Here is a 57,671-nt window from a genome sequence, read left to right as displayed (position 1 = left end):
GACCCCATCCAGAACGACGCTGGAAGAGATTATCGAGAGCGCGTGGAAATGGCACAGCAGTCACCCGGACGGTTACGGTGACAATTAATCCAAGGGGGACGATGACGATGAATGCAGCAACATCAGGAACTCCCGAATCCAAGCAGGTTCTTCATGCAATTGAAATGCTTGTGCGTTTTGCACTTCATAAAGGTCTTATCCAAGCAGCGGATGCGGATTACAGCCGCAATCTGCTGCTGGAGGATTTCGGGTTCAGCGAGCCGTACGGAGACGAAGTGAACGGCCCTGTACCGGATGGGCCGCAGGCTATGCTCGACGTGATGATCGATTACGGTGCAGCGCATGGAATGATTCCCGAGAATACCGATACGTACCGGGATTTGCTGGACGCCAAAATCATGGGTCGGCTCATGGCGAGACCTTCGGACGTAACGGCTCAGTTCCGGACGGTCCAGCAGGAGCAGGGGATCATTGCGGCAACCCGCCAATTTTACAATCTATGCATCGACTCCAACTACATTCGCATGGATCGCGTAGCCAAAAATGAATACTGGCGGCACGCCAGCCCGTATGGCGATATTGAGATTACCATCAATCTCTCCAAGCCGGAGAAAAGTCCGAAGGAAATCGCCATGGCTAAACTGCTGCCTCCGCCGGTTTATCCGAAATGCCAGCTCTGCCGCGAGAATGTCGGTTACGCAGGCAGAGTCAATCACCCGGCACGGCAAAACCTGCGCATTATTCCGTTGGAGCTAAACGGGGAACCGTGGTTTTTCCAATACTCGCCGTATGTTTACTATAATGAGCACTGTATTGTATTCCATCATGACCATGTGCCGATGAAGCTGACCAAAGAGACGCTTGCCCGCCTTTTGAGTTTTGTTGATGCTTATCCGCATTATTTTCTCGGATCGAACGCGGATCTCCCCATTGTCGGGGGCTCGATTCTCACGCATGATCATTTCCAGGGAGGACGGCATACCTTCCCGATCCAGAAAGCACCGAAGGTGGCCGGGTTTGCGCACGCGGATTATCCAGATGTATCCGTGGCCATCGTGAAGTGGCCGATGTCGGTGATTCGGCTATCCTCAAGCGATCGGAATTCGCTTCTTGAATGCGCGAACGGCATTTACGAGTCATGGAAAGTCTACAGTGATCCTTCAGCAGACATTGAAGCGTTCAGCGAAGTGGACGGAGAGCGCGTCCGCCACAATACGGTTACTCCGATTGCCCGCCGAAATGACGAGGGCATCTACGAGATGGACCTGGTTCTGCGGAACAATCGCACGAATGAGCAATATCCGGAAGGGATTTTCCATCCTCATCGGGAGATGTTCCACATCAAGAAGGAAAACATCGGCCTGATCGAAGTGATGGGGCTGGCGATCCTGCCGGGCAGGCTTAAGGAAGAGCTCGATCAAATCGCCGACATCTTGGCGGGGAACGAGGAACTGTACGCGGACAGCAAGGCTGCGGACCATCCGCTTGCCGTCCACGGGGACTGGATCGAGGATCTGCGTGGACAGGAAACAGCAGCGCTGGATAAAGCCGGGGCGATCGAGCTGATTCGCCGGGAGGTCGGCCACAAGTTCACGACGATTTTGGAGCATGCCGGGGTATATAAACAGACGGCAGAAGGACAACAGGCATTTCAGCGATTCCTGAGCCATATGGGATACGTCCCAGGCAGCAAATAGACATTCATTTATGGATAAATGATGTATTGAAGTTGATCATTATGCAAACAGCCGATCTTTCTGGAGAAGGACGGCTGTTTGTTTTGCATAAGGGGAATGGTATAGAATGAAAAAGCATGCAAGATAAAAAATAGATGCGAACCAGATGCGATGGAGGTAATGTACATGAGACCTTTTGTCTTTCATAATCCGACTCAGTTGATTTTTGGTAAGGGCAAGCTGAGCGCTTTAAGTGGTGAAGTGGCTAAATACGGCCGGAACGTATTGCTTGTATATGGTGGCGGCAGCATCAAGCGCAGCGGGCTGTACGATCAGGTTATCGCGTTACTGAAGGAAGCGAATGTGGTGGTAACGGAGCTTGCCGGTGTGGAACCGAATCCGCGCCTGTCGACGGTCCACAAAGGTGTGGCTTTGTGCCGGGAGCATAACATTGATCTTATACTGGCCGTTGGCGGCGGAAGCGTCCTTGACTGCTCCAAGGCCATCGCCGTTGGTGCTAAATACGACGGAGATATGTGGGATTTCGTCGAACGCAAAGCCGTTCCGCAAGCGGGTCTCCCACTTGGAACCGTGCTTACGATGGCTGCGACCGGATCCGAGATGAACGGCGGCTCCGTCATTACCAATGAAGTAACCCAAGAGAAGATGGGCTGGGGAAGCCCTTATGCTTACCCTGCATTTTCCATTCTTGACCCTGTACATACGTTCTCCCTTCCGCGGGATCAAACGGTGTACGGTATCGTGGATATCATGTCTCACGTATTGGAGCACTACTTCCACCAGGATACCAATACGCCGGTGCAGGACGGCTTCTGCGAGACGATCCTTCGGACCGTTATCGATACGGCGCCGAAGCTGGTTGAGGACCTGGAGAACTACGAGCTCCGCGAGACGATCATGTACTGCGGTACGATGGCGCTGAACGGCATGATCAATATGGGGATGGCCGGCGACTGGGGAACCCATAATATCGAGCACGCGGTATCTGCCGTTTACGACATTCCGCACGGCGGCGGCTTGGCGATCCTGTTCCCGAATTGGATGAAATATAATCGGAGTGCGGATCCTCAGCGCTTTAAGTCTCTTGCCGTGAACGTATTCGGGGTTGACCCGGCAGGAAAGACCGATGAAGCTGTCGGATTGGAAGGGATCGAAGCGCTTCGCAGCTTCTGGACTTCCATCGGTGCGCCAAGCACGCTGGGGGCGTACGATATTGACGACAGCCAGATCGAGGCAATGGCCGATAAGGCGATGCGATTTGGTCCTTTTGGCAACTTCCGCAAGCTGCAGCGTAAAGACGTCGTGGAGATTTATCGGATGTCGCTATAAGGGTTGTCCTGTCGTTATATGACAAGGAATTGAAATGGTTATAAAGCCTGCCGGTTCATGCCGTGCAGGCTTTTTTGCGGGTGTGTCGAATATAGATATGAAGAGATTTCCATACGTTTGAGGGAAATAATTGAAACTTTAGCAAACATTTTGCCGTATTACTTGTTATACACAGTAAGGGATTTCAGAGGGGGCAATCAACATGGAAGCGTTATATTGGGGCTGTCTGATCGGAGGCGTGATATTTGCCATCGTAACCGTGGTGCTTGGCGACATACTTAGCTCGGCGCTTGACGGATTGTTGGACTTTTTGTCAGTTGATTTTTTCAATCCGGTTGTGATCGCTGGAGGAGTCACCGTATTTGGCGGTACCGGAATCATGCTGACAAAATACACGGAATTGGCGGCAGGTGCCCATGTAACGCTGTCTATCTTAGCGGCTATCGTCATTTCGATTCTCGTCTATTTCGGGTACGTGAAACCGATGGAGAACAGCGAGAACTCGACGGGCTTCTCCATCAAGGAGCTGGCTGGGATGATCGGCGTTGTCACCGTACCGCTTCCTGCAGAAGGATTCGGTGAAGTGATGGTCAAGATTGGCGCAGGCAACACAACACACATCGCGTCAAGCTTTGATCGCCAAAATCTTCCCGCAGGAGTCCGCGTGGTGGTTGTTGACGTTGTTGAGGGTGTCCTGAGAGTGTCCGAACTGGAAGAACGAAAAGGAGAGGATTGATTCAATGCCAGAATACTTAGTAATTCCATCAATTGTTGTAGGTGTCATTGTAGTGTTAGGACTTGCGTTCTGGGCCCGTTACAAAACGGTGAGTCCGGATGAAGCGATGATCGTAACCGGTTCTTTTTTGGGAAGCAAAAATTTATCGGAGGATGAATCCGGCCGCAAAATCAAAATCGTTCGCGGCGGCGGCGCTTTTATACTCCCCGTATTTCAGCGCTCCGAATTTGTATCGCTTTTATCTCATAAACTGGATGTTATGACGCCTGAAGTGTACACGGAGCAAGGCGTTCCGGTTATGGCCGATGGGGTAGCCATCATAAAAGTGGGGAGCTCGATCGAAGACGTGGCAACAGCAGCCGAGCAATTCATGGGCAAGCCGATTGAAGCGCTGAAAGGCGAAGCACAGGAAGTGCTGGAAGGTCATCTTCGTGCCATTCTCGGTTCCATGACGGTAGAGGAAGTATACCGTAACCGCGACAAGTTCGCGCAGGAAGTTCAGGGTGTCGCTGCAAGAGACCTCAAGAAGATGGGTCTGCAGATTGTATCCTTTACCATTAAGGACGTTCGCGACAAGCATGGATATCTGGAAGCGCTGGGTAAACCGCGGATCGCTACCGTAAAGCGGGATGCGGAGATTGCCGAAGCCGAAGCGATGCGCGACGCGCGGATTCAAAAAGCGCGCGCGGAGGAAGAAGGACAGAAGGCCGAGGTCGTACGCGATACGAATATCGCGGAAGCCGAGAAGGAGCGGGAGCTGAAGGTCGCTTCCTTTAAGAAGGAGCAGGATACGGCCAAGGCCGAAGCGGACCAAGCTTATCATATCCAGGAAGCCCGTGCCAGACAGACGGCAGTTGAGGAACAAATGAAGGTTGAGCTCGTTCGTAAAGAGCGCGAAATCGATCTACAGGAAAAAGAAATCATGATTCGCGAGAAGCAGTACGACGCGGACGTGAAGAAGAAAGCCGAAGCGGATCGCTATGCCGTTGAGCAGGCGGCCGAAGCGGATAAGGCCCGTAAGATGCGCGAAGCGGATGCCTTGCAGTACTCCATCGAAACGCAGGCCAAAGCGTCTGCCGAACAGAAGCGGCTGGATGGTCTGGCCGTTGCGGATGCTGAGCGTGCCAAAGGTACGGCTGAAGCTGAAGTCATTCGCCTGCGCGGTATTGCCGAAGCCGATGCCAAAGAGAAACTTGCCGAAGCGTTCCAGAAGTTCGGAGAAGCTGCTGTGCTCGATATCATTGTAAAAATGCTGCCTGAGCTTGCCGGCAAGATTGCTCAGCCAATTTCGTCCATCGACAAGCTGACGGTTGTAGATACAGGCAAAGGCGAAGGTGCGGCTCGCGTGAGCAATTATGTGACCGAGCTGATGTCCACGGCGCCTGAAATGCTGAAGAGTGTGTCAGGGATTGATGTGGAAGAACTGATTAAGGGCCTGACGACGAAGAAAGCTTCTCCAGTCCAAAAGCCGGTAGCTGTGGAACAGGAACTTGTACCGGTACCTGTTGAGACAAGTGCTGCTAAGGAAGAGTAGAGCGAGCGGCAAGTAGGACTGGGATAGCGGTCACAGGCAGCGGTACGGCACTTTGGAGACTTTGGCAACCACATATGATTTTGCCGCGCACTTATATTTCTGATAAGATATCCGAGTATACGCGTATGAATCAAAAAGAGGTGCAAACGTGAGCAGCTTACAAGTGGCTAAAGTGTTGAACAATAATGTAATCATAGCGAAGCATCCTCAACATGGCGAGGTTGTTGTTATTGGCAAGGGAATAGGCTTTAACCGGAAGAATAAAGACCTTATCCCGGCCTCCGCTGCCGAGAAGATGTTCATTTTGACCAAACCGGAGGAGCAGGAACAGTATAAGCAGCTGGTGCCTCATATCGATGAGAAGCTGATTGAGGCGATGAATGACATTATTCTGAATGCTGCCAAATCCAGCGACGCTCCTCTGAATGAGCATATCCACATAGCGTTGACTGATCATATTGCATTTGCCATTAAACGTCATGCCCAAGGTCTCTATATCCATAATCCTTTTTTATACGAAACCAAAGAGATGTATCCTGAAGAGTACGAGATGGCGGAATACGCCGTCCGTACCATCCGTGAGAAGCTTGGGGTCGACTTGGGCCAAGAAGAAATCGGATTCATTGCCCTTCATTTTCACGGTGCCCTCACAAACCAGCACATTTCGGAGGTTCGCAAGCATTCGGAACTGATTGCGGATTTAGTACGTACCGTTGAACAGCAGCTGGATTATGCCATCCCGAGGGATACCTTGGATTATTCCCGTCTGCTGACTCATCTCCGGTTTGCCCTGGAGCGGATTCGGCGGGGAGAAGCGGTGAACGAGACGAGTTCATTGGATGGTCTGCTGAAGCGCGAATATCCCGAAACGTATTCCTTGGCATGGAAACTGACGAAGATGATGGAGCAGCGGCTGAAAAAGCTTGTATATCCCGCCGAGGCCGGTTATTTGACCATTCATCTGGAGCGGCTGGTCCAGCGCAAAGAGCAGGGCGAGCAAATGTGAAGATTTTATTAAGTCCCTTACCATGTGGTTGCAACGAAAAATGAACGGTGTTACAATACGAACAGTTATGAAGCATAAAACTTCAAATCAAACGTGTAACTGATTCGATCAGGCATGAGTATTGCAGGAATTTGGTTGTTATTACCCATTTCTGGGTAATCTAATCCATGAGATTAGCCATCCATTTTCCCGTGGTTACTCATGCCTTTTTTTGATTTGGTTGTTTTATGATGCTCTACAATCAGCTTGTGACCACAACTAGATAGAGGGTGAGAATTTTCATGTTTAAGCGGCTTTTTGGCGTACTGCAAAGGGTCGGTAAAGCTCTGATGCTGCCCGTGGCCATATTGCCGGCGGCTGGACTTTTGCTCGGCCTTGGTAATATGCTGGTCAACCCCGATTTCCTGCAGTACGCACCATGGCTCGATGCGGCTTGGGTTCAGTCAGCTGCCACCGTCATGATGAATGCGGGACAAATCGTGTTCACGAATTTATCCTTGCTGTTTGCAGTAGGGGTTGCCGTCGGCTTGGCCGGAGGCGAAGGTGTGGCCGGGCTTGCGGCTATCATCGGTTACCTCGTCATGAACGTTACCATGGGCAGCGTGATCGGCGTGACGCCATCGATGATTGGCACGAATTACGAATATGCCAGCGTGCTTGGCATTCCGACCTTAGCCACTGGGGTATTCGGCGGGATTATTGTAGGTATATTAGCGGCAAGCATGTACCGAAGATTTTTCAAAATAGAGCTTCCGTCCTATCTGGGCTTTTTTGCAGGAAAACGGTTTGTTCCGATTATGACGGCTGCAACCTCCGTTTTGCTTGGTCTGTTGATGGTCTTTATATGGCCTCCGATCCAGTCTGCGCTTAACACTGCATCCCATTTCATGCTGGAACAAAACCTGACGCTGTCCGCTTTTGTGTTCGGCGTTGTGGAACGCGGATTGATTCCGTTCGGTCTGCACCACATTTTCTATTCTCCCTTCTGGTTTGAGTTCGGGGAATATTTGAATCAGGCAGGTCAAATGGTGCGCGGTGATCAAAATATATTCATGGCTCAGCTTCGGGATGGCGTCGAGTTTACGGCAGGCACCTTCATGACGGGTAAGTATCCGTTTATGATGTTTGGTCTTCCTGCGGCTGCGCTTGCCATCTATCATGAAGCGAGACCGGAGAACAAAAAGTTTGTCGCCGGTATTATGGGTTCGGCGGCTCTGACCTCCTTCTTGACAGGGATTACGGAACCGCTTGAGTTCTCCTTCCTGTTCGTCGCGCCGATCTTGTTCGCCGTACATGCACTGTTCGCAGGTCTGTCCTTCATGACCATGCATATTCTGGGTACCAAGATTGGCATGACCTTCTCGGGCGGTCTGATCGATTACATGATATTCGGTGTCATTCCGAACCGGACGCCATGGTGGAATGTACTCATTGTTGGTGCTATCATGGCAGTAATCTATTATTTCGGATTCCGGTTTGTCATTCGGAAATTCAATCTGAAGACGCCGGGCCGGGAGGAAGCTTCCGCAACGGAGCCGGAATCAGTTTCCCAGGGATCAGGCGGTAACAGTAAAAATGATCTGCCGCTTAACATTCTGACTGCGCTTGGCGGCCAGCCTAACATTGCGCATCTGGATGCCTGCATTACCCGGCTTCGGGTAGAGGTGAAAGACAAGGGCCATGTCGATAAGGCAAGGCTGAAACAGCTGGGTGCGTCAGGTGTGCTGGAGGTGGGGAATAATATCCAGGCGATATTCGGAACACGTTCCGATACTATCAAATCGCAAATCCAGGACATTATGTCGGGAATAACGCCGACAATCGCGCCTGAAACAGCGGATCCGAAGACGATGCCGACTGCTCAAGAGGAGCAGCAGGCTGGTCAGGACGGGGAAACGCTTGTCATGGAGGAAATCGTGTCTCCAGTCGATGGAGAGCTAATGGATATTTCCCATGTGCCTGATCCTGTGTTTGCAGAACGAATGACAGGTGATGGATTTGCGGTATTACCTCATAACGGAACGATCGCTTCTCCTGTTAACGGAACCGTATTTAACGTATTCCCCAGCAAGCATGCGGTCGGCATTATGTCCGATGGCGGTAAGGAAGTGCTTGTCCATATCGGCGTCAATACCGTTAAGCTGAAGGGGCAAGGTTTTGAAGTACTTGTACAAGAGGGGGATCTCGTATCCACGGGCCAACCGATCATGCAGGTGGATCTGGATTATGTGAAGGAGAATGCCAAATCGATTATTTCTCCTGTGATCTTCTCGAATTTGCCGGAGGGAGCTTCCGTGAAGCTGAACAAGACCGGTGAAGTAAAAAGCGGTGAAAAAGGGATCATCACCATTTCGAAGCCTTAACCTCACGGTGATCTCAAGGATTCTTAAAAAATTTAAATATACGAAAGTAGGATGATGAACATGCAACAAACATTCAAAATTATTGATGAAGATGGAATTCACGCACGTCCGGCAACAGCATTGGTAAATACAGCTAACAAATTCCAGGACACCAATTCATTTGCTGAAGCTAACGGCAAAAAAGTAACGCTGAAATCGATCCTGGGCGTTCTGTCCCTCGGATTGGAGCAAGGTGATACATTGACACTGATCACGGAAGGCGGCAATGAGAGCGAAGCGCTGACAGCACTGCAAGAAGTGATGGTGAACGAAGGGTTAGGCGAGCTTCATGAATAATTTGAAAGGAATCGCGGCTTCCGCGGGCATCGCGATTGCACGTGCTTTTACACTGGAGCATCCTGATTATTCTGTTACGGAAAAGCAAGTGGCAGACACGGATGCCGAGCTTTCGAAGCTGGATGCGGCGCTGGCTCAGTCCCAGGCTGAGCTTGAAGCGATCAAAGCCCGCACGCTTCAGGAACTCGGGGAGAAGAAGGCTGAGATTTTCGAATCTCACCTTCTCATCCTGAATGATCCGGAATTGATTGAACCAGTCAAAGCGAAAATCGCTTCCGATTCGGTTAATGCGGAGTACGCCTTAAATGAAACGGCAACCCAATTCATTCAAATGTTCGAGAACATGAAGAGTGCTTACTTGCAGGAGCGGGCAGCGGATATGCGCGACGTCACCAAACGTATTCTCAAGCATCTGCTGGGCCTGAATTATGTCAGCCCTTCAGAAATCAGCGAAGAAGTAATTGTGGTTGCAGAGGACTTGACTCCTTCGGACACAGCGCAGTTGAACCGCAACTACGTTAAAGGATTCACGACCAATATTGGCGGGCGCACCTCGCATTCTGCCATCATGGCCCGTTCGCTTGAAATTCCGGCTGTCGTCGGAACGAAAAACGTGCTCTCTTCGGTCCAAAACGGGGATTTGATCATCGTTGACGGACTGGAAGGGGATGTCATCATTAATCCTACGGAAGCCATCGTGGCCCAATACCGTGCGAAGCAGGATGCCTATGCCAAACAGGTCGAGGAATGGAAGAAACTCCGCTCCGAACCAACGGTATCCAAGGACGGGATCCATGTGGAGCTGGCCGCCAATATCGGGACACCGAACGATGTAACCGGCGTGCTGGAGAATGGCGGAGAAGCGGTAGGACTGTATCGTACGGAATTCCTGTACATGGGCAGAGATAAACTTCCTTCCGAAGAGATCCAGTATGTCGCCTATAAATCGGTACTGGAGAAAATGGAAGGCAAGCCGGTTGTTGTCCGCACCCTCGATATCGGCGGGGACAAGGAGCTGCCTTATCTGGATCTGCCAAAAGAAATGAATCCGTTCCTGGGCTTCCGGGCCGTTAGGCTGTGCCTGGACCGTCAGGATATCTTCAGAACCCAGCTTCGGGCACTGCTGCGCGCAAGCGTCCATGGCAATCTGCGAATCATGTTTCCCATGATCGCGACGCTCGGTGAATTCCGTGAAGCCAAAGCTCTTCTGGAGGAAGAGAAATCCAAGCTTGTGAGCGAGGGCATTCCGGTATCCGAGGACATCCAACTCGGGATCATGGTGGAGATTCCATCTACCGCGGTTCTGGCGGATCAGTTTGCCAAAGAGGTTGATTTCTTCAGTATCGGAACGAATGACCTTATCCAGTATACGATGGCCGCTGACCGCATGAATGAACGGGTTGCTTATTTGTATCAACCTTATAATCCGGCGATTCTGCGACTGGTTAAAATGGTCATCGATGCTGCTCATCGCGAAGGCCGCTGGGTTGGCATGTGCGGTGAAATGGCGGGTGACGCCACGGCGATTCCAATTCTCCTCGGTCTGGGGCTGGATGAGTTTAGCATGAGCGCTACATCCATTCTTCCGGCGCGCAGCCAGATCGGGAAGCTGTCCCGCAGTGATATGCAGGCACTCGCTGCCAAGGCGCTTGAAATGGGTACCGCAGAGGAAGTTGTGGCTCTGGTGGAATCCATAGAAACTGCAGCGGAGTAAGAAGGAAGACAACTTAACATCTTGATCGATCCATGCAGTGTCGTATTTCGTTTGTTTTTTGGGTACTCTACCAACTTTTTCCACGATAGCTTTACATTGACAACATCTGTCCATTCGGGCAGATGTTTTTTTTGTCAAAAGAAAGACACCCGGCATATTTGCTAGTATAATAGCCTAAATATATAGTTATTTGGCATCAAACCCAAACCAAATCAGGGCTTTTGGCATATCATGATATATGAAAGCGTTCTACATTCATGTGCTAGAGGTCTGTCTTATGATTCAGGCGCCCATACTAGGAAGTAAATCTACTTATAAGTGACGGTGATGATGACTATGGACATGATCAAGAGCTGCACAAGTGTTAAGCTGGGGGCAACGTACCGAAGAGAGGAAACGACCTTTCAGGTGTGGGTTCCGGATGCGGTTCATGTGAAACTGGCTTTGTATGAAAGCCCGGGAGAGTATAACGAGCAAGGTCTCGTAACGGATCACGAGCGTGGCACATTATATTTGATGGAACGTAATGGCGACGGCATATGGTCGGCTGTCGTAAACAGGGATCTTCATGGAACCTATTATATGTACCAAATCGAGTCAGCGCACGGCGACGTGCATTATGCCGTTGACCCCTATGCAACAGCGGTATCAGCCAACGGCTGCCGCGGGGCGGTTGTCGATCTGGCGAAGAGCAATCCGCCGGGGTGGGAGCAGGATGTTAGACCCAAGCTGTTGAAGCCTACGGATGCGGTGCTCTATGAGCTTCATGTACGCGATTTCTCGATTCATACCGATTCGGGAATGAAATATAGAGGTAAATATAAGGCATTCACAGAAGGTGGCCTGCGGGATTCCGAAGGGAATACCATTGGACTGGATCATCTCGAAGAATTAGGTGTGACCCATGTGCATCTGCTGCCGATATTTGATTTTCGAACGGTCAATGAGCTGGACGGCTATAAAGCCGGCAGCTTGAGCCGCGAGTATAACTGGGGGTATGATCCGCAGAATTACAATGTTCCTGAAGGTTCATATTCGACAGATCCTATGGATCCGATCCTGCGCATCCGGGAGCTGAAGGAGATGATTCTGGCTCTGCATGCAAGGGGAATCCGTGTCGTCATGGACGTAGTTTACAACCATACGTATACGGTGGATGACGGTCCGTTTGAACGATTGGCGCCAGGGTATTTCTATCGCAAGGATGGATATGGACTTTTATCGAACGGTTCAGGTGTAGGCAACGAGCTGGCTACAGAGAAGCCGATGGTACGCAAATATATCAAGGATTCCTTAAGGTACTGGGCCGAGGAGTATCATATCGACGGCTTTCGATTTGATCTGATGGCTCTGATCGATACAACAACGATGAAAGAGATTGTAAGCGAGCTGCGTCGTGAGGTCGATAGCTCTCTCTTGTTCTACGGTGAGCCCTGGACGGGAGGAATGAGTCCGTTGACAGAGCAAACCGTCAAAGGAAGCCAGAAGGGTCAAGGCTTCGCTGTATTTAATGATCATTTCCGGCATGCCATCAAGGGTGACAATGACGGGCGCGGCCGAGGCTTTGCTACGGGCGAACCGTGGTACGAGGGCGCTGTCGTTGAAGGGATGATGGGCTCGATCCATGATTTTGCGCTTCATCCGGATGAGACGGTCAATTATGTCACCGTGCACGATAATTTGAATCTGTGGGACAAAATTTTGGTTGCTTGCGGGATGGAAGAACAGGCAGGTCTGCTTCGCATGACAGACGGGAAGCTGGTTAACGGCGGCGATGTATGGCAGGCTACGGCTGCTTCAACACCCTATGCCGGTATTCCTGATGAAGATGTAATGTCGGCAGCGGCTGTGCGCCGCAGCTTGCTGGCTAACGGGATCGTCCTGCTCTCTCAAGGGATTCCGCTGCTGCATGCCGGCGATGAGCTGCTTCGCACGAAATTTGGCGATCATAACAGCTACCGCAGCGGCGATGCCGTTAATGCGATCCGCTGGTCGAACAAGAAACGATTCAAACCCGTGTTTGACTATTACAAAGGCCTTATTGCCTTACGCAAAGCTCATCCGGCATTTCGTATGGCAGCAAAAGAAGAGATTGAGGAAAATATGGAAGTGCTGCGCAGCAGCGATCGGATTATCGCGTACCGATTAACGCATCATCCACAAGATAGCTGGGGCCAGATTGTAGTGATCGTGAACGGGAATGAGCATGAAATGACGGTTGATCTGCCGCCAACACCTTACCGCTGGAGCATCGTGGTGAATGATCGTCAGGCAGGTACGGATACAATCAAGACGTTGGACCAAGGAGCTATAGCGGTTCCAGGGTTGTCGCTGATGGTGTTGTACGAAGATCAGACCCAGAAGAAGCAAGGGCTGACTACCGTTGAGATTGAATATGAGAGACGTGATCAAGCATATGATGGCTGGAACGTGTGGGTGTGGGGAACGGGCGTGGAGGATGGCAGCGTGCCGTTCTCCAGCGTGGACGGCGGCAAAGCTCGAGCGGTCTTCTATGCAGCTTCCGGAACCAAGCGGGTCGGCTGTATCGTCAGGTTGAATGATTGGGAAGATCGGGAAGGCGAGAACGACTGGTTTATCGATATTCCGCCAGACGAAGCCAAGGTACGGATCTCGCTGGTAAGCGTCAAAGACGATGGCTCCGAAGGCCAAGAACAGCGGGATATGGCGAGTTGAGGATTGTATATAAGGGATTGTATATTAAAAAATCAGGAGCCCTCCTTTTGTACTGAAAAGGGGGCTCCTGTTATTTATATTTCAAAAGGGGTACCATTCATTACCCACGGGATTGAAATTTAAAACATCTGAAACTCATGATTAGTTAGCAGGTAAATAGGGTAATAATGAGATAGACTTTGTTTTCGATAAAGGAGGATGTCACTCATGTCAAAAGGAAACACAGTTCAACTCCAAGCAGATGTTCGTGATGAATTCACCCGGGCTTCTCGCCGAGTGCTTCGCGAAAATGGCGGAATCCCCGGCGTTGTATACGGCGCGGGCGAGGAAAGTATCCCTGTAGCTGTTAATTTCAAGGATACGGCCAAGCTGTTCCACACCGGACGTTCAGAGGTATTCCAGCTTGATATTCCAGGCTCCGGTAAAATTCCGGTTTTGATTAAGGACATTCAAAAGAGACGCGGCACTGTATCCCATGTGGACTTTCTGCGGATCTCCATGAACAAGCCGGTTCGTGTCAGCATACCGGTGGATTATCAAGGTACTGCTGCCGGAACGAAATCTGGCGGCATTCTGCAAACCCAGGTGACCGAAATCGAAGTAGAGGGATTGCCGGGCGAGCTGCCTACTACCCTCGAAGCGGACGTATCCGCTCTGGAGATAGGCGACAAGCTTACGGTTGCAGATATTAAAGTACCGGAAGGTATTACATTGCACGCTTCGGATGAGGAGGTTCTCGCAACCGTCATCGTGCCACGAGCCGTTGAGGCTGCTGAGACGGTGGATGAAGCGGACGCTAAGGAAGCGGATGCGGGAGAGACAACCGAAGAATCATAATATGCACATTTAAAAAGGCGCTTGCTATGCTGGGATCCAGCGGAGCAGGCGCCTTTTTGTCCGGAAATTAGAAAATTCTATTTAACCTTGCGATCATGGATGCCTTTATAACTCATCGGGGCGTCTCCAAAGTATTTGTTCCAAATGGTCAGATATGTTCCGTCCTGCTGCATGGTAGCCAGTGCATTATCAACGGCGGCCACGAGATCCGGATTCCCTTTTACAAAGGCTGCGGAAATCTCGGACACCTGATCGGCGGATTCGGCGGCAGCGACCGGCAGATTCGGGAACTGCTGCTTCAGGTTGGTTACGGATAATTGATCCGAAATGACGGCATCCAGCTCTCCGTTTGCGAGCTTGTTAGCTGCGTCTGATATATATTTGATCGGGACAATTTCCGCTCCATGCTTCTTGGCCATATCCTTATAAATTCCGGTTGGGTTCAGGCCGACACGCTTATCCTTGATGTCCGAGAAGGTGCGAATCTGATCTTCACCCGAGGAACGCACAAGCAGAACAGGGGTTGAGGATAGATAAGCGACGGAAAAATCATAGAGGGCCCGCCGGTCCGGCTTGTCTTCAATCTGGTTGAAGACGGCGTCGTATTTGCCTTCCGTCAATCCTGGCAGCAGATTCTCCCACTCGGTTTCAACGAATTCTGCTCTTAGCTCCATATGACGGGCAACCTCTTCAGCGATTTCCACATCAAAACCTGTAAGTCTTCCGCCCGTTCCATGGTAACTGAAAGGGGGATAATCCCGTTCCGTTGCAATTCGCAGGGTCCCGCGCTCCACGGCATTCCGAAGCAGGAAGCCCGTGTTCACCCGGTAAGGATTTACGCCCATGTTGGGGGTCGGCACCCGGTCATTACTGTTAGGCGTGCATCCGGCAAGTACAATTGAAGCGATCAGTGTGAATAAACAGGCAAGACTGATCCAACGTATCGATTTTGTTCCGCGCATGATTCCAGAAACCATCCTTTCTTTATTCACGGTCCTTCGAGGCCCATTTCGTAAAGTTAGGATGTCCCAAAGGATGGTTCGTATATTCGTGAAATGTCGGTACACGGTAAGAACTTAGGGTCTCTAATCGGATGGAAGAGGAGAATGAAAATAGGCTGTGCTATTTCCGTCTGCAGCAGCAGTGGAAAAGCGCAGCCTATTTTTGCTAGATAGAATTGAAGCTAACGTTGACATGCTCTTGATACAGCGCTTTATGCTTCTTAACGGGCCATCCATCCGCCATCAACACAAAGCACATGTCCGTTCATATAATCCGAAGCGGCGGAAGCGAGGAATACGGCGGGTCCGCCAATATCCTCGGGTTTTCCCCAGCGTCCGGCAGGAATACGTTCCGTAATGGAAGTCCGTCGTTCCTCATCCTGACGGATGGCTGCCGTATTATCGGTTTCGATATAACCGGGAGCAATTCCGTTCACTTGGATGCCGCTGGCGGCCCATTCATTGGCCAAAGCTTTCGTAAGGCCGGCAACACCATGCTTGCTTGCCGTATATCCGGGCACGTTGATTCCGCCTTGGTAGGACAGCATGGAGCAAATGTTAATGATTTTGCCGCTGCCGCGTTCAATCATATGTCTTCCGGCAAGTTGGGACAGCAAAAATACGGTATTCAGATTCAAATCAATCACGTCAAGCCAATCTTGAGTACCATGATCCTTGGCAGGCGTCCGGCGGATAATACCCGCATTGTTTACGAGAATGTCCACATGCCCCGTCAGCTCCAGTGCTTGGTCAAAAGTTTGCTGGAGTTTGCTCTGGTCGCTTAGATCGACCTTGATTTCGGAAGCTTTTCTGCCGAGTGAAGTAATGGCTTCTATCGTTTCGGCGCTTGTATTCATGGACACGGCAACGATATCCGCGCCGGCTTCGGCCAGAGCTATCGCTATGCCTTGCCCTAGTCCTCTGGCGGAGCCGGTAACGATTGCGGTTTTGCCTGATAAGTCAAACCTGTTCATGCTCCAGTATCCCCTCTCATATGCTCTCTATGATTATGAAGTTAGGCCGGTTTTGAGTTTTCATGCGGCGTTTACAGCATGGTAACGCCGGCACCTTCATATTGTTTGATCGTCTCGGATGACAGTCCCGCATCGGTAATGATGCCGCTGATCTCCTGCAGGGATGAAAATGTCCTTAATGCCGTTTGACCGAATTTGTGATGATCGACAACGGCATAAACCTCCAGCGAGGTTTCGATTAATGCCCGTTTGAAAGGGATCAAGTCCCCGGTATATATGGACAATCCATGATCAAGATGGACGCCCGTGGCGGATATGAAGGCTTTTTGAATGTTCAGCTGTGATACATACGATACACCTTCAGGGCCTGCGAGCATATTGCGGACCCGGTAGCCCCCCGGAACGACCAAACGGATATGATTCTTGGTCGCCAATTCGCTGATGATATACACATCGTTCGTAATGACCGTCAGAGGCACATCCTCCAGCCTGCGAGCAATCTCCAGCGTGGTGCTGCCTCCGTCTAAGGCAATGATGTCATCGGTATTGATATGCTTCAGCGCTTTCAGCGCGATTTCGGTCTTTTCAGTCGGATGCTTGGCAAGCGGTTCTTTGGACGGCAGGATGCCGAATTGATCGCTGTGCGCAAGGACAGCTCCACCATGCACACGAACGATTAGCCCCTGTTCCTCCAGCTTGGTCAGATCCTCGCGTATGGTTTTTCCGGTTACTTGAAGTTGCTGGCTTAGGTCGGCGACAGTCACTTCTTTATGGGTTAGAAGGTACTCCATTATTTTTTCATAGCGTCGTAACGGGTTCATATGAATCTCAACTCTTCCGTGGGTTAATGGATAATCCCCTCTATTTTAAATCTTTTATGGACACCGGGTCCATATCATCATAACGTTTATTATCTCCGGCCATGCCCCAGATAAAGGTATAGTTGCTTGTGCCTACCCCGCTGTGGATCGACCAGCTTGGCGAAATCACGGCCTGCTCATTGCGCATGACGATGTGCCGCGTTTCATTGGGTTCACCCATCAGATGGATGACAACCGCTTCTTCCGGTAAATCAAAATAGAGATATGCCTCCATGCGTCTTGGGTGAGTATGGGCAGGCATCGTGTTCCACATGTTTCCTTCTTTCAGCAGGGTCATACCCATGACAAGCTGGGCGCTCTCGATGCCTTTTTGATGAATGAAACGATAGATTACGCGATCATTGGAATTTTTGATATCGCCCAAAGCGCTGGAATCGGCTTCCTCCAGAGTGGCCTTGGCTGTCGGGAATGATTGGTGCGCTGGCGCAGAATTCAAATAGAATTTGGCTGGGTTGGATGGATCCGTGCTTTTAAAAATAACCTCTTCCGTGCCCATGCCAACGTACAAGCATTCTTTGTTGTTCAGTTCATGCTCCGCACCGTCCACCAGTACGGTACCATGTCCGCCAATATTGATAATGCCAAGCTCACGGCGTTCCAGGAAAGAGGAAACACCCAGCTCTTTAAGGTCGGTTTCCAATTTGACTTGTTCTTGAACGGGAGCGGCACCACCGATAATCATACGATCTTCGTGCGTCAGGACAAGCTCCAGCTTGTCAGGCGTAAACAGGACGGGGATATGGAATTCCTTGCGAAGTCTTTCTGTGTCATATTGTTTCACTTCATTAGGGTGTGATGCATAACGTCTTTCCATGTTCGTTCATCTCCTCATCATTCTATTATAATGAATTCATAATGTTCATATAAGTACAAATTACTCCATTTATGTTCATATTACAAGAGCTAATTCCTAAATGAACCATAATTATACCTGGTGAACATCTAGCCGACTTCATTTATATCTGACTGAACTTGCAGCAGAAAGGGAAGAACTAGCATCAATGGGGATGGGCAGGCTGCCCTGAAATGTTCTTCAGCAAGGCTAGCTATGAAGTGAACAAGGTACGACTAGGAGATTGATGACCCGATGAAAAGAATGATTGTAATTCTAACAGCTGTGCTTGCAGTGACCGGTTCTCAAAATACGGCTGATGTCCCGCATTATCCTTATCATCAAACCGGGGAACGGGAAGTCTGGATGAGGTCGGAGAATGAGCGCGATCAATCCTGGGTTAATATCGCCCATCGGGGCGCGTCGGGTTATGCCCCGGAAAATACGATGGCATCTTTTGTTAAAGCATTTGATATGGGAGCGGATATGCTGGAATTGGATGTCCAATTGAGCAAGGATGGACAGGTCGTTGTGATTCATGATTCCACGGTTGAGCGAACCACCGATGGGCAGGGAGAAGTAGGCGATTTAACCTTTGAGGAGCTGCGTATGCTGGATGCAGGTTCATGGTACGATTCGGCGTTTAAAGGAGAAGTCATTCCCGCTTTGGCGGAGGTGCTTGAGCATTTCGCGGGGCGCATCGGGCTGTTGATCGAATTGAAATCTCCCTCCCGGTATCCGGGTATCGAGCAAAGGGTCGCAGACGAGTTGAAAAGGTATATCATCGGCGCTGATGGTGGTGAGAGGTACAAGGACCTGATCATCGTGCAGTCAGCAGATACGGACTCGCTCCTTCGATTTCGTCAACTGATGCCCGATATCCCGCTGGGCGTTGTTATTACCAGTGCGGGCGACTTATCCAAGCAGCGGCTGGAAGATATGAAGACCTATGCGGAGTATGTGAATGTATCGATGAGGCTGGTATCCAAAGGGCTGGTTCAAAAGATACATCAATCCGGGCTGAAAACGATGGTCTGGACCATCCGGGATATGCTGCAAATTCCTTATGTGCTTCAAATTAACGTGGATGGGATTATTACGGATTACCCGGATCGGGTACCGATTTCAATTTCGAACAGGAAAATGATCAGATAAATGGCGTAACGGTGTTGACAACCTTTTGAGAAATCAAGGGTTGTTTTTTTATGTTAGAAAATATAACAGAAATTTAAAGGTTAAGAGTGAGTTGCAGGATTTCTTTATTTTTATGTAAGAAAATATTACTTAAATTACGAAAAATAAACTGAAATCTTATTATTTTTGAAAAAATAAATAAAATAATGTCATGATTATTGACATAGGAAATATAAGGCAACTATAATGTGGGATAACGAACAGAGAAGGCAGTTTGCAGATAGAATGTTCGGAAACGTAAAAAAGGGAGTTGGGAGCGAATGAAGAAACAAAGCGTGATCGTTAAAGGCTGGGCCTCATTTGTTTTATGTGCAATCTTGATGTCAGGCTGCGTGACGGAAAAGGAAGCCGCTCCAACCGCCGGTGCGGATAACGGGAGTCCGGGGGTAGAAGCCGCTGGCGATTCAATTAAGGTTGGCATTCTTCACTCACTCAGCGGAACGATGGCCATAAGCGAGGTATCCGTTAAGGATGCGGAGATGCTTGCCATCGAAGAAATCAATGCAGCTGGCGGCGTGCTTGGCAAGCAGATCGAACCCGTAATCGAGGACGGTGCCTCCGATTGGCCGACCTTCGCGGAGAAAGCGGGAAAATTGCTGCAGCAGGATAAAGTTGCCGCCGTATTCGGAGGCTGGACCTCCGCCAGTCGGAAAGCCATGCTCCCTGTTTTCGAACAGAACAACGGCCTTTTATTCTATCCGGTCCAATATGAAGGGCTGGAATCCTCACCTAACATTTTTTATACGGGCGCAACAACCAATCAGCAGATCGTACCCTCAGTGTCCTGGCTGCTGGAGAACCGCGGCAAAAAAATGTTCCTCCTCGGCTCCGATTACGTGTTTCCGAGAACGGCCAACAAGATCATCAAGGCACAGTTGACGGCAGAGGGCGGTGAACTGGCCGGGGAGGAATACACGCCGCTGGGCCATACCGATTTCAGCACGATTATAGCCAAGATCAAGGAGGCGAAGCCCGATATCGTCTATAACACGCTGAACGGCGACAGCAACGTGGCCTTCTTCAAGCAGCTGAAGGATGCGGGCATTACCTCCAAGGATATGACCACGCTGTCCGTCAGCGTGGCGGAGGAGGAGATCCGCGGCATCGGCGCCGATATACTGGAGGGTCATCTGGCAGCCTGGAACTATTATCAATCTACCGATACTCCGGAGAACAAGACTTTTGTCGACAAATACAAAGCAAAATACGGCGCTGACCGCGTGACGGCTGACCCGATCGAAGCAGGATACACGGCGGTGTACTTATGGAAGGCCGCGGTGGAGAAGGCAGGAACAACGGAGGTGGCCAAGGTGAAGGAAGCGGCAAAAGGCATTGAGTTCGCCGCTCCGGAAGGAAAAGTAACCATTGATGGGGAGAATCAGCACATTCATAAAACGGTGCGCATCGGCGAGGTGCAGGCTGACGGGCAATTCAAGGAGCTTTGGAATTCGGGAGAACCCGTTAAACCGGACCCTTATCTGAAAACTTATGATTGGGCGAAGGGATTAAGCGGAGAATAAAGCTTGATCTCATGCATGGATGGCCTTCGGGCTATTTCGTGAAAGGAGGTTCACCCGGATGGAAATGACGATTCTGCAAGTGTTTAACGGACTCAGCGTCAGCTCGATCCTATTATTGATTGCTCTTGGCTTAGCGGTGACGTTCGGCTTGATGAATGTCATTAATATGGCCCATGGCGAGCTGATCATGATCGGTGCTTACTCAACGTACGTCACGCAAGGTTTGTTTACCGCGTATATGCCGAAATCCTGGTTCGACACCTATTTCATCGCGGCTTTGCTTGTATCGTTCGTGGTTGCAGCGGCCGTCGGATGGCTGCTTGAAATGGTGCTCATACGCCATCTGTACGGCAGGCCGCTGGATAGTTTGCTCGCCACATGGGGCGTCGGGATGATGCTCCAGCAAATCGCAAGATTCATCTTCGGCGCGCCGAATGTGGCTGTTACCAGCCCGTCCTGGCTAAACGGCGGGCTGGCGATCACTTCAAGCATCGTCCTTCCGTACAAGCGGCTGTTCATCATCGTATTGGTGGCCGTCGTGCTGACAGCCATGTATCTCTATATTTATAGAACGGTCCAAGGCCGAAGAATGCGGGCGGTGATGCAAAATCGAAGCATGGCCGGGTGTCTCGGTATTTCAACCCGACGCGTGGACGGCCTGACGTTTGCGATCGGCTCAGGCATTGCCGGCATTGCTGGCTGCGCGTTAACATTGCTCGGCCCGATCGGTCCTTCGATCGGAACCTACTATATTGTCGATGCTTTCATGGTGGTGGTCCTCGGCGGCGTTGGAAAGTTGATCGGCACGGTTGCCGGGGCACTGGGCATCGGCGTGTTCAATACGCTGTTTGAGACTTACACTTCGGCATCCATCGGCAAAGTGCTGGTATTCGCCTGCATCGTGGCATTCCTGCAGTGGAAGCCACGCGGGCTCGTTGCACTTCGAACACGCAGCCTGGATTAGAGAGGAGGGGATGGTATGGTGCTGAAATGGTTGACAGGAAACCCCGGCAGCCGATCGAAACGGATGATGTGGAGCGCGGTACTGCTCCTGATGTGTATGGCACCTTTGTTCACGACCCCTTTTCGCCTCGGTTTGTTGACGAAATTTCTGGCTTTGGCGATCCTGGCGGTCGGGCTTGACCTGATCTGGGGCTATGGCGGCATTCTAAGCCTTGGGCACGGCGTGTTCTTTGGATTAGGCGCTTATGCCATGGCCATGTATTTGAAGCTGGACGCCAGCGGTGCGTCCCTGCCTGATTTCATGGGATGGAGCGGAGTAACGGCGCTCCCATGGTTCTGGGAGCCGTTCCGATCGTTCCCCGCAGCCTTGCTACTCGGGATGCTGCTCCCGGCCCTGCTTGCGTTGATACTTGGATTCTTTACGTTTCGCAACCGGATCGTCGGCGTATATTTTACGATTCTGACGCAGGCTCTGGTTATGATCGTGGTTACGCTGTTTGTAGGCAAGCAGGAGTGGACAGGGGGCACGAACGGGCTAACGGGATACAATTCCATTTTGGGTTTTAATCTAAACGCTCCGTCAACGAAAATCGGGTTGTATTTTATTACGCTTGCCGCTTTGGCAGGAGCCTATATTCTGTGCCGAAGAATTGTGAACAGCAGGGTGGGCCAGGTGCTGGAAGCCTCAAGAGATGGGGAGAACCGGGTGCGGTTTCTGGGTTTTGACCCTTCCCGTTACAAGACCTTTGCCTTTGCCGTATCGGGCGGTCTGGCCGGGCTTGCAGGCATGCTGTTTGTCCTTCAGGTCGGCATTATTTCGCCGTCGATGATGGGCATCGTTCCGTCCATTGAAATGGTGCTTTGGGTCGCTCTAGGCGGCAGGGGTACGCTGATCGGCGCTATTATTGGCGCCGTGCTGCTGAATGCAGCCAAGACCGGGATCAGCGAGGCTTATCCGGAAGGATGGCTGCTCGTATTGGGTGCATTATTTGTCATCGTTGTTGTGTTGATGCCAAAAGGATTGACCGGATTGTGGAGCAAGGTGGTTTCGTCATTATCTCGAAGAGGAGGGACTGTCCATGCAGCCGTACGCGAAGAGAGCTGATATGCCGCTAGCTGTCCATGGAGAAGTCAGGGACATCGGTATTTCCCCCATCGTGTTGTCCGCGGAGAACATTACGGTCACTTTTGGCGGGTTTGTGGCGGTAAACGGCATGAATCTGGCACTGCGTCAGCATGAGCTGCATTTTCTGATCGGCCCGAACGGTGCGGGAAAAACCACGATGCTGGACGTGATCTGCGGGAAAACAAAGCCTGCCGCAGGAAAGGTGCTTCTTGGGGACGGATTGGAGATCACCAGAAAGCGGGAGTATGAAATCGCCCGTCTCGGCGTGGGGCGAAAATTTCAAGCGCCGTCGATATTTCCTAATCTAAGTGTCAAAGAAAACCTGGAACTGACAGTCGATCCCGATCGAAGCGTGTTCCGTGCGCTGAAGGCCAGGAGAAATCGGTGCACCACGTTCGAGATGAAGAAGGTTCTGGAGTTGATCGGGCTGCCCGATCGGATACACGTTCGGGCAGGCTCTCTGTCGCATGGAGAGAAGCAATGGCTGGAGATCGGCATGCTGCTGCTTCAGAAGCCGCGGCTTCTGCTGCTCGATGAGCCGGTAGCGGGGATGACGGACGAGGAGACGATGAAGACCGGTGCACTCCTCCAGCGTATCGCCAAGGAATGCTCCGTCGTTGTCGTTGAGCATGACATGGAGTTTGTGCGCTCATTTGCCGCTAAGGTTACCGTGATGCATGAAGGGAAGCTGCTGAAGGAAGGCTCCATGCAGGAGATTCAGCGCGATCCGCTGGTAGCCGAGGTTTATCTGGGAAAAAGGAGGGAGGCGAATGCTCAAGCTGCAGGGCATTGAATCGGGCTACGGGGAGAGCTCCGTCCTGCGCGGCGTATCCATGGTTGTCGACCCGGCGAAGGTCGTATGTCTGGTAGGGCGCAACGGCGTCGGCAAAACCACGCTCATGCGGACCCTGACCGGGCAGCTGAAAATCCGGCAGGGACGGATGACTCTTGGCGAGCAGGAGGTTACCGGCTGGGATTCCGTAAAAAGAGCGAGAGGCGGCATTGGATATGTTCCGCAAGGGCGCGAGATTTTCCCCCAGCTTACCGTGAAGGAAAATCTGCTGCTCGGACTTGAGCCAATCGTGCCGAGGAGGAAGGCATTCCCGGAGGATGTGTTAGCCCTGTTCCCAGTGCTGCCCCAAATGTACCACCGTCAAGGCGGTGATTTAAGCGGTGGTCAGCAGCAGCAGCTAGCCTTTGCGAGGGCGCTCGCCTCCAGACCCAAGGTGCTGCTGCTCGACGAGCCGACTGAGGGAATCCAGCCTTCCATCGTGGAGGAAATTCAAGACGTGATCCGGGGGATCAAAGCCAAAGGGGAAACGTCGGTCATTCTTGTGGAACAGAGCATCGAGTTTGTCCGGAGCGTAGCCGACTATATCTATGTCATGGATAAAGGCACAATTGTTGCCGAAGGGGTACAGGATGCTATCGATATGGAGCAGTTCGAGCATTATTTGACGGTCTAAGGAAGAGTACTCATTCGAGTTCATTGGCGTTTGGAGGTAAAATTATCATCATCATTTGAATAAATAGAAGGTTGTCTCTGTAAGGGTTCGTTTTTTCCACCTGCAGGGGCAGCTCTTTTTTTTATTTTTGATCTTGCTATTTTTGAGATGCGGGGTTAGAATGTGAGTGATTCAACTTGTACGTACATTTATAAGTGTATTGATAATGATTATATATAGGTATGTACAAGTTAGTGAGCAAGCATTCATACAGGAGGCGTTATTATTATGAAATTGAAACCGCATTCTTTTTGGTTCGTCACCGGAAGCCAGCACTTGTATGGTCCCGAAACGCTGGAGCAGGTAGCTGAGCATTCCCGCATCGTGGCAACGGAGTTTGATAAAGATCCTGTATTTTCCTATCCCATTGTGTTCAAGCCGATCGTAACGACACCCGATGAAATATACAACCTGATTCTTGAGGCTAACAACGATGAGTCCTGCGCTGGCATTATGACCTGGATGCACACCTTCTCCCCGGCCAAAATGTGGATTGCGGGGCTAGCCCAATTGCAGAAGCCGCTTCTTCATTTCCATACCCAATTCAACCGGGATATCCCTTGGGAAACGATTGATATGGACTTTATGAACCTCAACCAGTCTGCGCACGGTGATCGCGAGTATGGTCATATCGGTGCCCGTCTCGGCATTGCCCGCAAGGTGGTTGTGGGCCATTGGGAAGACGGGGAGGTTCGCGACAGCATTGCCGGCTGGATGCGGACTGCCGCGGCCTATGCCGAAAGCCGCAGGCTGAAGGTGGCCCGCTTCGGCGATAATATGCGCCAGGTGGCGGTAACCGAAGGAGATAAAGTAGAAGCGCAAATCAAGCTTGGCTGGTCCGTGAACGGTTATGGCATCGGCGATCTTGTACAGTCCATGAATGAAGTCGGCGATGATGAGGTAAAAGCCCTCTTGAATGAATATGCCGAATTGTATTCGATAACCAAGGAAGGGCTTAGCGATGGCCCCGTACGCGATTCGATTGCGTACCAAGCCCGGATTGAGATTGCGCTTCGTCGTTTCCTTGAGGAAGGCGGCTTTGGCGCATTCACGACGACCTTTGAGGATCTGCATGGAATGAAGCAGCTTCCGGGACTCGCCGTACAGCGTCTGATGGAGTCGGGTTACGGCTTCGGCGGGGAAGGGGATTGGAAAACAGCTGCCTTGACCCGTGTATTGAAGGTGCTTGCCGGCAATAAAAGTACTTCCTTCATGGAGGACTACACCTATCACTTCGAGCCGGGGAATCATATGATTCTTGGATCGCACATGCTGGAGGTATGTCCGACCATCGCATTGGATAAACCGACGCTGGAGGTTCATCCGCTTGGGATCGGGGGCAAGGGAGATCCGGCACGTCTCGTGTTTAACGGCCAGGACGGCCCGGCTGTGAATGCTTCCCTGGTTGATCTCGGACACCGCTTCAGACTGCTGGTGAATGTGGTGGATGGCGTCAAGGTTGAACAGCCGATGCCGAAGCTGCCGGTCGCCCGTGTGCTGTGGAAACCGCAGCCATCCCTTCGCGAGTCTGCGGAAGCGTGGATTTTGGCTGGCGGAGCGCATCATACCGTTCTATCTTATGCCATGACGGCAGAGCATTTGAGCGATTGGGCGGAGATGGTCGGCATTGAAGCGGTCATTATTGATAAGGATACAACGATACCGCGCTTCAAGAACGAGCTCCGTTGGAGTGAAGCCGCATACCGTCTGCGGTAACTGGTTCTGTCGGCATTCCCCTGGCCTGTGTTACAATAGCGAGATAACTTAGGATTGCAGGTGATCCTAACATAATGAGTGCGTGAGGCTAGAGGTGAATGATGAATAATAGACGGATACCCAAATATATTGTATTAAAAAACGAACTGCTCTCCTGGTTTGAATCCGGAAGGCTTCAAGCAGGTAAACAGGTTCCTTCGGAGCATGAAATCGCCGACCAGTTCGGCGTAAGCCGCCAGACGGTCCGCCAAACCTACGGCGAGCTGGAGAAGGAGGGCTGGCTGGAACGGATTCAGGGCAAAGGGACGTTCGCCAGAAATCCCGACCGGCGGGAGAGTGAGCAGGTTAAGACGATCGGCATCATTACAACCTACATCTCGGATTATATCTTCCCGCATATCGTTCGGGGAGCGGAGGCGGAGCTGCGCAGCAAGGGATATCGCCTGCTGCTCTCCAGTACCGATAACAATAAGGAGAAGGAGATGGAGAGTCTTCAGCTCATGACCAGCCAGCCGCTCAGCGGGCTCATTATCGAGCCGACCAAGAGTGCGGAGGGGAACCCGAATTTGACGTATTTCCTGTCCCTGCAGGAGAAGGGAATTCCGTTTTTGATGATCAATGAGAAGTATCGGGAGCTGGAATGTCCTTGTCTGAAGCTTGATGATGAGCTTGGCGGTTACAAGGCCGCACGTCATTTGATCGAGAACGGACACCAAGCGATAGCCGGATTCTTCAAGCGGGATGATCTTCAAGGTGTGAACCGGCTGAAAGGCTTCTTACGTGCGCATCGCGAGGCTGGAATTCCCGTTTCACCGGAGCGGGTGGTTACGTATACAACGGAACAGAAGGGAAGTCTTCCGTATGATCAGGCCATCCAGTTGCTGAAGCAGCCGGAGGAGCAGCGACCGACGGGGTTAGTATGTTATAACGACGAGCTGGCTGTATCTTTAGCGGAGGCTGCCGGGCAATGCGGGCTGCAAATTCCGCAGGATGTGTCCATGGTCGGCTTCGATGATTCGACGCTTGCCGTTGCTTCCGGCGTGAAGCTGACGACGATGACCCACCCGAAGACTGAGATGGGAATCATGGCGGCCAGACAATTAATTAGTATGATTGAGTTTCATACCGTTATAGAGGATACGGTGTTTCAGCCGGAGCTGGTGGAGAGAGAATCGGTGAAGAAACGGTAGAGATTAAGGGAGTGCAAGGTCCGAGTTTCGGACCCTTGTCTGCCAACTTGTACGTACAACTATTTTTTTCAAATATAGAGAGGAGCTGTTGTTCATGTTGGAGGATTTAAAGCAGCAGGTGCTGGAGGCGAATCTGGAGCTTCCCAAGCACGGACTCGTTACCTTTACATGGGGAAATGTCAGCGGCATCGACCGTGAACGTGGACTGTTTGTCATTAAGCCAAGCGGTGTGCCTTATGAGGATTTAAAAGCGGCCGACATGGTCGTTCTGGATTTGAAGGGAAATGTCGTTGAAGGGGATATGCGTCCCTCCTCCGATACCCCGACTCATCTGGTCCTATATCAGAACTTTAAAGAGATCGGCGGAATTGTGCATACCCACTCACCATGGGGAACGAGCTGGGCTCAAGCCGGACGTGCGCTTCCTGCCTACGGAACGACGCACGCCGACTATTTTTACGGAGAGATTCCGGTTACGCGGCCCATGACCCGCGAAGAAATTGAGGGGGCCTATGAGCTGGAGACGGGCAACGTCATTGTCGAGCGATTCGCGGACCTGGATCCGAACATGGTACCCGGTGTGCTTGTCCATTCGCATGCGCCATTCGTGTGGGGCAAGGATCCGCATAATGCGGTGCATAATGCGGTAGTGCTGGAGGAGTGCGCCAAGATTGCAGCCCGGATGCAGCAAATTAATCCGGAAACCGAACCGATGGATCAGACGCTGCTGGATCGCCATTTTTTGCGGAAGCATGGAGTTAATGCCTATTACGGTCAAAAGTAACGATTGTATTCATCATTCATGATTTCATCTGTAGGAGGAAATGAGATGGGGAATAAATACACCATTGGTGTCGATTACGGAACGCAGTCCGGACGTGCGGTGTTGGTTAATTTGGCTGATGGGCACGAAGTAGCGGATCATGTTACGCCCTACCGGCATCATGTCATCGATGAGTTTTTGCCAGGTTCTGGTAAGAAGCTGGAGCACGACTGGGCGCTTCAGCATCCAGGGGATTATTTGGAGGTTCTGAAGGTATCCGTGCCTGCCGTTATTCAGCAATCCGGCATTGATCCGGCGGATGTGATCGGCATCGGCATTGATTTTACGGCTTGCACCATGCTGCCCGTTGACGAGCTTGGGGAGCCGCTCTGCTTCCAACCGGAGCTGGCCGACCAGCCGCACAGCTGGGTTAAGCTGTGGAAGCATCATGCCGCCCAGCCTGAAGCAGACAAGATCAACGAGATTGCCGCCGAGCGCGGAGAAGCCTTCTTACCTCGCTATGGCGGGAAGATTTCTTCCGAATGGATGATTGCCAAGGTCTGGCAAATTCTTGATGAGGCACCGGCGATCTATGAACGTGCGGACCGATTCCTGGAAGCGACCGATTGGGTCATTTCCCAAATGACGGGCCAGATTGTCCGCAACAGCTGTACGGCTGGTTACAAGGCGATATGGCATAAACAAGACGGATATCCAAGCAAGGAATATTTTAAGGCGCTGGACCCTCGGCTGGAGGATCTGACCGATACGAAGCTGCGCGGAGAGGTCCGTCCCCTCGGCAGCAGCGCAGGCGGTCTTACTGAGAAGATGGCGGAGATGATGGGCTTAACTCCAGGGATTGCCGTGGCCGTCGGCAACGTTGACGCTCATTCCGCGGTGCCTGCGGTCGGTGTCGTCACACCGGGCAAGCTGGTGATGGCGATGGGCACATCGATCTGCCATATGCTGCTCGGTACCGAAGAGAAGCAGGTTGAAGGGATGTGCGGTGTCGTCGAGGATGGCATCATTCCCGGATTATACGGTTATGAAGCCGGGCAATCGGCAGTAGGCGATATTTTTGAATGGTACGTCGAGGAAGCACTTCCCGCGTATGTAAAAGAAGCTGCGTCCGAGGAAGGAATCGGCGTGCATCAATGGCTTGAGCGAGAAGCGGCTGCCTATAAGCCGGGTCAAACCGGATTGCTTGCACTGGATTGGTGGAACGGCAACCGTTCCGTGCTGGTGGATACGGATCTGACCGGGCTGATGTTAGGGATGACCCTGTTGACGAAGCCGCAGGAAATCTACCGTGCCTTGCTTGAGGCGACCGCATTCGGCACGCGCAAAATTGTGGACGCTTTTCACGAGAACGGTGTCGCGGTGGACGTCCTGTATGCTTGCGGCGGACTGCCTCAAAAGAACCGTCTCTTGATGCAGATTTATGCGGATGTGACGAATCGCGAAATTATGGTGGCTGATTCCAAACAGACGCCGGCGCTTGGTGCCGCGATGTTCGCTGCAGTCGCTGCGGGCGAGGCGCAGGGCGGGTATGATTCGATTATCGATGCCGCCGAGAAGATGGCACGGGTGAAGGAAGAAACCTTCAAGCCGATTCCGGAGCATGTGGAAGTGTATGAGCAGCTGTATCAGGAATACAGCAAGCTGCATGACTATTTTGGCCGGGGCGAAAACGACGTGATGAAGCGGCTGAAACGGATTAAGCAAACGGCTGAATAGGCCCTGTCAGACTAGAAGCCTGAATAAATACGGCAGGATGGGATGAAGGAGAGGAACGAACGTGACGGATTACTTGAACGATGCAAAAGGTTTAATGAACCGGATTAGGGAGCTGCAGCCGACGTTCCGCGGGCTAGAAACCATGGTGCTTGAGCCCGGCGCTGTGCAAGACGTGCCTTCGTATCTTAAACGGCAGGGCCTCAGTTCACCAATCGTTGTTGCAGATGCGAATACGTATGAAGCGGCGGGTAAAAAGCTGGTGCAGAGCCTGGAAGCCGATGGTCAGAAGCCCCGGCTGTGTCTGATTCAGCCAGATGAGCAAGGCGACGTTGTCGCGGATGAACGCTCCTTAATGCAGCTGTTTATCGAAGTGGAGCCTGAAGGGACAGGATGCCTGATCGCTGTGGGGTCCGGGACCATTCATGACATTACGCGCTTTGTGAGTCATCGGAGCGGCAAGCCGTTTATCTCGGTACCTACGGCACCTTCGGTCGACGGCTTTACTTCGGCGGGAGCGCCGATCGTGGTCCGGGGAGTCAAGCAAACCTTTGCGGCCACGGCTCCGATCGCGATATTCGCCGATCCGGACATTCTTGTGAAGGCACCGCAGCCGCTGGTAGCGGCAGGCTTTGGCGATATGCTAGGCAAATATACATCGCTGCTGGATTGGAAATTCTCTTCGACCACGGCCGGCGAGCCCTATGATGAACAGGTGGCGGCCATTACGGAGAAGGCGCTTGAGGCTTGCATTCAGCATGTGGAGGCGATTGGCCAGCGCACGGAGGAAGGGATTCGCATTCTGATGACGGCTTTGATCGAGTCGGGTATCGCGATGCTGCTGTTCGGTCAGTCCCACCCTGCCTCCGGGGCGGAACATCATCTGTCGCATTATTGGGAGATGGAGTACTTGCGCCGCGGCAACCGGGCCCTGCTGCATGGTGCCAAAGTGGGGGTGGCCTGCAGCGAAATATCGAGCCTTTATCACGACGCGGCCGATAAGGGCATGTATCCTCATGCCGAGCCTACACATTGGGAGACATATAGAGAGCAGGTTCGGGAGTGGCTGCGTAAGGTCCCTTCGAAGGAGGAGATCGCCGAGCTGCTGCGGCAAGCCGGAGGTCCGTCAACCCTGCAGGAGCTTGGCATTGATGACGAGCTGTTCCGGGAGAGTCTTCAGGAGGCGCACACGCTGCGCGACCGCCATACCATTTTGAGGGCATTGAACGAGGCCAAGGTTGGTTAGAAAAGACGGGACAGTCCATGGAAGTGGATGAATCATGAACTGTAATCGTTCAATAAAACAGTGAAGTTATCATTCTTGTTCTTAACACAGGCATATGATGGTATCCAAGAAAAAGGGGCCCTTTATGATCGAATGATCATGGAGAGCCCCTTTTTGTTGAAATCCTATGTGTCTCAAAGCATTCAAATAACGTATCATAATCCATCGGTTCTTGTACGCGTGAGGCTTGTATTCCACCGATACCGCTAATTCCCTCTTAATCTTCCTTCACATCATACAGCACGCGAGCCAACAGGTCCTGGCTGTAGTTGCCGAAATGCTTGCCGTAAATCGTTAAACCGCGTTTATTAACAGATCGCTCGTTAACGGCGATCCTGAAGGTGAGCTCGCTCTTGTAATCAAGCTGAATCTGGTTCAGCCCGACATCCGAAATGCGGCATCCATCGATAAAGCTGCCTTCCTTGTTAATCCGGATCAGCTTCAACATGCCGTATTGATTCAAATGCGGCGGCCACCATTCCGGGTTGAAGGTACCGCGTTTGTCTCCGAAATCCCCCGGACTTGTCCAGCTGCCAATCTCGATCCCGTTAACGTAAAAGAAAATGTCCGATGGATAATTGTCGCAATATCCCGGCGCCTCGGAGCCAAGCTCTAGAGAGAATTGGATCTCGCGGAACGATTGGTTGGACTTCAAATAATTCGGAATCCGGTATTCCAGGAAACCTTCGGTAAGCCAGATGATCTCCGAGTTGATCCGCTCCGGATCGGCGAAATAACGCGGATCGTCAAAATCTCCGATAATGCTGTCCTTGGTCGCAAGCCCGCAGGTCGGGATAGCTTGATAATCGCTGTAATGGCCGACCTGAATCTCCACCTCGTACAAGTTATCAATGTCCTTGCTGCGAAGATCAACCATGAGGGTATCTTTATTCAGGTAGCAGATTTTCTGAATGCCATGCTTCCCCCCAGTCGTATTGATTTCGATCAGGCCGCTATCTTCCAATTTCTTGATATGCATGGTAATAGCGCCATTGCTGAGATTCAGCCTGTTCGCGAGATCGTTCAGGTTCAAGCTTTGGTTCTTGGCCAGCAGTTCCAAAATTTGAATGCGAATTTCCGAGCTGAGCGCTTTAAAAATATCAAGCCCGCTCATTAAATCTTTAATGTAGATCATCTTATCTCAAACCTTCTTCCGATTAGAGGATTATATAACGATGGTAATAGGTAAAGACTTTTATTTCAAATAATTATAAATCAATATGAGCGCTAAATAAAGATGTCATCTAATTCTTCATGAATTTGATTGAAAAATAACAATTTGAATAGTTAAAAATCATTTTGTTTGAAATTATTATGAAAATAATAAATCGAGACATACGAAAAAATGGTGATTTTGAGCAGGATCAAACGATCTTTTAGGGATAAAAGCAATTCATTTCTAATTTATATAAATCATTTTATATTTCTATATTTACAGCTGACCTCTCATATGATATTTTATACATGAAAACGAATTCATTCAATATTATTTGAATTGTTTCATAATTATATCAACGGAAGGTGAAGGACTTGGCAGCTGAGAAATTGAAAGCACGTATGATCGTGGATAAGTCGTTTCGGATCGCGCAAGTTGATAACCGTATTTATGGTTCGTTCATTGAACATCTGGGCCGCGCTGTATATGGCGGGATTTACGAACCCGGCCATGAAACCGCGGATGCAGGCGGCTTTCGTAACGACGTGAAGGAACTGATCAAGGAACTGGATGTCCCGATTATAAGATATCCCGGCGGGAATTTTGTATCGGGCTATAACTGGGAAGATGGCGTAGGTCCTGTTGCCGAACGGCCAAAGCGGCTGGAGCTGGCCTGGAGAACGCTGGAGCCGAACGATGTCGGCACGAACGAGTTTATATCCTGGGCCAAGGAAGTGGGCTCGGATGTCATGATGGCCGTGAATTTGGGTACTCGGGGGATCGACGCCGCCAGAAATCTGCTGGAATACACCAACCATCCCGGAGGCACATACTGGAGTGATCTAAGACGCAGTCATGGTTATGAACAGCCGCACAAGATCAAGACCTGGTGCCTTGGCAACGAGATGGATGGACCTTGGCAGATCGGACACAAGACCTCGACGGAATACGGCCGGCTTGCGCTGGAGACGGCAAAAGCCATGCGGCTTGTCGACCCCACCATTGAACTGGTTTCATGCGGAAGCTCGAGCACGGGAATGCCGACATTCCCTGAATGGGAAGCCGTGACGCTGGATCATACGTACGAGGCGGTTGATTACATATCGCTGCATCAATATTACGGCAACCGCGATAACGATACCGCCAACTATCTGGCCCTTTCCCTGGATATGGATCACTTTATTCATACGGTCAAATCCACCTGCGATTACATCAAGGCTAAGAAACGCAGCAAAAAGACGATGTATCTCAGCTTCGACGAGTGGAATGTCTGGTACCATTCCAATGACGCCGACAGGCAGATTGATCCATGGAGCATTGCTCCGCCGCAGCTGGAGGATGTGTATAATTTCGAGGATGCCATTCTTGTCGGCAGCATGCTGATCACCTTCCTGCGCCACGCAGACCGGGTGAAGATGGCTTGCCTGGCACAGCTCGTCAACGTAATCGCGCCGATTATGACCGAGAACGGCGGCCGTTCTTGGAAGCAGACGATCTTTTATCCGTATCTGCATGCTTCCAAATTTGGCCGGGGCGTATCGCTGCTGCCGATCGTCGAGTCACCGAAGTATGATTCCAAGGATTTTACCGATGTTCCGTATCTGGACAGCGCGGTTGTTCATAACGAAGAGGATGAAGAAATTACGATCTTTGCCGTGAATCGTCATCTGGAGGAAGCATTGGAGCTCGAATGTGATGTGCGCAGCTTTGCAGGCTACCGGCTGTTGGAGCATATCGTGATGGAGCATGAGGATCTGAAAGCGGTGAATACCGCATCCGAGGAAAGAGTCAAGCCTCATCATCAGGGTGGAGCTAAGCTTGATAATGGCATGGTTACCGCAAGGTTGGGCAAAGCATCATGGAACGTTATTCGCTTGAAAAAAGCTTAAGGAAATTCACGGGGTAGTTGAATCATGGACTGCCCCATCTCCCAAATACTCATATCAAATTACACACATTATGAAAGCGCTTTATTTCTGGAGGAGAGCAGAAGTACGATTTTTGAAGTGTAGGTTTGTATGAACGAACATTAAGGGAGGTCCAGTAGGATGATGAAAAAATGGATGGTTGTATTCATGGTGTTATGTTTGACGCTGTTTCTGTGGGGGTGCGGTAAATCGAACAATGCCGGCGGCGAAACCTCGGTTCTGGATGGCGGGGCAGGGGAAAGCGCTACGGAGTTGTCTTATTGGACGTTTGTTGAGCTGCATGGCCAGCATTTCGAGAAAATGCTGGCAAAATGGAACGCTGAGAATCCCGAACGCCAAATCAAGCTGAACGTGACGGTCATGCCGTATGACGACATGCATAACAAATTGTCTATTGCGGTTCAATCGGGGACAGGGGCACCCGACATTGCGGATATCGAGCTTGGGAAGTTTCCGGATTTCCTGTCCGGTACGCCGCAGTTAGAACCGCTCAATGACGTGATTGATCCATACCGGGAGACCATCGTCAAATCCCGAATTGACCTATACAGCAAGGAAGATGTGAATTACGGCATCCCGACCCATGTTGGCGCATCCGTTGCCTTCTATAATACCGAGATTTTGGAGGAGGCCGGGGTCAACTATGAGGATATCGTAACTTGGGAGGATTTCAAGCAGGCGGGAATCCAGGTGTATGAAAAAACGGGCAAGTACATGGGAACAGCCGATACAAGCGCAGCCTGGCAAGCTTCCATGCTATTGGCACAGCAAGGTGCGGATCTGACGGACGATTCCGGCAATCCGATCGTGAACTCGGAAGCGATGGTGAAGGCGATGACGCTGCTCAAGGACTTGCAGGATAACAATGTCATAGCGACCATTGCCGGCGGCCAGCCTGATACCGAAGAAGCCTATGGGGAGTTTAATGCAGGAAATTACGCTACGGCTTTTATGCCGCTGTGGCAAATGTCCAGATACACCAACTACATGTCCGACTTGTCCGGGAAAATAGCCATCGCGCCGATTCCGGTCATTGAAGAAGGAATGCCAAGATCGGTTGGCGGCGGCGGCACCGGCACGGTCGTTACCAAGACCGCAAAAGACGTACAGTTGGCGAAAGACTTTCTGGCATTCGCCAAGCTGTCCCTGGATGCCAATAAAGAGATCTGGAACACGCTGGGATTCGATCCGGTTAATATGGACGTTTGGGATATGAAGGATGTTACGCACAATGCCGAGAATCAGTTCGTGAAATATTTTGTCAATAACCCGTTTGATGTGTTGAATGAGATCCGGGATGAAATCCGGTTAATCAAATCGACCTCCGCATCGCCTACCATCAATAACGTCCTGTGCACCACGACCTTTAACGAGATTTTTGAGGATGGCAAGGACATTACCGAAGCACTGAATGATGCCCAAAAGCAAATTGAACAGGAATTGAAATGACACTCGCTCATACGGTACAAAAACGAAGAGCTGCTCATGGATTCGTCGGTGAGCGGCTCTCATTAAAGGAGTAGAATCATGATTAAAAAATTTCTGTACTCGCAAAAGGTTGCTCCTTACGTGTTTGTCCTGCCCTTTATTCTGGTATTCCTCATATTCTGGGTGTTTCCGCTGGGCAGCTCGTTTAGCATGAGCTTTCAGAAGACGCAGCTCGGGCAGGAGGCGGATTGGATCGGCTTGGCTAACTACGGGAAGCTGATGGGGGACGGCGTCTTTCTGAAGGCGGTGACGAACAGCGCGATATACATGATCCTGACGCTCCTTATTCTCATTCCGTTTCCCATGCTGTTCGCTGTGCTGATCAACAATAAGTTTATGTGGGGAAGAGAGTTTTTCAAGTCATCCTTTTTCTTCCCGGCACTGACGTCGGTTGTTGTAGCAGGCACCATTTTTCGGCTGATGTTCGGCGAGATGGAAGGGTCGCTCATTAACAGTATACTGGGGTGGTTCGGGATCGACCCCGTGAAGTTTCTGAAGGGACAGGTTACCGGTTTTATTGCTCTGGTAGCTCTTGCCACATGGCGGTGGACGGGAGTGAATATGCTCTATTTTTTATCGGGGCTCAAAAACATCCCGGGCGAATATTACGAGGCGGCATCCATCGATGGGGCTTCGGCCTTTCAGAAGTTTACCAAAATCACGATGCCTTTGCTGAAGCCGACCACGATTTATGTGTTAACGATCAGCATTTATGCGGGGCTTGCCATGTTTATCGAGAGCATGATGCTCTGGAACGGCAACAACTCCCCGAAAAATATAGGCCTCACAATCGTTGGTTATCTGTACCGTCAAGGCATTGAGAAGAACAATCTGGGTTATGCGGCCGCTGTAGGGATTGTGCTGCTGGCAATCACCATGCTCATTAACCTGACGCAGCTGAAGCTCTCCGGCATGTTCAAGAAGGAGGATTGAGGATGAGAAGAGAAACGCTGGTCAAAATAATCCTCTTCATTTTGTTCTCCATACTTTGCTTTTTAATCCTGGTCCCTTTCTACGCCGTCACCATTGCCTCGTTTAAACCCGGCGAGGATTTGATCCGGTATGGACTGAATCTGAAATTTGATCTGTCGGTGATGAGCCTGGACAATTTCACCTACCTGTTTACGGGCGACCACTCCTACTTCATGTGGTTTTTTAACTCCTTGCTCCTTACGGTGGTGCAGGTTACGTTAACCCTGCTGGTCAGCGCAACCGTTGCTTACGGGTTTGCAGCCTACGATTTCATCGGCAAGAACTTCTTGTTTATCTGCGTGCTTCTGATTATGATGGTTCCTTTTGAAATTCTTCTTCTTCCGCTATACTCCCTGACGTACAACCTGGGCCTCATGAATTCATACTCGGCGATAGTCCTGCCGGGGATCGCAAGCGCGGCCACGATTTTCTTCTTCAGGCAGTATTTAAGAGGGGTTCCAAAAGAAATGATTGCGGCAGGGCGGGTGGACGGCGCGACGGAATACGGAATCTATATGCGGTTGATCCTGCCTGTGATGAAGCCATCCTTCGCTGCTATGGCGATCCTGAACGGCATGAACAGCTGGAACAACTTTCTGTGGCCGTTCATGGTGCTCAGCGACGATAGCAAGTATACCCTTCCGATCGGATTGAAGACGCTCTTGACCCCTTACGGGAACAACTATGATTTATTGATTGTCGGCTCCTTCTTCTCGATCATTCCGATCTTTATTTTGTTCATGGCCTTCCAGAAGTATTTTATCGACGGAATGACGGCGGGGGCGGTGAAAGGATGATCGCTTGATTGACAGGAAGAACCCGACCTTGCAGGCGGCACCCCAAATCCGCTATGATACAAGGAAACACGCGTGCTTACGTGTTTGATTTGATGAATGAGGTGACCGTACCCTTGCATCCTGTAACTCGGGCTCTATTATGGATAGGTGGCGCTCTAATTGTGATCGGGCTGCTGTGGCCTGTCATTGGACGATTTGTCGGCCGGCTGCCAGGTGACATCGTGGTGGATAAACCCCATGTCAAAATTTATTTTCCGATTGTAACCTGCCTCGTCATCAGCGTGGTGGGCTCGTTGATTCTGTTTCTGATCCAGCAGTTTCGTAAATAGCAGGGATATCATCAGAAAAACGTCTATCGACTTACTTTCTTTAGAAGACAGACCGCGGTTAGGGGATGTTTTTCTTGCGATATCAGGAAGGCTTAAGCTTCGGAGTTTATACTCCTGATATCTTAAAAACCAGGCCGGCTAGGGCAAACCCTTAGCCGGCCTGGTTACATGTTAGAGAGAAACTTACTTCTGAATGATGGTAATCTCGGCATTCGGATCCAGGCTTCTCACGATGGATTTGAACCTGGGCATCTCCAGAATGTGAACCCGATAGACCAGCTGCATCGAACCGATGGTGTCACCATCATGCATAGCGTCATCTTTCGTGTTAGGAGCTTGGGATTCATACCCCATGATGGCTTTCATGCTGTGTCTGATTTCCGCTTCGCTCACGCTGAGAATTCGGACCTCTCGTTTAAGCGGAAGGCTTGAAGTCGTAATGCGTCCGGTCTCCAGCGCCATCAGGCATGCGATTGCAGAGTACATCGCTCGTTCCCAGCCGAGCAGCAGTCCGGCCAATGACAGTACGAATGTATTGACCATGATATGGACGTATGGCAGCTTTAAACGGGTTAACAGATGTGACATCTGCTGCGGCATCTTGGGCATTTGGAGTGTGTCCAGGACGACGCCGTAACGAAGGCCGAGTCCGATGCCCAGCCCAAGGATAATGCCGCCGATGCCTGCGCTCCCGATGTTGCTGTCAATGAGAGCGGGAACCGGAAAAAACAGGATCGAGCATACGGAAAAAGTAAGCAGCCCGACGGTGGCAATGACGGCTTTTTCCCGGTTGGACCTACGGTAGGCCAGCAGGAGCAGAGGCAGGTTTAATGCAAACAGAAACATGCCGGTATGAAGTCCCGTCAGATGCGAAGCGAGCGCAGAGATTCCCGTCACGCCTCCCGCGATGATGCCGCTGGGAACAAGAAATAAATCTAAACCGAATGCCGCTATCAGGCCTCCGATGGCAGCCATGCTCATTCTTCTTCGTGTACTTGCCTTATTTACGACCTTTTGCGGACCGTTCGTTACCCGGACCGGGGCTTGAACCATAGGCAATGTACCCTCCTTTATCCGCTAGCACTTTCATCCTTTAGCTTCGGTTTAACCGGTTTCTTCTCCTTATAGTCTTTAAATTTAATGATTTTGTTCAAGAAGTTATACACATGCTTGGACTCCTTGGTGAGCAGCGGTCCGAGTATGGCCAGTATCAGCACATACAGTGCTGCGAACGGCTGAATGAAGGTTGCAAGCCCGCCCGCTTTACCCATATTCGCGAGAATAATGGAGAATTCTCCGCGGGATACGATGGTCAGACCGATATTGGAGGATGCTTTGGAGGACAATCCCGCACTGCGTCCTGCAAGCATGCCTGCAATAAAGTTGCCAAGGAGCGTGATGATCACGGCGATCAGCGATAACCACACAGCTCCGCCAAGCTCGGAAGGTACAATCGTTAAACCGAAGCTAAAGAAGAATATGGCTCCAAAGAAATCACGGAATGGTAATATCAAATGCTCAATGCGTTCACGATGCTCTGTCTCAGCCAGGACAAGCCCGACGAGCAGAGCGCCGATGGCCTCGGCGACATGAATCGTCTCGGCGAATCCTGCGAGGAGGAACAACGCGCCAAAAACAACTAAGGCAAACAATTCGTTCGACCGTATATTTAATGCTTTATTCAGAAGCGGTACGGCTTTACGGCCGATAATAAGGACAAGCAGCATAAATCCGAGGGCGATCACCGCAGATAACAGTACTCCGCCCAGCGATGATGATCCGCTCAATACGAGGCCGGACAGAATAGAGATATAGACAGCCAGGAAAACATCCTCGAACATGATAATACCAAGAATCATCTCGGTTTCGGGATTCGCCGTTCTTTTCAGGTCAACCAGCACCTTCGCTACGATCGCGCTTGAGGAGATGGTGGTTATTCCCGCAACAATGAGTGTTTCCGCCACGGGGAAACCGGAAAAGATCCCGATCATCAGTCCAAGCGTAAAGTTAATGGCAATATAGATGCTGCCGCCGACAACGATGGACTTCCCTGATTTGATTAACCGGCCGACCGAGAATTCAAGGCCAAGATAGAACAGAAGGAACAGCACGCCGATGCGACCCATAAAGTCGATGAATGGGGCACTTTCTATAAAACGAAAATCGAATGATCCAAAATGAAAAGCATGAGGCCCTACCGCCATCCCCACCAGAATGTAGAAAGGGACGACGGAAAACCGGAGTTTAGCTGATAGCAACCCCGCCAGGGCGATCAGGAAAATCGCCAGTCCAACTTCTAAAACCAAATGATCCATTCATCAACCACGTCCGTTCATCAAGATTTGTTTAAATAGCCGCTGTTGTTGACGTTCACCGACGACAACGAGAGTCGAGTCCGGCGTAATAATAACGTCAGGTCCGGGATTGATTTGTTTACTGTTTTTATCGACTGTGGCAATGATGGTTGCACCTGAGGCTTGCCGTACGCCCAAATCACCAATCGATTTGCCCGCCCCGTAATAATGGGGCTCGATGCGATACCATTCGATAATCAATTCGTCCAGCGCGATGTCGATCGTTTCCAGCGCTTTAGGTTTATAAGTGAGACCGCCAACGATGGCGGCAATTTGGCGAGCCTCATCATCATCCAGGGAAATCATGGAGATGCTTTCGTCCGGATCGTCATGCTCATAATGGTACATTTCACGGCGGCCGTCATCGTGGATGATAATGACCAGTTTATCGCCACCGCGGGTATCAATTACGAACTTCTTACCAATTCCGGGCAAATCTGTTTCGCGAACATGCATAGGTTAAAATCCTCCTAAAAATACACTTTTTTAGTTTTTTGCAGACCGGTCACACGGATCTCAAAATATACGCAGCCAAATACAACAATCCATTCAGGATGAAATTGTACAGTCTTTAATAAACCTATGTGCATACGTAAATCATCACAGGTTGATCGTAGGGTTGCCTGAGAAATGAGAAATTGGGCGAATTTAAGAAACCGCAGTCAGTTTGAAAGCGAAAAAGGGGAGGATACTAAACGAACTTCGATGTGTATTTAATGGGGAATAATAATAAAAGCCGGAGTCGAAGCGGGATGATCGGCCGATAAGGCAGACGTGTTTTGGGAGCCTGCAGCATGAGAACGGCCGACATCAATAAGAACAGCGGCAAGGCGTTGCCGGCTGCCTTAAGTTTGGAGAGAATGTGAGAGTGTTTCAGAACAGCCGCTTTCAGATGATGGTCATGCTTGTATACATACCGCTCATCATGGGTTTCGCTGCTGTAGTACTCCTGGACGGGAATGTAAAGGGCAAATGCCGTAACCAGAACAAGTACCAGCATCCAAAGAATTCTTGCTGTTTTTAAGAAACGGTTCACGGTTACTCCTCCCTTCGTCCCAAGCTTCTATGTTAATCATAACATAAAAATAATCGTTCTCAAAATGAGAACGATAAATTATTTTTGAACACTTTAACAGATTGATTATATTTTTTACATTATATTGAAACGGGACTTGTCTTACTTTTTACGAAGTTTATCGTAATTTTCCGTATCGGGATCGATATCGATTTTCGATTCATCTTTGTCTTCCAAAACGCCAAGGACCAGATCGTCGAGTTTGTCGGTTGCGGCTTGATCCGGACGATCGGGCTCGGGAATAGGGTCAACGCCGGGGAACTGTCCGTCATATTCAGGTTTCTTTTTATTCATCAGGGCCTCATTCCTTTCTGGCAATATTTTGGCACAAAAGGATCTGTTATATGTAACGAATAAACGCGGGGGTTGAAAATGAAACAAGGCAAGCGATCATCAGCATGCAATAGTCTTTCTTCTATGTTATGTAGCCCTCTATATATCCATCTGCTATATAAGAAATATGCTAGAATGTAGTGGAGGAATATTATACCAGGGGGTAATGTTAGTTATGAAGAAAAAAATGCTGTGCTGCACCATCGCTTTATTGCTTGTGTCCGGTTCGGTTGTTTCTGCTCATCCGGGAAGAACGGATGCCAATGGCGGGCATACCTGCCGTACCAATTGCGAACGCTGGGGTCTGTCTTATGGCGAGTATCATTATCATAATGGCGGAGGGAGCTCTTCAGGCAGCACATCGTCTTCATCGACGCCTAAAGCCAAATCATCGAAGAATAGTACGACAAAATCCACTGCGCCGAAGCCGGCAGCTCCTGCTTATGCCAAGTCGGGTCTTAAAGTTTTCGTTAACGGCAGCGTGGTGAAGTTTGGCAGTGAGCCGTTGGTGTATAACAACGTCAATCTGGTGCCGCTGCGGGAAATCGCCGAAGGAATGGGAGCTGAGGTTACCTGGAATCGCGAAGCGGCCAGCATTGGCGTGCAAAGAGGCAATCATAAAATAACACTTACGATTGGCAGCAAAACCGTCTTTTACAACGGCAAATCGGAATCCGTTACGGTAGCTCCCAAAGTGATCGACGGCGTGACGTACGTTCCGATTCAGGTGTTTGCAAGAGGGCTTGGTGCTGGCGTGAACTATACCGATCATGATAAAATTCTGAGAATCTCCTTATAGGAATAAAGTAATTAAAGCTTCAAACGCGGGTGAACAGAGAGAGGTGAACATACTTGAGTTTTTTTGATAAATTTAAGGCCGGTGTGTCCGACGCTGGAAACAAAGCCAAAACCCTGGTAGAGATCAATCGGTTAAAGCTGCAGAACAACGGTAAAAAAAGTGATATCGATGAACAACTCCTGGAAATCGGCAAGGTTGTATTTGCTTCTACCGAAGCAGGGAAGTGGCCGCCGGATCAGGAGGGCATTCAAAGCTACGTAGCCAAGATTCATCAATTGAATTTTGAAATCGAACAAAATCTGCTCCAGATCGCCAATCTTACGGATGAGAAGGTATGTCGAGGGTGCGGGAACAGCTCAGCGATGAATGCTAAATTTTGTGCGCATTGCGGCCGTACGTTCGAAGTGATCCAGGTGCAATCGGAAGAGCAGCGTAACGAAATTCCGCTTCTGGAAGACGGCAGCAATCAAGAGGAGCCGAAATAGTGTAATCGGTCCAATTCTCCTCACTATTTTGGGCGGGCCGATCAATTGGAGCGGGAGCTTATTCTTGCATGTGTGTTGTGCCGAACAATAACACGAGCTGTAAAAAGGGACGTCATGGTCCTTGATGTCAGGATGAATGTTTTTGTTATAGATAGAGCCGCACCCTGGTTTGGGAAGACCGGGGACGGCTCTTTTCTTTTTGTCCGGGGTGAAGGAAGCTGCAAAACATTACAGAATGATTATAAAGGTGAGCTAACTCACCATAAAATCGTTATATAGTAATATTAGCTTACTAGCTGAGGGAGTGAGGACATATGCCGATGAACAAGGCCTGTAATGATGAGTTATTTCAACATGGGAATCGAAGGGTGTCAAGGCTGCTTAAAGGTAACGTTCTATTGCTTCCCGTCTGTGTATTTCTGATGCTCCTTGCTGCCGGGTGTAACAAGACGGACTCTGAGGGAGAACATCCGCCGGAGAATCAACCGAAGAGCGCATCCATCAGCATCGTTATTTCCAGTCTCGGGATGACGTTTCCTGCCGGGATGGACGAGAATGACAATCCGTATCTGAATTACATTGAAGAGCGCACGGGACTTGAAATCGGAGTTAATCTTCCGCCGCCTGAGGTATACAACGAGAAGCTGGATGTCATTATGTCCTCCGGCAACTTGCCGGATATGCTTCATACGTATGAACCGGTGTGGTTCGACAATTATGTCAAGCAAAAGGCATTTATGCCGCTGGATGAGTTAATCGACAAGTACGGCCCCCATCTAAAGGAGAAAATTCCGCCGGAGGTCTGGGATCGGGTTCGATATGGCGGTAAAATCTATGCGGTTCCAAGCTTGAATGAGGTGACCGGGGCAGAGCTGATGTATGTCCGAAAGGATTGGCTTGATCGGCTTGGACTGGAGCCGCCCGAAACACTGGAGGAATATTACGAAGTCATCCGTGCCTTCACGCTCGATGATCCGGACGGCAACGGTGTGCAGGATACGATCGGCCTTACGCTGACATCGAATTTGGGCAGGTCTTCCCCGTTCTTCGGCGCCTTTGGCACCCAGCGTAATATGTGGTTTGAACGGGACGGGCAGCTGGTGAACGGAAGCATTATGCCTGAAACAAAGGAGACCCTCGCGTTTTTTGCCAAGCTGTATCAGGAGAATCTGCTCGATCGGGAATTTCCTCTTAACCTGCAAAATAATCTGTTCGAAAAAATAGAAAACGGCACGGTGGGCCTCTTCTCCGCAGCATGGTATGATACGCGGGGACCGATTGCGGCCAATATGAGCAAGGATCCGGAGGCAAAGTGGATTCCGCTACCGTATCCCACGGGACCGGACGGACTCAAAGGGGTAGAGGGCAAGGATATTATCCGCGGCTACAATGTCATTCCCGCTGAATCGGAGAAAGCAGCCGAAGTGATTAAGTTTCTGGACTTTATCGCCAGTGACTATAAGACGCTGAAGCTCGGCTTCGAGAACGAAATCTGGCGTTGGGAGGACGGGGCGATCGTGACGGATTTTGCGCTTCACGACAAGCATTTGTACCGTGGAATTTATCAGTCGCTTGTTGATGTGCCGGACCAAATGCTGTTTAAGGAGCGGCTTGACTCACTAGGCGATTTCAACCTATACAACAACTTGCAGATGATTCATTCGCATATAACTCCGAATGCATTCTATGGCGTTCCCACACCAGCCATGACGAAGTACAGCAATAAGCTTAAAAATCTGGAGGACGTGTTTACGAAGATCATTATGGGGCTGGAGCCGCTGGATGCCTTCGATGACTATGTGAAGAGGTGGAAAGAAGAAGGAGGAGATGAAATCACGAAGGAAGTGAATGAATGGTACTCCAAACAATGATGTCGGCCGCCAAAGGAGGGGGGACTCGAATGATGGCGTTGATTCGCTGGGTCCGGGATCGGTTTTCGCAAAATATTCAAACCCGCTTAACCGGTTATTTTCTGCTGATCCTGCTGCCGCTGGTCATCATCAGCCTGTTTGCGGTGGAACGGTCCCGGGATATTCTGTATGAACAAGCGGTCGAGCGGACGGAGATGGCGCTTTCGTCAGCGATGAATCATTTTGATCTGGCGCTGCAAAACGTGGAGGAGATATCCACCCTGATTGCAAGCGATCCTGGAATGAATGAGCTGCTGAACAAAAACAGCACCAACTTCTCTACTCAATCGATTGTGGATTTCAAGCATATTTTGGAACAGCTATCGAATTCCGTATCGGTGAACCGGTTTATATCCCAGATTACAGTGTATCATCGGGCTTCCAACAGGTTTATCTCTACCCATTACGGCGGCAAAGAGCTGAAGGGCGAGACACAGCAGGAGTGGCTCGTCGAAGCTGCCCGGAGGAATGGAACGGGGATATCCTACGTGATGTCGGAATCCCCAGTGGCGGAGGGCATCACTTTTGGCCAGATGACGAATACGGACAGCGTCTCCTTGATTCGTGCGATGGACCTGTACAACAGCGAGCGGCAGTCGAATCTGCTGGTGGTATCTTTTAACAAGAGCAAGCTGTTAAACATCATCAAGACGCTGCTTCCCTCCGAGAACAGCCGTATCGCCCTGTTGAACGAAAAGGGAGAAGTGGTGGTGGAGACCGGCAGAGTGCATGAGGATAACATTTCTGATAAGGATATGACCGTAACCATTGACTCGGATTACTCCACATGGCGCCTCGCGCTGGTTCAGCCGAAAAGCGAGCTGTACAAAGAGACCGATCAGTTGCGCCTGTTCACGGTTGCGATCATCGGGTTAAGCATCCTGCTGGCCATCATTATTTCATGGGTAGTTTACAGCGGAATTGCCTCACCTGTGTTGAAGTTGTCGCGCGGGATGAAGCGGCTCAGCAGTGGGGAACTGAATATTCATGTCGATACCAAGCGGAAGGACGAGTTCGGCTTTCTCATTCAGTCGTTTAATAAGATGGCCGTCGTACAGAAGCATCTGATCGAGGATCATTATGAGCAGCAGCTGCGATTAACGACGACGGAGCTGAAGTTTCTGCAATCCCAGATCAACCCGCATTTTCTATACAATACACTCGATTCGATCTACTGGACGGCCAAAAACTATGATGCGAATGAGATCAGCGAGATGGTAATGAATTTGTCGAAGTTTTTCCGGCTGAGCCTGAACAAGGGGAGGCAGGTGTTCACGATTGAGGAGAGCATCACCCATTTGCACTACTATTTACGAATTCAGCAGCTTCGTTTCATGGACAATTTCACCGTGGATTATCACATTTCGGAAGAGAGCAGGCATGTCCCGCTCCTCAAGCTGCTTCTTCAGCCATTGGTGGAGAATGCCATCATTCATGGCATGGAGGGTAAATCCTCAGGAGGGAGCCTGGTCATATCCAGTAGAATTGAAAAGGGGCAGACCGTGGTCATCAGCGTACAAGATAACGGGCCGGGGATTAGGGAAGAACGGCTCCGTTATATTCAGCATGAACTGGAGATGATGGGCTCGCGCAGCGTGCCGGCGTCTTCCCAGGATGAGGAGCATGTGAAGGATCTGTTCGGCCTTCGGAACGTGCTGAGCCGAATGAAGCTGTATTATGGCAGGGAGGCCCAGCTCACGCTTTACAGTGTCTCAGGGGAAGGCACAACCGTCACGATTTCCATTCCGCTGGATCGCTGCAAGGAAGTTAACCTGAAGTAGGTACTCATATATAGATGCTCGAAAGGGGAAGACATAAATGAATCTCATGATTGTGGAAGACGAACCCCGGCTGCGTAATGCACTGGCTTACAATATCCCGTGGGACATGCATGGAATTGAAGTGGTCGGTATGGCTTCCAATGGCGTCGAGGCGCTTGAGCTTGTGAGTCGGAAGAAACCGGATATTATGTTGATCGATGTGCAGATGCCTGAAATGGATGGACTGACGCTCCTCGGCGAGCTGCGAAGCCGGCGGGACATCAGCCGATTGACAAAAATGATCATTTTGAGCGGACATGATAACTTCGAATTCGCGCAGCTGGCGCTGGAATACGGGGTGTCCAAATATTTACTGAAACCTGCCGGCGAGGAGGATATTCTCGAAGCGGTGCTTGAAGCGAGGCAGCAGCTGCGGGAGGATTTGGAGCAGTGGCAGCGCAAGGCTGCGTTGGAACAGAAATGGAAAGACAATCTCCCGCACCTGCAAAATCTATTTTTTATCCAATGGGTGAGTGGCAAATATACAAAGCAGGATGTTCTTAGCAAGAGCAAGGAATTATATATTCCGTTGAAGGAGGAAGACCGCATCGCGGTAGCCGTGGTGGACCTGGACCCGCTGCCTGAGCATGAGACCCGTTTTCAGCGGGGGGATGTCGAACTGCTGCAGTTCACGATGCAGTGCCTGGCCAAGGAGCTGTTGTCCCATCCTTTTCTCTGGATCACGTCGGATTCCGGAAGTATGCTGCTGATGGTGTTGATCGTGAAAGAAAACCAAGACGCCAAGGAGGCCATGCTGCGGCTGAATGCCGCTGTATCCAAGCTGCTCTCCCAGACGAAGGAAGTGCTGAAAATAACGGCAAGTGCCGGCATCTGTGCTTCGATCGGGGCGATTGAAGATATGAGCCTGCTGTATACGCAAGCCTGCCGGGCACTTCAGGACCGCGTCGTGTACGGACACGACCTCGCGATTCCTTACCGGGAGCAGCTGAGGCATATCCAGGGCGTGATCGTGCAGCAGAATCTGGAGAAGACGCTGGAGATCGCGCTTGAAACCGCGGACGAGACGAAAGCCCTGGAGGCACTGAAGGGATTATGGGAAGAAGCCTTCTCCAGATCCGAATCCTCGGATGAATTCCATGAGGCGGTTCTATACATGAACAGCTTCTTTACCCGAATGATCCAGAAGCAGGGCTGGACGGTAAAAAAAGTCGTTGGCGAGGATATCGATTTCTTCCAAAACGTCAAGCTGCTAAGCACCAAAATGCAAACTTGGTCGCTCTTGGAGCGCACGGTGAAGCATATCGTTTCCTTTATGAGCGAGCAGCGGAAAACGACAAGCCATCAGGTGGTGAAGGATATCCTGAACTTGCTTGAGGAGGAGATGAATCAGGAAATTACGCTGCATACGGTGGCAGATCGGCTCTATGTCAATTCTTCCTATCTCAGCCGGCTGTTCAAGCAGGAAATGGGGGTTGTCTTCTCGACCTATGTGCTGGAACGCAAAATGGAGCGGGCCAAGTCGCTGCTGCAGGAAGGACTTAAGGTGTACGATGCCGCCCGGCTGGTCGGGTACCGCGATGTCAGTTATTTCACCAAGGTGTTTCGGAAGTATTGGGGGGTGAATCCGGGGGAGTTTAAGGGGTGATTGATAGGGATCGGCTGGGGGGGTGTAAGGGCGTAAAACTCCTTCGCTCTTTGTCGCTCCACGGTCGTATCGTTCCTCCAATCGCTGTTGTCGTCGAATTTCCGGAATGGATTTTACAGAGGAAGAAATTCAGCTCCAAAGGCGACCGCATTTGCTTTTCCGGAATCGATTCGTCCTCTCCGCTGGTCCGCGTGGGTCCTAACCACCCAAAAGCCTCCCCCTAGAGGTTGGGGGAAGGGAGAGATTGAAAGCCCGCTGCGCGGTCGTATCGTTCCTCCAATCGCTGTTGTCGCCGAATTTCCTGGAATGGATTTTACAGAGGAAGAAATTCGGCTCCAAAGGCGACCGCATTCGCTTTTCCGGAATCGATTCGTCCTCTCCGCTGGTCCGCGTGGGTCCAAACCACCCAAAAGCCTCCCACTTGAGGTTGGGGGAAGGGAGAGATATGAAAGCCCGCTACGCGGTCGTATCGTTCCTCCAATCGCTGTTGTTTCCAAATTTCATGAACGATTTTATTGTGGTGGAAATTTGGCTCCAAAGGCGACCGCTACGCTTTTCCGGAATTGATTCGCCCGCTCCGCTGGTCCGTGTGGGTCCCCATCCTCCCCCATGATAACGGGGGGAGGGGGCAAAACGCAGCACAGCAGAGCGTGCGCAGTTACATAAACTAACCAAACGAGCCGTTCGGGGCGTACATCCCGAACGGCTCGTTTGGTTTATACCCCCAGCCCCAACCATCGGCTGGGCGGAAGTAATCACCCGCGCAGTGGTTGAGGCTGGGTAGGCCAAGCTCGGAGCGGAGCAGCGTGGGCCTTGTTTGGCGATGAAGCACGGCAATGCCGTGTGCTTCGGATGCCAACTTCATTCTTGAGCAAGCTTCAACGGAGCAGGCGGAATTGTTCTGGAGAAGCGTGAGCGGTCCCCTTTATCCCCGGATTTCAACATTGTTTCATTCATTCATAAGAAATCCGGGGGTAACAGGGATCGGAAGAACAATCCGCATGCGGAGTGATGAACAATCCTCTTTTTTCGATGAAGATTCAAATGGGGGCTAGGGGTTCAAATGGTCCTAGTGTTTTGAAAGCAAATGCTTGAAATTTCAGTTATGAATTTCGTTGGCAACGGTTCACTGATCGTCATAAGTTAACACCCCATGAAACACCCACCGCAACCTCATGGCATAATTACTGACGTCCATGCCCCAACACAACATCATATTACCATAAATAGTAATGATCCTCGCCTACTCAGTCCCTGCGCCGGGAATTACAATTTGTAGTAACCAAGGAGATTGAATCAATAGAAAGGGGGAGACGAGTCGATGAAACCCACGATAGAACCATCGCCGGCACCGTATAGAGAGATGAAGAAAAAACGAGGGTACTGGGGCCGATTAGGGTCGGACATATGGAAAGAGTGGGATCTTTATTTGCTGCTCGTACCGGGCATCTTGTTCATTTTGCTGTTCAAGTACACGCCGATGTACGGCATAACGATTGCATTTAAGGATTTCAACATCTTCACCGGATTTGCCGACAGCCCGTGGGTGGGATGGAAGCACTTCGAGAAGCTGTTCACGTCGCCGGACTTTGCTCAGGTATTCAAAAATACGGTCATCATCAGCTTCCTGAAAATCGTGATCTTGTTTCCGCTCCCCATCATTATCGCCCTGATGCTCAATGAGCTGAGGAATATGGTATTTAAGCGCACGGTGCAAACCGTCATCTATCTTCCGCATTTCTTGTCCTGGGTCATCGTCGGCGGATTGTTTATCGATATCCTCTCAACGAACGGAGGAATCGTCAATAAAGTTTTGGTATCCCTGGGAATGGAGCAGATTGCGTTTTTCCTGGATAACAGCGTGTTCCGAGGCGTGCTGATCACCTCGGCAGGCTGGAAGGAAACGGGCTGGAGCACGATCGTATACTTGGCAGCGTTTACAATGATCGATCCGATGCTGTATGAAGCCGCGAAGATCGACGGGGCCGGACGATGGAAGCAGCTGTGGCACATTACGCTCCCCGGGATCGCCCCGATTATTGTCCTGATGTTTATTCTGCGGCTCGGAAACGTGCTGGAAGCGGGAACGGAACAGATTCTCGTCATGTACAATCCGGTGGTGTACCAGGTATCGGATGTCATTGGAACCTATGTATACCGGCAGGGTCTCGGGAACCAGGATTACAGCTTCTCGACCGCGGTTGGCTTGTTCGAAGCCGTGATATCCTTCACATTGGTCATCATGGGCAATGCCATGAGCAGAAAATACTTACAGCGCGGGATCTGGTAAAGAAAGGGTGGCGCAAATGGATCACAAAAAAGCTTTGGAAGGAACAAACACCACCCGAGGTGTCATCCAAACGTCGTTTTCGGAAAAATGTTTCTCGGTATTCAATTATACGTTCTTCATCGTCATGGGTTTAACGACCCTGCTGCCTTTCATGAACCTGATCGCCAAATCCTTGAGCAGCGAGGGAGCCGTCATATCGGGTCAGGTTGGGCTGCTCCCGGTCGGGGTTCAATTCGAAACGTACAAGTACGTGCTGCAGGATTCCATGTTCTTGAATTCGCTCAAGGTATCCATTTTTCTGACGATCATCGGAACAGCTTGCAGCTTGTTTCTGACTACGTTGACGGCTTATCCGTTGTCCAAATACCGGCTGCGGGGACGGAAAGGCCTGCTGTTGATCTTCGTATTCACGATGCTCTTCAGCGGCGGACTGATTCCGACGTACCTGCTCATGCAAAATTTGAATCTGGTGAACTCCTTCCCGGTGTTATTCCTCCCGGCGATGGTGAACGTGTACAACATGCTCATCATTAAAAACTATTTCGAGGGGCTTCCGGATGAGCTGGAGGAATCCGCCAAGCTGGACGGCGCGGGGAATATCCGCATCCTGGTTTCGGTCATTGTGCCGCTCTCGCTTCCCGTTATGGCAACGATCGGATTGTTCTTTGCGGTCGCTTTCTGGAATGACTATTTTGCGGCGATGATCTACATTACCGATCCGGCGATCAAGCCGATGCAGCTGTACCTGAAGGAGCTGCTGGTTTCGTCCAGCGGGGACTTCCTGAAGGATAATGTCGACGCCGCGATTAACGCGACACCTCAGTCCATACAAGCTTCCTCGATCCTGCTGGCAACGATCCCGATTTTGCTGGTGTATCCATTCCTGCAAAAGTATTTTGTTAAAGGCGTGCTTGTAGGTTCGGTTAAAGGTTAGATTCATCAGAGCTTACTTAATAAAGGTGGTGATGCGCTTCGTATTGTCAGATGGCAGAATTCATTGAATTTCTCAATCACAAGGAGGGTTATCCATGATTAAGATTAAAAAATCCGCGGTACTGGCCGGGATTCTCGGATTCACGCTGGCGCTGTCCGGATGCGGCGGCGGGGGAGGCGGCACGACGGACACGCCGGCGGCTCAACCATCGGACACACCGGCAAGCACCCCGAAGGATGAGGGGAACAAAGACACAACGGCTGAAAAACCGGGTCTGCGCATGATCATGCAATATGGATTGTTTGATCCGAAGACTGAGTATGTGGCCAAGTACATCCAGGAAAGAACCGGATTCAATGTGGAATACGAACTGCTGCCGGCTGAGAACGCGGATGAGAAGCTGAACCTGCTCGTATCCAGTAAAGATAACTATGATTTGGTGAAATTGAATGCACTTCAGTTCTACAATCTGGCCTCTGCAGGAGCGCTCGAGCCGATCGATGAGCTTCTGGAATCCCACGGCAATTATATTAAGCAATCCATTAAGCAGGAGTCCTTCGGCAGTGCCACCATCGACGGGAAGATTTACGGCATTCCCGAGACTGGGGCAGGAGTAAGTATCGGCGAGGCACTGGTGGTCAGACAGGATTGGATGGATGAATTAGGACTGTCCACACCGACGAACGCCGATGAACTGTACAATGTGCTCAAAACGATCAAAGAGAAGAAGAATGTTATTCCACTCACAGTGAGCAATAAGGCTCCAGCTATCTATGGTAACATTGCCGCAACATTTGGCGTTTTCACCGATTGGAAGGAAGTCGATGGCAAATTGGTGCATCGGGCTGAACTGCCTGAAATGAAAGAATATCTTACTTTTATGAACAAACTGTACAAAGAAGGATTGCTTGATACCGAGACTCCGATTAATACCGCACAGAAATCCATTGAAAAATTCTCGGGTGGTAAAGCTGCGATGTATGAACTGCCTTGGTGGAGCGCCGGGACAACGATTGAGGCACTGACGAAAAATTTCCCGGAAGCAAAAACATCCATTATCCCTTACCTGAAGGGCAAAGATGGTAAGGCTGCTATTGGAGTTAAAACGAATACAACTTGGTATGTGGCTATCCTGAAATCTTCGAAGAATAAGGAAGCTGCCATGGATTTCCTCAATGCGAAGTTGGAGCCTGAGACATTTAAAGGCATAGCGCTTGGTAAGGAAGGCGTACACCATGAAGTTAAGGATGAGAAATACTATCCGATTCTGCCGATATTTAACGATGAACTGAATAATGCAAGCAACTTCCTAACCGGGGTAGATGAAGAAAAGTATCCGATCTACTGGCAAGCACGTGTACGTAAAGATCCTGTTCTTCAGGCGCATTTCGAAGAGTATCAGAAAAATGCCGAAGGAATTATGGTTGTAGATCCTATGTCGACAGCTCCGCCTATTGATGCCGTATCCAAAAACCAGCTGAAATTGTCTACTATGCTCGATGACAATGTGCTGCAATTCATTTCCGGAGCGAAGCCGATTGATGCTTACGATCAATTCCTGGCTCAATGGAGAGCTGAAGGTGGAGCCGATATGGTGACCGCAGCAAATGAATGGTTTCAATCCACGAAGTAAATGACCTAAACGAAAAAGCAGTCTGCGCAAGCAGCTGCTTTTTCAAAATTCGTAAAGGAGGTGACAGTTGAATTTATATTTACGTGATCGTTCATTCTGAATAGGAGAAGGGTGGTAATCATTTGATGTATCGTTTATTTCGCAGGCGGATCGCGCTGTTTCTCAGTCTGTCACTGATCGTTTCTCTCATCGTTCCGGTTGGTTCTTCCGCGTTCGCGGATAACGAAATTCCTCCGGTTCAAAGCGAGGGTCCCGAACCGGTTACCCTGGTCTCCCAAGGCGGAGAGAGTCTGGAGTTCACGGATATCAACGTGGCGGGCGATACGGTGGAAGGGAAAAATGATTATTTGGCGCTGTATACCAGCGGCGCAACGGTTACGGGTTCCGTATATACCGATGAGGTATGGGTGCCTACGCTTCATGTTGCGGTCTCTGTGGATGCCGGCGGTCAAGTGCTGGACATTCTCGGACCGGACGTCGATCCTCCGACTACTTGGGATCCGGGAACGTTGCTTCCAATTCCGGCCGGTGGTTACGTTGTAGTGGCTGGCGGCGCCAATGCGTGGGATCAATCTGCTTTTCAGAAACCTCTCTTCAATCATAACAAAACGGGAGATACGGTGAAGCTGATGCGGGCGGGCGAAGAAGTGACTGCGGCTGATTTCCTGCCGGAGCAGCCGGGGCCGGGTCCAGGTCCGGATCCGCTGCCACCCGAACTGCATCTGATTACACTAACTGATACGACCGTGGATATTCCGGTCATTGAGATTGCGGGTTTTGTGGCAAATTATGCCGCAGATCAGGATTTAAGCGTAACGGTTAATGGCGATGAAACTGCGATTACGGCGGAAGGCATGTTTCGCACGAATGTTTATTTGGAGCCGGGCCCGAACGCGGCTGAGGTGAAACTGTTTAAGGGAGATGGCGAACTGGCAGTCCAAACACTGAATATCGTGTACGAACCGATCGAGAACCAGGATTATATTGAAGTCGAAGCGGCACCGAAGGATATTACGATCGACATTGAAGGTCCGCGCAAGAAGCTGGACTATGTCGACAAGGATGTCACGGGCGTGCCAAACATCGTGGCGATTTTTACAAGAGATTACGGCAATTCCATCACGATTCCTCAGACCAATGTCGCCGTGCAGGTGGATGCCAACAACCGCGTATTACGGGTGATCAATCCTTCGATCAACGGGAAGCCGCCTGTATGGACAGGGCCGACCGAGCTTGAAATTCCCGAAGGCGGTTATGTGCTGATGGCACAGGACAACAGCTATGCAGGTAATAACATCAAGCGCTATTTAGCCGAGAATTTTAAGGTCGGGGATATGATCAAGCTGCGGAAGAACGGGGAAGTGGTTCAGGTACGCGATATCATGAGCGGCAATGGCCTTATTGCACGGCTCACGCTGGATAACCAGACGATGTACACCGTAACAGAGGGCAGTACCGCTATCACGGGGCGCATCGACAACATGGAAGACATTACCGCGATCAAACTCCTAGTGAACGGTAACGAGGTGCCTTTTGAAGCGGATGGTACCTTCACGCATAACTACACGTTAACAAGCGGCACCAATTATATCGAAGTCAAAGTGATGAAGAATGACATCGAGCAGGATGTACGTCATCTTGCGGTGTTTGCAAGACCTGATTTCTCCCCGGAAAAAGAAGTCATTCTCTGGGTGGACCAGGCTTCCAATGTCAGAAAGTTTAAAACGAGCGAGGATGTTTTGGCATTCTTGCAAAAAGCCAAGGAAACGGGCGTTACCTCGGTGGCATTTGATGTGAAGGGCGTTGAAGGTTATGTCTCTTATAAGAAGAACGATTTGACGGGCAGACCTTATGTCAGCGAGATCAAGGCACCCGAAAAAGCAGGCGCAAGTCCGGATCTGGACTTATTGCAGGAGTTTATTGATCATGGTCACGCACTGGGATTAGAGATTCATGCGGCGATCAACGTGTTTGCCGAAGGATCGATTGCCCATAACGAGTATGCGGTTCTGAACGATCACCTCGATTGGGAGGAACGTGTATATTTCGCGGAGAACAATGGCGAGATCAAGCGTCTGCGCGAAAGCAAAAAGCAGGGCTTGGTAGCCTTTGTCAACCCGTCCAATGACGAGGTTCGCAATTATCAGCTTCGAACATTCGAAGAAATCATTAAGAACTATAATGTGGACGGCGTTGTCCATGACCGGAGCCGATATGACAACGAGGGGGCCGACTTCAGCGACGAAACCCGCGTGAAGTTCGAGCAGTTTTTGCAGGCCCGAGGCAAGCAGCTTAACCAATGGCCAAACGATATCTTTTACTATGAAAACAATGTTCGGGTATACGGCCCGCTGATTCAGGACTGGTGGGAATTCCGCTCGGGGACGATTCAGAGCTTCTTCGGCGAAGTGAAGGATCTGGTGGATTCCTATGAAGTTTCAACAGGCAGAAAGATCGAGGTATCCTCTTATGTTGGATCCTGGTATGAAACGTATTATTTGAACGGCGTGAACTGGGGCAGCAAGAACTTCCGGTTCAATCCCGCGCTCGGCATGCCGGACGAATCGGTGTATACGCCGGAATACTATCAAACCGGGTATATCGAGTATTTGGACTTTCTGATGATCGGGGCTTATCAAACCACCAGCCAGGAAATCCAGAAATATATAACGCTCGGCAATATCGTAACGAACGGTGAAATTCCGCTGTATGCAGGCATTGCCATGAACAATGTGCAGGCGCCGGCCGTGCAGCGCGAAGTGTTCCAGGCAGGGCTGAAGTCCACGAACGGCCTGATGCTGTTTGACGCATCCCAGGTCAACTGGCCGATCGCGGCGGCTGCTCTCCAAGATAAGGAGTGGGTTAAGGATTACCAGCTCGGGATGAGCTTGCCGGGAAGTCCGGATTCGTTCCTGGAAGGCAATTTCTATAATATCAACCGAATCGAGGGTAACGTCAATGTGATGACGGAAGCCTTCGGATACTCCACGGGCACGAACCGCTTCGGGGTTGAAGTGGTGGTGGACCACACGGGCCATGTGACCCGCGTGGTCAACCGGAACCAAGCGATCAACTGGAGCTGGGGAGCGCCTGAAGAGAATAACAGCGTTATTCCGCAGGGAGGCTTTGTCATTTCCACCCTGGACCCGTCAGGCACGAGAACGCTGCGTCAGCTCGTTGCCAATGCCTACAATACCGGGGATCAGGTTCGTTCAGCCGTATTAAGCGGGCTGATGGATGACGAGGGCAAAGAGACGCGCGACAGCCAGCTTGCGCTGAAAGGGCTTGTGGAAGTTCTCGGGCCCGGTAATGCAACTGTCAAGGTGAACGGCGCCGATGCGACTCTGTCGGCGAAAGGTGAATTTACAGCTAATGTGCCTCTGCAAACAGGCGTCAATTCGATTACTGTGGACGTGTTCGTTGACGAATTCAAAACCAACAGCAAGACGTTTGAGGTCATCCGGACTACTACGGGAGAGGGCGGATCCGATCCGGGTACTCCGGGCGGAGGATCCGGTTCACCCGGTGGAGGATCGACAACACCACCTCCTAATCCGTCGGAGCCAGAGCGGTTGAGCATCAAGAAAGAGACGGCACCGGGCGGTGGGACGGTTATCGTAGCGGATGCGAGCGAGAAGGGCATGCTCAGCGACGTGGAACGGCTCAGCAAGCTGCCGGCGACTTCACGCGTGCTTACGTATTCGGTGACCGACGCTTCGGATTCCGTCGTTCTTCACTTGCCTGTTCAGGGGTTGAGTGCTGCCGTGAAGGACCTGCCGGGGGGCTCCATTGTGTTGGAATCCTCCCAAGGCCGATTGGAAATTCCGCTGCATTCGCTGTCGGAAGCTTTACAACAACGAGGTACGGCGGAAAGTCTGCAAATTCGCGTCGCTTTAGCTTCAAAAGAAGAAGAGGATCGGGTAAAGGCAGCGTTGGAGGCAGGAGCCTCCAAGCTGGATGCATCACTTTCCATAACCTTAGCTTGGAAACAGGGGGATACGTTATCTGCGCTGCCAGCGCTTAAGGGACCTTACGCTAAGTTTACCAAGGCTCTATCCAGTGTCGTCAGTCCATCCCAAACGACGGTGCTGCGGATGGATCCGGCATCCGGCAAGCTGGTCTTCGTACCGGCGCTCATTCGCACGTCGAACGGTAAATCCCAAGCGGAGTTTAAGTGGAGGGATAGCGGCGTTTACTCCGTTGTCTCCCATGCGAAGACGTTTGAGGATTTAAGCAGCCATTGGGCCCGCGAGGACATTTCGCTGCTGGCTTCGAAACAATTGATCGAGGGATTAAGTGATACTCGTTTTGGCCCGAACGAACCGATCACGAGAGCGCAGTTCACGGCGATGCTCGTCCGTGCGCTCGGATTGAAGGATCAGGGTGACCATGCGAGCTTCCAGGACGTGAAGGCAAACGATTGGTATGCAGCCGCAGTCGCTACGGCAGTGGAGCATGGGCTGATCGAAGGCTTTAGCAACGGTACGTTCCGTCCGAACGAGGAGATCACCCGTGAGCAGATGAGTGTCTTGCTGCTCCGTGCACTGAAGCTTGCCGGTACGGATCTGGAGACAGGAAATACGGACTCCATTTTGGAAGGGTTCAAGGATCGTGAACACATTGCGTCCTGGTCCGAAGAGGCCGTGTCGGCCATCGTCAAATCCGGGGTGATGGAAGGACGTTCTTCTGACCGGTTCGTTCCGGAAGCCCATTCTACCCGGGCTGAGGGAGCGGTCGTATTAACTCGAATGCTGCAAATGGCTGAATTCATTAACCGTTAAACGCAGAAGACCCGTTCGTTAATAACGAACGGGTCTTTGTTATACATAAGG

48 protein-coding genes (1 of these 48 cut by a window edge) are annotated in these 57,671 nt (G+C 50.7%); 37 read left to right on the top strand and 11 right to left on the bottom strand.

Annotated features, from left to right (window positions below; all coding sequences use genetic code 11):
* From galE to M4D81_RS02885, 11 genes are all read left to right on the top strand, one after another.
* On the top strand, positions 1-88 hold the end of the coding sequence (gene galE, locus M4D81_RS02935; RefSeq protein ID WP_071222797.1) for a UDP-glucose 4-epimerase GalE. Its footprint begins 902 nt before the window's first position; only the last 88 of its 990 coding nucleotides appear in the window; its start codon lies beyond the left edge, outside the window; its stop codon occupies positions 86-88.
* 19 nt (positions 89-107) lie between these two features.
* Entirely contained in the window at positions 108-1,697 is a 1,590-nt protein-coding gene (locus M4D81_RS02930) for a UDP-glucose--hexose-1-phosphate uridylyltransferase (RefSeq protein ID WP_260064397.1), read from the top strand.
* 165 nt (positions 1,698-1,862) lie between these two features.
* On the top strand, positions 1,863-3,026 hold the full coding sequence (locus M4D81_RS02925) for an iron-containing alcohol dehydrogenase (protein WP_260064396.1): 1,164 nt from the start codon (positions 1,863-1,865) through the stop codon (positions 3,024-3,026).
* A 202-nt stretch (positions 3,027-3,228) separates the two neighbouring features.
* Positions 3,229-3,762 carry an NfeD family membrane protein gene (locus tag M4D81_RS02920; protein WP_260064395.1) on the top strand — a complete coding sequence of 178 codons (534 nt, stop codon included), beginning with the start codon at positions 3,229-3,231 and terminating at the stop codon, positions 3,760-3,762.
* A 4-nt stretch (positions 3,763-3,766) separates the two neighbouring features.
* Complete coding sequence (locus M4D81_RS02915; protein ID WP_260064394.1) at positions 3,767-5,296, top strand: flotillin lipid rafts scaffold protein FloT; 1,530 nt, start codon at positions 3,767-3,769, stop codon at positions 5,294-5,296.
* 148 nt (positions 5,297-5,444) lie between these two features.
* On the top strand, positions 5,445-6,302 hold the full coding sequence (gene glcT / locus M4D81_RS02910; protein ID WP_260064392.1) for a glucose PTS transporter transcription antiterminator GlcT: 858 nt from the start codon (positions 5,445-5,447) through the stop codon (positions 6,300-6,302).
* A gap of 281 nt (positions 6,303-6,583) precedes the next feature.
* Positions 6,584-8,665: a glucose-specific PTS transporter subunit IIBC gene (ptsG, locus tag M4D81_RS02905; RefSeq protein WP_260064391.1), complete on the top strand. Its 2,082-nt coding sequence runs from the start codon at positions 6,584-6,586 to the stop codon at positions 8,663-8,665.
* A 60-nt stretch (positions 8,666-8,725) separates the two neighbouring features.
* A complete protein-coding gene (locus tag M4D81_RS02900) occupies positions 8,726-9,001 on the top strand; it encodes an HPr family phosphocarrier protein (protein WP_071222804.1) in 276 nt (91 codons plus the stop codon).
* Positions 8,994-10,715 (top strand): phosphoenolpyruvate--protein phosphotransferase, encoded by a 1,722-nt coding sequence (gene ptsP / locus M4D81_RS02895; RefSeq protein WP_071222805.1) that lies wholly within the window; start codon positions 8,994-8,996, stop codon positions 10,713-10,715. Before M4D81_RS02900 ends, ptsP begins: the two co-directional genes overlap by 8 nt.
* Positions 10,716-11,057: 342 nt before the next feature.
* On the top strand, positions 11,058-13,409 hold the full coding sequence (pulA, locus tag M4D81_RS02890) for a type I pullulanase (RefSeq protein WP_397376654.1): 2,352 nt from the start codon (positions 11,058-11,060) through the stop codon (positions 13,407-13,409).
* Between the two features lie 207 nt (positions 13,410-13,616).
* Positions 13,617-14,246, top strand: a complete 630-nt coding sequence (locus M4D81_RS02885; RefSeq protein ID WP_216535469.1) for a 50S ribosomal protein L25 — start codon at positions 13,617-13,619, stop codon at positions 14,244-14,246.
* 77 nt (positions 14,247-14,323) lie between these two features.
* Here M4D81_RS02885 and M4D81_RS02880 read toward each other — a convergent pair whose 3' ends face one another.
* The 4 genes from M4D81_RS02880 to kduI form a co-directional block, all read right to left on the bottom strand.
* Complete coding sequence (locus M4D81_RS02880) at positions 14,324-15,208, bottom strand: transporter substrate-binding domain-containing protein (protein ID WP_260064389.1); 885 nt, start codon at positions 15,206-15,208, stop codon at positions 14,324-14,326.
* 260 nt (positions 15,209-15,468) lie between these two features.
* Positions 15,469-16,221: a 2-dehydro-3-deoxy-D-gluconate 5-dehydrogenase KduD gene (kduD, locus tag M4D81_RS02875; RefSeq protein ID WP_260064388.1), complete on the bottom strand. Its 753-nt coding sequence runs from the start codon at positions 16,219-16,221 to the stop codon at positions 15,469-15,471.
* A gap of 71 nt (positions 16,222-16,292) precedes the next feature.
* Positions 16,293-17,042 carry a DeoR/GlpR family DNA-binding transcription regulator gene (locus tag M4D81_RS02870; RefSeq protein WP_071222809.1) on the bottom strand — a complete coding sequence of 250 codons (750 nt, stop codon included), beginning with the start codon at positions 17,040-17,042 and terminating at the stop codon, positions 16,293-16,295.
* Between the two features lie 40 nt (positions 17,043-17,082).
* Positions 17,083-17,916 (bottom strand): 5-dehydro-4-deoxy-D-glucuronate isomerase, encoded by an 834-nt coding sequence (gene kduI / locus M4D81_RS02865; protein ID WP_071222810.1) that lies wholly within the window; start codon positions 17,914-17,916, stop codon positions 17,083-17,085.
* A 273-nt stretch (positions 17,917-18,189) separates the two neighbouring features.
* On the opposite strand from kduI, the gene M4D81_RS02860 reads away from it, so the two are divergent.
* The 11 genes from M4D81_RS02860 to M4D81_RS02810 all read left to right on the top strand — a co-directional run bounded on the left by M4D81_RS02860 (position 18,190) and on the right by M4D81_RS02810 (position 30,891).
* Positions 18,190-19,089 carry a glycerophosphodiester phosphodiesterase gene (locus M4D81_RS02860; protein WP_260064387.1) on the top strand — a complete coding sequence of 300 codons (900 nt, stop codon included), beginning with the start codon at positions 18,190-18,192 and terminating at the stop codon, positions 19,087-19,089.
* Between the two features lie 299 nt (positions 19,090-19,388).
* Positions 19,389-20,648 (top strand): urea ABC transporter substrate-binding protein, encoded by a 1,260-nt coding sequence (gene urtA / locus M4D81_RS02855; RefSeq protein ID WP_071222812.1) that lies wholly within the window; start codon positions 19,389-19,391, stop codon positions 20,646-20,648.
* A 58-nt stretch (positions 20,649-20,706) separates the two neighbouring features.
* A complete protein-coding gene (urtB, locus tag M4D81_RS02850) occupies positions 20,707-21,612 on the top strand; it encodes an urea ABC transporter permease subunit UrtB (RefSeq protein ID WP_260064386.1) in 906 nt (301 codons plus the stop codon).
* 15 nt (positions 21,613-21,627) lie between these two features.
* Positions 21,628-22,716, top strand: a complete 1,089-nt coding sequence (gene urtC / locus M4D81_RS02845) for an urea ABC transporter permease subunit UrtC (protein ID WP_260064385.1) — start codon at positions 21,628-21,630, stop codon at positions 22,714-22,716.
* The gene (gene urtD / locus M4D81_RS02840) at positions 22,691-23,530 is read left to right on the top strand and encodes an urea ABC transporter ATP-binding protein UrtD (RefSeq protein ID WP_260064384.1); all 840 of its coding nucleotides are present in this window, start codon (positions 22,691-22,693) and stop codon (positions 23,528-23,530) included. Before urtC ends, urtD begins: the two co-directional genes overlap by 26 nt.
* Positions 23,508-24,203, top strand: coding sequence for an urea ABC transporter ATP-binding subunit UrtE (gene urtE / locus M4D81_RS02835; protein ID WP_260064383.1), 696 nt, complete (start codon positions 23,508-23,510; stop codon positions 24,201-24,203). Before urtD ends, urtE begins: the two co-directional genes overlap by 23 nt.
* A gap of 267 nt (positions 24,204-24,470) precedes the next feature.
* Positions 24,471-25,958, top strand: coding sequence for an L-arabinose isomerase (gene araA / locus M4D81_RS02830; RefSeq protein WP_260064382.1), 1,488 nt, complete (start codon positions 24,471-24,473; stop codon positions 25,956-25,958).
* A gap of 101 nt (positions 25,959-26,059) precedes the next feature.
* Positions 26,060-27,148 carry a GntR family transcriptional regulator gene (locus tag M4D81_RS02825; protein WP_260064452.1) on the top strand — a complete coding sequence of 363 codons (1,089 nt, stop codon included), beginning with the start codon at positions 26,060-26,062 and terminating at the stop codon, positions 27,146-27,148.
* Between the two features lie 94 nt (positions 27,149-27,242).
* Positions 27,243-27,932 carry an L-ribulose-5-phosphate 4-epimerase gene (araD, locus tag M4D81_RS02820; protein WP_071222819.1) on the top strand — a complete coding sequence of 230 codons (690 nt, stop codon included), beginning with the start codon at positions 27,243-27,245 and terminating at the stop codon, positions 27,930-27,932.
* A gap of 45 nt (positions 27,933-27,977) precedes the next feature.
* Positions 27,978-29,648: a ribulokinase gene (locus tag M4D81_RS02815; RefSeq protein ID WP_260064381.1), complete on the top strand. Its 1,671-nt coding sequence runs from the start codon at positions 27,978-27,980 to the stop codon at positions 29,646-29,648.
* A 61-nt stretch (positions 29,649-29,709) separates the two neighbouring features.
* Complete coding sequence (locus M4D81_RS02810) at positions 29,710-30,891, top strand: sn-glycerol-1-phosphate dehydrogenase (RefSeq protein ID WP_260064379.1); 1,182 nt, start codon at positions 29,710-29,712, stop codon at positions 30,889-30,891.
* Between the two features lie 256 nt (positions 30,892-31,147).
* Here the strand turns inward: M4D81_RS02810 and M4D81_RS02805 are convergent, their stop codons facing one another.
* Positions 31,148-32,065 (bottom strand): ArsR/SmtB family transcription factor, encoded by a 918-nt coding sequence (locus tag M4D81_RS02805; RefSeq protein WP_071222822.1) that lies wholly within the window; start codon positions 32,063-32,065, stop codon positions 31,148-31,150.
* Between the two features lie 422 nt (positions 32,066-32,487).
* On the opposite strand from M4D81_RS02805, the gene arfA reads away from it, so the two are divergent.
* The 5 genes from arfA to M4D81_RS02780 all read left to right on the top strand — a co-directional run bounded on the left by arfA (position 32,488) and on the right by M4D81_RS02780 (position 37,600).
* The gene (gene arfA / locus M4D81_RS02800; protein WP_260064451.1) at positions 32,488-33,975 is read left to right on the top strand and encodes an arabinosylfuranosidase ArfA; all 1,488 of its coding nucleotides are present in this window, start codon (positions 32,488-32,490) and stop codon (positions 33,973-33,975) included.
* A 159-nt stretch (positions 33,976-34,134) separates the two neighbouring features.
* Positions 34,135-35,463, top strand: coding sequence for an ABC transporter substrate-binding protein (locus M4D81_RS02795; protein ID WP_260064378.1), 1,329 nt, complete (start codon positions 34,135-34,137; stop codon positions 35,461-35,463).
* 78 nt (positions 35,464-35,541) lie between these two features.
* Positions 35,542-36,435: a carbohydrate ABC transporter permease gene (locus M4D81_RS02790; protein ID WP_194541558.1), complete on the top strand. Its 894-nt coding sequence runs from the start codon at positions 35,542-35,544 to the stop codon at positions 36,433-36,435.
* A 2-nt stretch (positions 36,436-36,437) separates the two neighbouring features.
* Positions 36,438-37,271, top strand: a complete 834-nt coding sequence (locus tag M4D81_RS02785; protein ID WP_071222826.1) for a carbohydrate ABC transporter permease — start codon at positions 36,438-36,440, stop codon at positions 37,269-37,271.
* 113 nt (positions 37,272-37,384) lie between these two features.
* The gene (locus M4D81_RS02780) at positions 37,385-37,600 is read left to right on the top strand and encodes a DUF2905 domain-containing protein (protein ID WP_071223055.1); all 216 of its coding nucleotides are present in this window, start codon (positions 37,385-37,387) and stop codon (positions 37,598-37,600) included.
* A 183-nt stretch (positions 37,601-37,783) separates the two neighbouring features.
* Here M4D81_RS02780 and M4D81_RS02775 read toward each other — a convergent pair whose 3' ends face one another.
* The 5 genes from M4D81_RS02775 to M4D81_RS02755 all read right to left on the bottom strand — a co-directional run bounded on the left by M4D81_RS02775 (position 37,784) and on the right by M4D81_RS02755 (position 41,323).
* The gene (locus M4D81_RS02775) at positions 37,784-38,653 is read right to left on the bottom strand and encodes a YitT family protein (protein ID WP_260064450.1); all 870 of its coding nucleotides are present in this window, start codon (positions 38,651-38,653) and stop codon (positions 37,784-37,786) included.
* A 17-nt stretch (positions 38,654-38,670) separates the two neighbouring features.
* Positions 38,671-39,915 carry a cation:proton antiporter gene (locus tag M4D81_RS02770; RefSeq protein WP_071222828.1) on the bottom strand — a complete coding sequence of 415 codons (1,245 nt, stop codon included), beginning with the start codon at positions 39,913-39,915 and terminating at the stop codon, positions 38,671-38,673.
* A 3-nt stretch (positions 39,916-39,918) separates the two neighbouring features.
* Positions 39,919-40,410: a cation:proton antiporter regulatory subunit gene (locus M4D81_RS02765; protein WP_071222829.1), complete on the bottom strand. Its 492-nt coding sequence runs from the start codon at positions 40,408-40,410 to the stop codon at positions 39,919-39,921.
* Positions 40,411-40,645: 235 nt separating this feature from the next.
* On the bottom strand, positions 40,646-40,990 hold the full coding sequence (locus tag M4D81_RS02760; RefSeq protein WP_260064375.1) for a hypothetical protein: 345 nt from the start codon (positions 40,988-40,990) through the stop codon (positions 40,646-40,648).
* A 141-nt stretch (positions 40,991-41,131) separates the two neighbouring features.
* Positions 41,132-41,323: a hypothetical protein gene (locus M4D81_RS02755; RefSeq protein WP_071222831.1), complete on the bottom strand. Its 192-nt coding sequence runs from the start codon at positions 41,321-41,323 to the stop codon at positions 41,132-41,134.
* 214 nt (positions 41,324-41,537) lie between these two features.
* On the opposite strand from M4D81_RS02755, the gene M4D81_RS02750 reads away from it, so the two are divergent.
* The 6 genes from M4D81_RS02750 (at position 41,538) to M4D81_RS02725 (ending at position 48,595) form a co-directional block, all read left to right on the top strand.
* Positions 41,538-42,161: a copper amine oxidase N-terminal domain-containing protein gene (locus M4D81_RS02750; protein WP_216533710.1), complete on the top strand. Its 624-nt coding sequence runs from the start codon at positions 41,538-41,540 to the stop codon at positions 42,159-42,161.
* Positions 42,162-42,214: 53 nt separating this feature from the next.
* Positions 42,215-42,646: a zinc ribbon domain-containing protein gene (locus M4D81_RS02745; protein ID WP_260064373.1), complete on the top strand. Its 432-nt coding sequence runs from the start codon at positions 42,215-42,217 to the stop codon at positions 42,644-42,646.
* 314 nt (positions 42,647-42,960) lie between these two features.
* Positions 42,961-44,517 (top strand): extracellular solute-binding protein, encoded by a 1,557-nt coding sequence (locus tag M4D81_RS02740; protein ID WP_260064370.1) that lies wholly within the window; start codon positions 42,961-42,963, stop codon positions 44,515-44,517.
* Positions 44,518-44,546: 29 nt separating this feature from the next.
* Complete coding sequence (locus M4D81_RS02735) at positions 44,547-46,337, top strand: sensor histidine kinase (protein ID WP_260064368.1); 1,791 nt, start codon at positions 44,547-44,549, stop codon at positions 46,335-46,337.
* Between the two features lie 37 nt (positions 46,338-46,374).
* Positions 46,375-47,982, top strand: a complete 1,608-nt coding sequence (locus tag M4D81_RS02730; protein ID WP_260064367.1) for a response regulator transcription factor — start codon at positions 46,375-46,377, stop codon at positions 47,980-47,982.
* A gap of 244 nt (positions 47,983-48,226) precedes the next feature.
* Positions 48,227-48,595: a hypothetical protein gene (locus tag M4D81_RS02725; protein ID WP_260064366.1), complete on the top strand. Its 369-nt coding sequence runs from the start codon at positions 48,227-48,229 to the stop codon at positions 48,593-48,595.
* A gap of 54 nt (positions 48,596-48,649) precedes the next feature.
* Here the strand turns inward: M4D81_RS02725 and M4D81_RS02720 are convergent, their stop codons facing one another.
* Positions 48,650-48,847 carry a hypothetical protein gene (locus tag M4D81_RS02720; RefSeq protein ID WP_260064364.1) on the bottom strand — a complete coding sequence of 66 codons (198 nt, stop codon included), beginning with the start codon at positions 48,845-48,847 and terminating at the stop codon, positions 48,650-48,652.
* 456 nt (positions 48,848-49,303) lie between these two features.
* Between M4D81_RS02720 and M4D81_RS02715 the strand changes: the two genes are divergently transcribed.
* The 4 genes from M4D81_RS02715 (at position 49,304) to M4D81_RS02700 (ending at position 57,620) form a co-directional block, all read left to right on the top strand.
* Positions 49,304-50,272, top strand: a complete 969-nt coding sequence (locus M4D81_RS02715) for an ABC transporter permease (protein ID WP_071222838.1) — start codon at positions 49,304-49,306, stop codon at positions 50,270-50,272.
* A gap of 16 nt (positions 50,273-50,288) precedes the next feature.
* Positions 50,289-51,206 (top strand): carbohydrate ABC transporter permease, encoded by a 918-nt coding sequence (locus M4D81_RS02710; RefSeq protein ID WP_071222839.1) that lies wholly within the window; start codon positions 50,289-50,291, stop codon positions 51,204-51,206.
* A 94-nt stretch (positions 51,207-51,300) separates the two neighbouring features.
* Positions 51,301-52,839 (top strand): extracellular solute-binding protein, encoded by a 1,539-nt coding sequence (locus M4D81_RS02705; RefSeq protein WP_260064361.1) that lies wholly within the window; start codon positions 51,301-51,303, stop codon positions 52,837-52,839.
* 125 nt (positions 52,840-52,964) lie between these two features.
* Positions 52,965-57,620 carry an S-layer homology domain-containing protein gene (locus M4D81_RS02700; protein WP_260064359.1) on the top strand — a complete coding sequence of 1,552 codons (4,656 nt, stop codon included), beginning with the start codon at positions 52,965-52,967 and terminating at the stop codon, positions 57,618-57,620.
* The last annotated feature ends 51 nt before the right edge of the window (positions 57,621-57,671 follow it).

This window comes from Paenibacillus sp. p3-SID867 (assembly GCF_025142895.1).
Classification (GTDB): domain Bacteria; phylum Bacillota; class Bacilli; order Paenibacillales; family Paenibacillaceae; genus Paenibacillus_AQ.
This window is presented reverse-complemented; position numbering and strand designations above follow the sequence as displayed.

Bases quoted from the DNA above. Each gene is read 5' to 3' on its own strand.
- M4D81_RS02930 (WP_260064397.1), top strand. From the start codon at position 108: ATGAATGCAGCAACATCAGGAACTCCCGAATCCAAGCAGGTTCTTCAT.
- M4D81_RS02925 (WP_260064396.1), top strand. From the start codon at position 1,863: ATGAGACCTTTTGTCTTTCATAATCCGACTCAGTTGATTTTTGGTAAG.
- M4D81_RS02920 (WP_260064395.1), top strand. From the start codon at position 3,229: ATGGAAGCGTTATATTGGGGCTGTCTGATCGGAGGCGTGATATTTGCC.
- M4D81_RS02915 (WP_260064394.1), top strand. From the start codon at position 3,767: ATGCCAGAATACTTAGTAATTCCATCAATTGTTGTAGGTGTCATTGTA.
- ptsG (WP_260064391.1), top strand. From the start codon at position 6,584: ATGTTTAAGCGGCTTTTTGGCGTACTGCAAAGGGTCGGTAAAGCTCTG.
- M4D81_RS02900 (WP_071222804.1), top strand. From the start codon at position 8,726: ATGCAACAAACATTCAAAATTATTGATGAAGATGGAATTCACGCACGT.
- ptsP (WP_071222805.1), top strand. From the start codon at position 8,994: ATGAATAATTTGAAAGGAATCGCGGCTTCCGCGGGCATCGCGATTGCA.
- pulA (WP_397376654.1), top strand. From the start codon at position 11,058: ATGATCAAGAGCTGCACAAGTGTTAAGCTGGGGGCAACGTACCGAAGA.
- M4D81_RS02885 (WP_216535469.1), top strand. From the start codon at position 13,617: ATGTCAAAAGGAAACACAGTTCAACTCCAAGCAGATGTTCGTGATGAA.
- M4D81_RS02880 (WP_260064389.1), bottom strand. From the start codon at position 15,208: ATGCGCGGAACAAAATCGATACGTTGGATCAGTCTTGCCTGTTTATTC.
- kduD (WP_260064388.1), bottom strand. From the start codon at position 16,221: ATGAACAGGTTTGACTTATCAGGCAAAACCGCAATCGTTACCGGCTCC.
- M4D81_RS02870 (WP_071222809.1), bottom strand. From the start codon at position 17,042: ATGAACCCGTTACGACGCTATGAAAAAATAATGGAGTACCTTCTAACC.
- kduI (WP_071222810.1), bottom strand. From the start codon at position 17,916: ATGGAAAGACGTTATGCATCACACCCTAATGAAGTGAAACAATATGAC.
- M4D81_RS02860 (WP_260064387.1), top strand. From the start codon at position 18,190: ATGAAAAGAATGATTGTAATTCTAACAGCTGTGCTTGCAGTGACCGGT.
- urtA (WP_071222812.1), top strand. From the start codon at position 19,389: ATGAAGAAACAAAGCGTGATCGTTAAAGGCTGGGCCTCATTTGTTTTA.
- urtB (WP_260064386.1), top strand. From the start codon at position 20,707: ATGGAAATGACGATTCTGCAAGTGTTTAACGGACTCAGCGTCAGCTCG.
- urtC (WP_260064385.1), top strand. From the start codon at position 21,628: ATGGTGCTGAAATGGTTGACAGGAAACCCCGGCAGCCGATCGAAACGG.
- urtD (WP_260064384.1), top strand. From the start codon at position 22,691: ATGCAGCCGTACGCGAAGAGAGCTGATATGCCGCTAGCTGTCCATGGA.
- urtE (WP_260064383.1), top strand. From the start codon at position 23,508: ATGCTCAAGCTGCAGGGCATTGAATCGGGCTACGGGGAGAGCTCCGTC.
- araA (WP_260064382.1), top strand. From the start codon at position 24,471: ATGAAATTGAAACCGCATTCTTTTTGGTTCGTCACCGGAAGCCAGCAC.
- M4D81_RS02825 (WP_260064452.1), top strand. From the start codon at position 26,060: ATGAATAATAGACGGATACCCAAATATATTGTATTAAAAAACGAACTG.
- araD (WP_071222819.1), top strand. From the start codon at position 27,243: ATGTTGGAGGATTTAAAGCAGCAGGTGCTGGAGGCGAATCTGGAGCTT.
- M4D81_RS02815 (WP_260064381.1), top strand. From the start codon at position 27,978: ATGGGGAATAAATACACCATTGGTGTCGATTACGGAACGCAGTCCGGA.
- M4D81_RS02805 (WP_071222822.1), bottom strand. From the start codon at position 32,065: ATGATCTACATTAAAGATTTAATGAGCGGGCTTGATATTTTTAAAGCG.
- arfA (WP_260064451.1), top strand. From the start codon at position 32,488: ATGATCGTGGATAAGTCGTTTCGGATCGCGCAAGTTGATAACCGTATT.
- M4D81_RS02795 (WP_260064378.1), top strand. From the start codon at position 34,135: ATGATGAAAAAATGGATGGTTGTATTCATGGTGTTATGTTTGACGCTG.
- M4D81_RS02790 (WP_194541558.1), top strand. From the start codon at position 35,542: ATGATTAAAAAATTTCTGTACTCGCAAAAGGTTGCTCCTTACGTGTTT.
- M4D81_RS02785 (WP_071222826.1), top strand. From the start codon at position 36,438: ATGAGAAGAGAAACGCTGGTCAAAATAATCCTCTTCATTTTGTTCTCC.
- M4D81_RS02775 (WP_260064450.1), bottom strand. From the start codon at position 38,653: ATGGTTCAAGCCCCGGTCCGGGTAACGAACGGTCCGCAAAAGGTCGTA.
- M4D81_RS02770 (WP_071222828.1), bottom strand. From the start codon at position 39,915: ATGGATCATTTGGTTTTAGAAGTTGGACTGGCGATTTTCCTGATCGCC.
- M4D81_RS02765 (WP_071222829.1), bottom strand. From the start codon at position 40,410: ATGCATGTTCGCGAAACAGATTTGCCCGGAATTGGTAAGAAGTTCGTA.
- M4D81_RS02755 (WP_071222831.1), bottom strand. From the start codon at position 41,323: ATGAATAAAAAGAAACCTGAATATGACGGACAGTTCCCCGGCGTTGAC.
- M4D81_RS02750 (WP_216533710.1), top strand. From the start codon at position 41,538: ATGAAGAAAAAAATGCTGTGCTGCACCATCGCTTTATTGCTTGTGTCC.
- M4D81_RS02740 (WP_260064370.1), top strand. From the start codon at position 42,961: ATGCCGATGAACAAGGCCTGTAATGATGAGTTATTTCAACATGGGAAT.
- M4D81_RS02735 (WP_260064368.1), top strand. From the start codon at position 44,547: ATGATGGCGTTGATTCGCTGGGTCCGGGATCGGTTTTCGCAAAATATT.
- M4D81_RS02730 (WP_260064367.1), top strand. From the start codon at position 46,375: ATGAATCTCATGATTGTGGAAGACGAACCCCGGCTGCGTAATGCACTG.
- M4D81_RS02720 (WP_260064364.1), bottom strand. From the start codon at position 48,847: ATGAAGTTGGCATCCGAAGCACACGGCATTGCCGTGCTTCATCGCCAA.
- M4D81_RS02715 (WP_071222838.1), top strand. From the start codon at position 49,304: ATGAAACCCACGATAGAACCATCGCCGGCACCGTATAGAGAGATGAAG.
- M4D81_RS02710 (WP_071222839.1), top strand. From the start codon at position 50,289: ATGGATCACAAAAAAGCTTTGGAAGGAACAAACACCACCCGAGGTGTC.
- M4D81_RS02705 (WP_260064361.1), top strand. From the start codon at position 51,301: ATGATTAAGATTAAAAAATCCGCGGTACTGGCCGGGATTCTCGGATTC.
- M4D81_RS02700 (WP_260064359.1), top strand. From the start codon at position 52,965: ATGTATCGTTTATTTCGCAGGCGGATCGCGCTGTTTCTCAGTCTGTCA.